General features: G+C 72.1%; 51 protein-coding genes (1 of these 51 cut by a window edge). 13 read left to right on the plus strand and 38 right to left on the minus strand.

Annotation, left to right across the window (positions count from 1 at the left end; translation table 11 throughout):
* Positions 1-136: 136 nt before the first annotated feature.
* The 3 genes from ACFXKZ_RS42295 to ACFXKZ_RS42305 all read right to left on the minus strand — a co-directional run bounded on the left by ACFXKZ_RS42295 (position 137) and on the right by ACFXKZ_RS42305 (position 3228).
* Positions 137-946: a PaaX family transcriptional regulator C-terminal domain-containing protein gene (locus tag ACFXKZ_RS42295; protein WP_380010080.1), complete on the minus strand. Its 810-nt coding sequence runs from the start codon at positions 944-946 to the stop codon at positions 137-139.
* 37 nt (positions 947-983) lie between these two features.
* The gene (locus tag ACFXKZ_RS42300; RefSeq protein ID WP_380010083.1) at positions 984-2636 is read right to left on the minus strand and encodes an AMP-binding protein; all 1653 of its coding nucleotides are present in this window, start codon (positions 2634-2636) and stop codon (positions 984-986) included.
* 139 nt (positions 2637-2775) lie between these two features.
* Positions 2776-3228 (minus strand): PaaI family thioesterase, encoded by a 453-nt coding sequence (locus tag ACFXKZ_RS42305; RefSeq protein WP_380010086.1) that lies wholly within the window; start codon positions 3226-3228, stop codon positions 2776-2778.
* A gap of 94 nt (positions 3229-3322) precedes the next feature.
* On the opposite strand from ACFXKZ_RS42305, the gene ACFXKZ_RS42310 reads away from it, so the two are divergent.
* Positions 3323-3796, plus strand: coding sequence for a hypothetical protein (locus ACFXKZ_RS42310; protein ID WP_380010089.1), 474 nt, complete (start codon positions 3323-3325; stop codon positions 3794-3796).
* A gap of 159 nt (positions 3797-3955) precedes the next feature.
* A complete protein-coding gene (locus ACFXKZ_RS42315; protein WP_380010092.1) occupies positions 3956-5047 on the plus strand; it encodes a Gfo/Idh/MocA family protein in 1092 nt (363 codons plus the stop codon).
* 13 nt (positions 5048-5060) lie between these two features.
* Here ACFXKZ_RS42315 and ACFXKZ_RS42320 read toward each other — a convergent pair whose 3' ends face one another.
* From ACFXKZ_RS42320 to ACFXKZ_RS42330, 3 genes are all read right to left on the minus strand, one after another.
* Positions 5061-5693, minus strand: coding sequence for a hypothetical protein (locus ACFXKZ_RS42320; protein ID WP_380010095.1), 633 nt, complete (start codon positions 5691-5693; stop codon positions 5061-5063).
* A gap of 137 nt (positions 5694-5830) precedes the next feature.
* Positions 5831-6841: a phosphotransferase family protein gene (locus ACFXKZ_RS42325; RefSeq protein WP_380010098.1), complete on the minus strand. Its 1011-nt coding sequence runs from the start codon at positions 6839-6841 to the stop codon at positions 5831-5833.
* A 75-nt stretch (positions 6842-6916) separates the two neighbouring features.
* On the minus strand, positions 6917-9091 hold the full coding sequence (locus ACFXKZ_RS42330; protein WP_380010101.1) for a heavy metal translocating P-type ATPase: 2175 nt from the start codon (positions 9089-9091) through the stop codon (positions 6917-6919).
* A gap of 174 nt (positions 9092-9265) precedes the next feature.
* Between ACFXKZ_RS42330 and ACFXKZ_RS42335 the strand changes: the two genes are divergently transcribed.
* A complete protein-coding gene (locus ACFXKZ_RS42335; RefSeq protein ID WP_380010104.1) occupies positions 9266-12004 on the plus strand; it encodes a hypothetical protein in 2739 nt (912 codons plus the stop codon).
* A gap of 219 nt (positions 12005-12223) precedes the next feature.
* Here the strand turns inward: ACFXKZ_RS42335 and ACFXKZ_RS42340 are convergent, their stop codons facing one another.
* Positions 12224-12652, minus strand: coding sequence for a DUF5709 domain-containing protein (locus ACFXKZ_RS42340; RefSeq protein WP_380010107.1), 429 nt, complete (start codon positions 12650-12652; stop codon positions 12224-12226).
* A 341-nt stretch (positions 12653-12993) separates the two neighbouring features.
* Here ACFXKZ_RS42340 and ACFXKZ_RS42345 point away from each other — a divergent pair, with 341 nt between their 5' ends.
* The 4 genes from ACFXKZ_RS42345 (at position 12994) to ACFXKZ_RS42360 (ending at position 14982) form a co-directional block, all read left to right on the plus strand.
* A complete protein-coding gene (locus ACFXKZ_RS42345) occupies positions 12994-13272 on the plus strand; it encodes a hypothetical protein (RefSeq protein WP_380010110.1) in 279 nt (92 codons plus the stop codon).
* Positions 13273-13352: 80 nt separating this feature from the next.
* On the plus strand, positions 13353-14015 hold the full coding sequence (locus tag ACFXKZ_RS42350) for a nitroreductase family protein (protein ID WP_380010113.1): 663 nt from the start codon (positions 13353-13355) through the stop codon (positions 14013-14015).
* A 134-nt stretch (positions 14016-14149) separates the two neighbouring features.
* Positions 14150-14677, plus strand: a complete 528-nt coding sequence (locus tag ACFXKZ_RS42355) for a hypothetical protein (RefSeq protein ID WP_380010116.1) — start codon at positions 14150-14152, stop codon at positions 14675-14677.
* A 74-nt stretch (positions 14678-14751) separates the two neighbouring features.
* Positions 14752-14982: a hypothetical protein gene (locus tag ACFXKZ_RS42360; protein WP_380010119.1), complete on the plus strand. Its 231-nt coding sequence runs from the start codon at positions 14752-14754 to the stop codon at positions 14980-14982.
* A gap of 245 nt (positions 14983-15227) precedes the next feature.
* Here ACFXKZ_RS42360 and metK read toward each other — a convergent pair whose 3' ends face one another.
* The gene (gene metK / locus ACFXKZ_RS42365; RefSeq protein WP_380010122.1) at positions 15228-16421 is read right to left on the minus strand and encodes a methionine adenosyltransferase; all 1194 of its coding nucleotides are present in this window, start codon (positions 16419-16421) and stop codon (positions 15228-15230) included.
* A gap of 235 nt (positions 16422-16656) precedes the next feature.
* Entirely contained in the window at positions 16657-17865 is a 1209-nt protein-coding gene (gene coaBC / locus ACFXKZ_RS42370) for a bifunctional phosphopantothenoylcysteine decarboxylase/phosphopantothenate--cysteine ligase CoaBC (protein ID WP_380010125.1), read from the minus strand.
* A 207-nt stretch (positions 17866-18072) separates the two neighbouring features.
* On the opposite strand from coaBC, the gene ACFXKZ_RS42375 reads away from it, so the two are divergent.
* A complete protein-coding gene (locus ACFXKZ_RS42375) occupies positions 18073-21507 on the plus strand; it encodes an SCO7613 C-terminal domain-containing membrane protein (protein WP_380010128.1) in 3435 nt (1144 codons plus the stop codon).
* 28 nt (positions 21508-21535) lie between these two features.
* Here the strand turns inward: ACFXKZ_RS42375 and ACFXKZ_RS42380 are convergent, their stop codons facing one another.
* From ACFXKZ_RS42380 to pyrR, 13 genes are all read right to left on the minus strand, one after another.
* Positions 21536-22594 (minus strand): TIGR03617 family F420-dependent LLM class oxidoreductase, encoded by a 1059-nt coding sequence (locus ACFXKZ_RS42380; protein WP_380010131.1) that lies wholly within the window; start codon positions 22592-22594, stop codon positions 21536-21538.
* Positions 22595-22696: 102 nt separating this feature from the next.
* Positions 22697-22960, minus strand: coding sequence for a DNA-directed RNA polymerase subunit omega (gene rpoZ / locus ACFXKZ_RS42385; RefSeq protein ID WP_020551792.1), 264 nt, complete (start codon positions 22958-22960; stop codon positions 22697-22699).
* A 91-nt stretch (positions 22961-23051) separates the two neighbouring features.
* Positions 23052-23609: a guanylate kinase gene (gmk, locus tag ACFXKZ_RS42390; protein WP_380010407.1), complete on the minus strand. Its 558-nt coding sequence runs from the start codon at positions 23607-23609 to the stop codon at positions 23052-23054.
* Between the two features lie 28 nt (positions 23610-23637).
* Positions 23638-23961, minus strand: coding sequence for an integration host factor, actinobacterial type (gene mihF, locus ACFXKZ_RS42395; protein WP_026218483.1), 324 nt, complete (start codon positions 23959-23961; stop codon positions 23638-23640).
* Between the two features lie 1139 nt (positions 23962-25100).
* Positions 25101-25796: an orotidine-5'-phosphate decarboxylase gene (gene pyrF, locus ACFXKZ_RS42400; protein WP_380010134.1), complete on the minus strand. Its 696-nt coding sequence runs from the start codon at positions 25794-25796 to the stop codon at positions 25101-25103.
* 148 nt (positions 25797-25944) lie between these two features.
* On the minus strand, positions 25945-26982 hold the full coding sequence (locus tag ACFXKZ_RS42405) for a dihydroorotate dehydrogenase (RefSeq protein ID WP_380010137.1): 1038 nt from the start codon (positions 26980-26982) through the stop codon (positions 25945-25947).
* Positions 26982-27833 carry a dihydroorotate dehydrogenase electron transfer subunit gene (locus ACFXKZ_RS42410; RefSeq protein ID WP_380010140.1) on the minus strand — a complete coding sequence of 284 codons (852 nt, stop codon included), beginning with the start codon at positions 27831-27833 and terminating at the stop codon, positions 26982-26984. The genes ACFXKZ_RS42405 and ACFXKZ_RS42410 overlap by 1 nt, the downstream gene beginning before the upstream one ends.
* Positions 27834-27841: 8 nt before the next feature.
* Positions 27842-31153, minus strand: a complete 3312-nt coding sequence (carB, locus tag ACFXKZ_RS42415; RefSeq protein ID WP_380010143.1) for a carbamoyl-phosphate synthase large subunit — start codon at positions 31151-31153, stop codon at positions 27842-27844.
* Positions 31146-32279 carry a glutamine-hydrolyzing carbamoyl-phosphate synthase small subunit gene (gene carA / locus ACFXKZ_RS42420; RefSeq protein WP_380010410.1) on the minus strand — a complete coding sequence of 378 codons (1134 nt, stop codon included), beginning with the start codon at positions 32277-32279 and terminating at the stop codon, positions 31146-31148. The genes carB and carA overlap by 8 nt, the downstream gene beginning before the upstream one ends.
* Positions 32280-32284: 5 nt before the next feature.
* Positions 32285-32908, minus strand: a complete 624-nt coding sequence (locus tag ACFXKZ_RS42425; protein ID WP_380010146.1) for a hypothetical protein — start codon at positions 32906-32908, stop codon at positions 32285-32287.
* Complete coding sequence (locus tag ACFXKZ_RS42430) at positions 32905-34191, minus strand: dihydroorotase (protein WP_380010149.1); 1287 nt, start codon at positions 34189-34191, stop codon at positions 32905-32907. The genes ACFXKZ_RS42425 and ACFXKZ_RS42430 overlap by 4 nt, the downstream gene beginning before the upstream one ends.
* Positions 34188-35222 (minus strand): aspartate carbamoyltransferase catalytic subunit, encoded by a 1035-nt coding sequence (locus ACFXKZ_RS42435; protein ID WP_380010152.1) that lies wholly within the window; start codon positions 35220-35222, stop codon positions 34188-34190. Before ACFXKZ_RS42435 ends, ACFXKZ_RS42430 begins: the two co-directional genes overlap by 4 nt.
* 3 nt (positions 35223-35225) lie before the next feature.
* The gene (pyrR, locus tag ACFXKZ_RS42440) at positions 35226-35861 is read right to left on the minus strand and encodes a bifunctional pyr operon transcriptional regulator/uracil phosphoribosyltransferase PyrR (RefSeq protein ID WP_380010155.1); all 636 of its coding nucleotides are present in this window, start codon (positions 35859-35861) and stop codon (positions 35226-35228) included.
* A gap of 386 nt (positions 35862-36247) precedes the next feature.
* On the opposite strand from pyrR, the gene ACFXKZ_RS42445 reads away from it, so the two are divergent.
* Positions 36248-36751, plus strand: a complete 504-nt coding sequence (locus tag ACFXKZ_RS42445; protein ID WP_126643439.1) for a transcriptional regulator — start codon at positions 36248-36250, stop codon at positions 36749-36751.
* Between the two features lie 111 nt (positions 36752-36862).
* Here the strand turns inward: ACFXKZ_RS42445 and ACFXKZ_RS42450 are convergent, their stop codons facing one another.
* A complete protein-coding gene (locus tag ACFXKZ_RS42450) occupies positions 36863-37879 on the minus strand; it encodes a LacI family DNA-binding transcriptional regulator (protein WP_380010158.1) in 1017 nt (338 codons plus the stop codon).
* A gap of 409 nt (positions 37880-38288) precedes the next feature.
* Here ACFXKZ_RS42450 and ACFXKZ_RS42455 point away from each other — a divergent pair, with 409 nt between their 5' ends.
* The gene (locus tag ACFXKZ_RS42455; protein ID WP_380010161.1) at positions 38289-39641 is read left to right on the plus strand and encodes an MFS transporter; all 1353 of its coding nucleotides are present in this window, start codon (positions 38289-38291) and stop codon (positions 39639-39641) included.
* Between the two features lie 1618 nt (positions 39642-41259).
* On the opposite strand, the gene ACFXKZ_RS42460 is transcribed toward ACFXKZ_RS42455, so the two are convergent.
* Positions 41260-41919, minus strand: coding sequence for a TetR family transcriptional regulator (locus ACFXKZ_RS42460; RefSeq protein ID WP_380010164.1), 660 nt, complete (start codon positions 41917-41919; stop codon positions 41260-41262).
* Positions 41920-42061: 142 nt separating this feature from the next.
* Between ACFXKZ_RS42460 and ACFXKZ_RS42465 the strand changes: the two genes are divergently transcribed.
* Both ACFXKZ_RS42465 and ACFXKZ_RS42470 read left to right on the plus strand, forming a co-directional pair.
* Positions 42062-43693, plus strand: a complete 1632-nt coding sequence (locus tag ACFXKZ_RS42465; RefSeq protein ID WP_380010167.1) for an MFS transporter — start codon at positions 42062-42064, stop codon at positions 43691-43693.
* Positions 43694-43920: 227 nt separating this feature from the next.
* Positions 43921-44421 carry a MarR family winged helix-turn-helix transcriptional regulator gene (locus tag ACFXKZ_RS42470; RefSeq protein WP_161500608.1) on the plus strand — a complete coding sequence of 167 codons (501 nt, stop codon included), beginning with the start codon at positions 43921-43923 and terminating at the stop codon, positions 44419-44421.
* 12 nt (positions 44422-44433) lie between these two features.
* Here the strand turns inward: ACFXKZ_RS42470 and ACFXKZ_RS42475 are convergent, their stop codons facing one another.
* From ACFXKZ_RS42475 to ACFXKZ_RS42500, 6 genes are all read right to left on the minus strand, one after another.
* Positions 44434-45186, minus strand: a complete 753-nt coding sequence (locus ACFXKZ_RS42475; protein WP_380010171.1) for a class I SAM-dependent methyltransferase — start codon at positions 45184-45186, stop codon at positions 44434-44436.
* A 45-nt stretch (positions 45187-45231) separates the two neighbouring features.
* Entirely contained in the window at positions 45232-45579 is a 348-nt protein-coding gene (locus tag ACFXKZ_RS42480) for a DUF202 domain-containing protein (RefSeq protein ID WP_380010174.1), read from the minus strand.
* Entirely contained in the window at positions 45579-45953 is a 375-nt protein-coding gene (locus tag ACFXKZ_RS42485) for a YidH family protein (RefSeq protein ID WP_380010177.1), read from the minus strand. The genes ACFXKZ_RS42480 and ACFXKZ_RS42485 overlap by 1 nt, the downstream gene beginning before the upstream one ends.
* 104 nt (positions 45954-46057) lie before the next feature.
* Positions 46058-46486, minus strand: coding sequence for a transcription antitermination factor NusB (gene nusB, locus ACFXKZ_RS42490; protein WP_078974409.1), 429 nt, complete (start codon positions 46484-46486; stop codon positions 46058-46060).
* A complete protein-coding gene (gene efp, locus ACFXKZ_RS42495; RefSeq protein ID WP_078974410.1) occupies positions 46486-47052 on the minus strand; it encodes an elongation factor P in 567 nt (188 codons plus the stop codon). Before efp ends, nusB begins: the two co-directional genes overlap by 1 nt.
* 72 nt (positions 47053-47124) lie before the next feature.
* A complete protein-coding gene (locus ACFXKZ_RS42500; RefSeq protein ID WP_380010181.1) occupies positions 47125-48252 on the minus strand; it encodes an aminopeptidase P family protein in 1128 nt (375 codons plus the stop codon).
* A 222-nt stretch (positions 48253-48474) separates the two neighbouring features.
* On the opposite strand from ACFXKZ_RS42500, the gene ACFXKZ_RS42505 reads away from it, so the two are divergent.
* Positions 48475-50415, plus strand: a complete 1941-nt coding sequence (locus ACFXKZ_RS42505) for a trypsin-like peptidase domain-containing protein (protein ID WP_380010184.1) — start codon at positions 48475-48477, stop codon at positions 50413-50415.
* Positions 50416-50492: 77 nt separating this feature from the next.
* Here ACFXKZ_RS42505 and aroQ read toward each other — a convergent pair whose 3' ends face one another.
* The 8 genes from aroQ to ruvX form a co-directional block, all read right to left on the minus strand.
* Positions 50493-50936, minus strand: coding sequence for a type II 3-dehydroquinate dehydratase (gene aroQ, locus ACFXKZ_RS42510; protein ID WP_380010187.1), 444 nt, complete (start codon positions 50934-50936; stop codon positions 50493-50495).
* Positions 50933-52027: a 3-dehydroquinate synthase gene (aroB, locus tag ACFXKZ_RS42515; protein WP_380010190.1), complete on the minus strand. Its 1095-nt coding sequence runs from the start codon at positions 52025-52027 to the stop codon at positions 50933-50935. Before aroB ends, aroQ begins: the two co-directional genes overlap by 4 nt.
* A complete protein-coding gene (locus tag ACFXKZ_RS42520; RefSeq protein ID WP_380010193.1) occupies positions 52024-52650 on the minus strand; it encodes a shikimate kinase in 627 nt (208 codons plus the stop codon). The genes aroB and ACFXKZ_RS42520 overlap by 4 nt, the downstream gene beginning before the upstream one ends.
* Positions 52651-52654: 4 nt before the next feature.
* On the minus strand, positions 52655-53839 hold the full coding sequence (gene aroC / locus ACFXKZ_RS42525) for a chorismate synthase (RefSeq protein ID WP_380010196.1): 1185 nt from the start codon (positions 53837-53839) through the stop codon (positions 52655-52657).
* A gap of 185 nt (positions 53840-54024) precedes the next feature.
* A complete protein-coding gene (locus tag ACFXKZ_RS42530; RefSeq protein ID WP_380010199.1) occupies positions 54025-54759 on the minus strand; it encodes a prepilin peptidase in 735 nt (244 codons plus the stop codon).
* 283 nt (positions 54760-55042) lie between these two features.
* Positions 55043-55888, minus strand: coding sequence for a shikimate dehydrogenase (locus ACFXKZ_RS42535; protein WP_380010202.1), 846 nt, complete (start codon positions 55886-55888; stop codon positions 55043-55045).
* A complete protein-coding gene (mltG, locus tag ACFXKZ_RS42540; RefSeq protein WP_380010205.1) occupies positions 55885-57045 on the minus strand; it encodes an endolytic transglycosylase MltG in 1161 nt (386 codons plus the stop codon). Before mltG ends, ACFXKZ_RS42535 begins: the two co-directional genes overlap by 4 nt.
* A protein-coding gene (ruvX, locus tag ACFXKZ_RS42545) for a Holliday junction resolvase RuvX (protein WP_380010208.1) crosses the window boundary here: on the minus strand, positions 57042-57469 show its 3' portion. 70 nt of this gene lie beyond the right edge of the window; the window shows 428 of its 498 coding nt (coding positions 71-498); its start codon lies beyond the right edge, outside the window — the gene reads right to left on this strand; its stop codon occupies positions 57042-57044. The genes mltG and ruvX overlap by 4 nt, the downstream gene beginning before the upstream one ends.

Genomic DNA, 57469 nt, shown 5'->3' on the forward strand with positions numbered 1-57469 from the left:
GCCAAACAGCCCGGCCGGCGCTCGAGGCCAAACAGCCCGGCCGGCGCTCGAGGCCAAACAGCCCGGCCGGCGCTCGAGGCCAAACAGCCCGGCCGGCGCTCGAGGCCAAACAGCCCGGCCGCATGGCGCGGGTGCGTTACACCTCGCGTACGTGGACCCCCGCCCCCTCCGCAAGGAGCGAGTGCAGGGACAGGAACACCTTCCGCGCCTCCACCGCGTTCCAGTCCGCCGGCAACAACTCCGCCGGCAACCCCGGGTCGAGATACGGCAACCGCCGCCATTGGGTGAGCATCGGCACATAGGCCCGAAACGCCTCCCCCGGCGAAATCACCGCCCGCCCCCCAAGCTCCGCCGCAACCGGCCCATACGCGTCCGTGAACAGCGCGTACTGCTCCTCGATCGCCTCGAAGTCCCACCACTCCCCGACTGCCTCGCCGAGCCGCGTCGCACTGGCCGCATCCCCCGTGAACAGGTGTACGTAGTCCGCCAGTTCAACCCGCTCCAGCGTCCGCCGAGCGTCCTCCAACAATCGCGCCGGCGCGATCCACACCCCCGGCGACACGTTGCCGAAACCCAGCCACGTCAACCGCGACCGCAACTGGTGCCGATGCGCCCGCTCCGACTCGGGCACCGAGAAAATCGCCAGCACCCACCCGTCCGACAGCCGCGCCGGCTCCAGATTGCCGAAGATCCGCCGATCGCCCTCGTCGAAGATCGACTCCATCGCCGGGCTCAGCCGATAGCCGGTTCCCTCCCGCCGCTCCTGGATGAGCGTGCCGCGCTTCTTCAGCCGCGAGATCGCCGACCGCACCGCCGGTGCGTCCACGCCGAGTTCGCCCATCAGCACGATCAGGTCGGCGATCGAGATCCACCCGCCGAGCCCGCGCACGAACGCGCCGTACACGGTGTTGATCAGGGAGCTGGGCCGGGCCGAGGTCTCCGCCATGGTCGCCTTCCTCGCGGAGTCTGGTTCGGCGGTGATCCTATCCGGGCGCGGGCCCCGCCCCGGCGACCGGCGTACCCTCGGCCGCGCGCCGCCGCAGCTCCCCGCGCCGCAGCTTGCCGGTGTTCGTACGCGGCAATTCGTCCACGAACTCCACCAGGCGCGGGTACTTGTACGGCGCCATCGTCTGCTTCACGAACCCCTGCAACGCCCGCGCCGTCGCCTCGTCCGCACTCACCCCCGGGTGCAGCACCACATACGCCTTGACCACCAGCCCCCTGCGCACATCCGGCGCCCCGACCACCCCGCACTCCGCGACGTCCGGATGCGTACCGAGCACCGCCTCGACCTCGGGACCGGCGATGTTGTACCCGGACGACACGATCATGTCGTCACTACGCGCCTGATACCAGAAATAGCCATCCTCATCCCGCACATACGTATCACCGGTGATGTTCCACCCATCACACACATAGTCGACCTGCCGAGCGTCATCGAGATAGCGACATCCCGTCGGCCCCTTCACCGCCAACCGCCCCGGCGTCCCATCCGGCACGGGCAAGCCGTCCGACCCGAGCACCACGGCCCGAAAACCCGGTACCGGCAGCCCGGTCGCCCCCGGCCGGATCGCATCGTCGGCCGCGGAGACGAACACGTGCAGCAGTTCGGTCGCCCCGATCCCGTCGATGATCCGCGTCCCGATCGCGTCGTGGTACGCCTGCCACACCCCGACCGGCAACGCCTCCCCCGCCGACACGCACCGCCGCACGCCCGCGAGCAGGTCGACGAGCCCGGCGCCGAGGATGGCCCGATACGCGGTGGGCGCGGTGAACAGTACGGTGACCCGCCGCTCGGCCACCACGGCTGCCAGTTCCTCCGGCGTCGCCCGCTCCAGGAGCAGCGTGGCCGCGCCCACCCGCAGCGGGAACACCACCAGCCCACCGAGCCCGAAGGTGAAGCCCAGCGGCGGCGTCCCGGTGAACAGGTCGGTCGGCTCCGGCCGCAGCACATACGCGGAGAACGTGTCGGCGATCGCCAACACGTCCCGATGGAAGTGCATCGTCGCCTTGGGCCGCCCGGTCGTCCCGGACGTGAACGCGATCAGCGCCACGTCGTCGCACGCGGTGTCGACCGCCTCGAACACGGTGCTCTTCGCGGCGCAGCGGGCGGCCAACGTACCCTCACCCGCCCCGCCGTAGTCGACCACACGCAGCCCGGGGGTGTCGGCGGCCTCCAACTCGGCGGTGAAGCGGTGGTCGCACAGGGCGACAACCGGTTGGGCGATCCGGTGGATGGTGTCGAGTTCGTGCGCGCGCAGCAGCGGCATGGTGGTCACCACGACCGCGCCGGCCTTCAGCGCGCCGAACCAACTCGCGACCAGCCAGGGGTTGTTGGGGCCGCGCAGAAGGATCCGATGACCGGGCAGCACGCCCAGGTCCTCGGTCAGCACATGCGCGATCTGGTTGGCGCGGGTGAGCAGGTCGCCGTACGTCCAGGTCTGCGTCGCGGTGACCAGGCACCGCCGTTCGGCCCCGTGTCGGGCGATGGTGTCGTCGAGCAGGGCCGCGGCGCAGTTGAGCCGGTCGGGGTAGCGGACCTCCGGCACATCGAAGACCAGTTCGGGCCACTGCTCGACGGGCGGCAACCGGTCCCGGCAGAACGTGTCGACGTGCGCGGAGGGACGGAGCTGCATGAGGGCACCTCATCCTGTTGCCATCGTGACGACAGTCAACGGTACGCGACACCCGCACGGGATGACATCCCCTCGGCACACCCGCAGCCGACGCGGCCCACCGCCCCACCACCCGACGCCCCGACCACCCGCCGCCCCCTCAGGCCGACCCCCCGTTCACCACCAGCACCGTGCCGCGACCGATCGCGCAGACCGTCTCGGTGCCGTCCTCCGCGCGCATGACCAAGGTGCAATCGCACACCGCCTGCCGCCGCCCGGCATGCACCACGTGCGCCTCGGCCCGCAACATCACCCCCTGCGCCGGCCGCAGGTACTGGACCTGGACACTGCCGGTCAGCACCGCCGCCCCCAGCGTGCTGCCCGCGGCGAAGGTGATCGCGTTGTCCGCCGCATACGCCAGCACGCCGCCGTGCAAGTAGCCGTTCTGCTGCCGGAGTTCGTCCCGCACGTCGACCTCGAGGGTGGCCCGCCCGGCACCGAACTCGGTGACCCGGGCGCCGACGAGCCGGCTGAACGGCTGGGCCGCGAGCACCGTCTCGGCGAAGTCGAGCCCGAGGGGGCCGGTCGACGGGCCGTCGGGGGTGTCGGTCATGGCGCTACCACCGTTCGTTCGGGAGCCGGATGCCCGACCATCGATATCAGAGTCGGCCCGCCCGCCGCCGTGCGCCCTCGGGCACAATCGGGACGTGTTCGAACTGCTGCCGGGCGTGGGCGTGGTGCTGCCGCGCGGCGCCGGCGTGTTGCGTTTCGGGATGAGCGAGCAGCGGGCCCAGTGGACGTTGTCCACGGTTTTGGACGTACGCGCCTATTGGTCCTGCGCCGGCACCCGCTACCACGACGACGGCCACCGGAGGTTCTGGAGCTTCGGCGGCTCCCTGGGCGCCCTGCGCGTGGACGTGACCGGCTCCGAACACGGGTGCCGCACCATCGCCTTCGAGCGACTACCGGGCACGACGACGGACCCGGTGGTGTGGCGGGACGTGGACCTGTTCGGGTATCCGGCCGACGAAGTCGAGGCGGCGCTGCCGGGGGCGGCGGAGCGCGAGCGGATCGGGCTGCTGCTGGACCCGCCCGCCGCCGGGCCGGCCGCGTCGACCGACGACCGGCCGACCCGGGTACGCCTGACCACCGAGGACGTGTCGGCGTACCGCCCCGGCTGATCACCCCCACCCGCCGGATGCGCTTCGTCACACGGCACCACGATGGCGAATTTGGACAGCTTCCCTTACCGTAGGCCCCCGTTTCGGCCCGGCCCACAGTCTGTCGGCCCTCGGCCTTCGGCTTGCCGGCCCTCGGCCCACAACAAGGAGAGCGACGTCATGGCGCGGGAAAAACTGGGTGTGGCGATCGTCGGGACCGGATTCGGGTGCATCACCCACCTGCCGGCGTTCCGGGACGCGGGCTTCGAGGTACGCGCCCTCGTCGGCCGCGACCCCGCCCGCACCGCCGAGCGCGCCGAGCGCTTCGGCGTCCCGCACGCGTACACCGACCTCGACGCGGCGCTCGCCCTCGACGGCGTGGACGCGGTGAGCGTGGTCACGCCCCCGCACACCCACGCCGAGATCGTGCTCGCCGCGATCGCGGCCGGGAAGCACGTGGTCTGCGAGAAGCCGTTCGCGAGCGACGCGGCCGAGGCGGCCCGGATGCTGGCCGCCGCCGAACAGGCGGGTGTGGTGCACCTGTTGGGCACCGAGTTCCGCTGGCAGTCGTCCCAGGCGCTGCTCGCCCGACTGATCGCCGCCGGCGCGATCGGCGAACCCCGGCTCGCCACCTGGCTGTTGCACATTCCGGTACTGACCGGCCCGGCCGCCGAGGTGCCCGCGTGGTGGGGCCGGGCCGAGGACGGCGGCGGCTGGCTCGGCGCTCACGCCTCGCACTGGATCGACCAGATCCGGCACACGCTGGGCGAGTTCGAAGGGGTCAGCGCCGGCCTGCCGCTGGTCGCGGATCGGCCGGGGCAGAGCGCGGAGGACACCTTCAATGTGCGCTTTCGCACGGTGAGCGGGGTGGAGGGCACGCTGCAGAGTTCGGCCGGCGTCTACGGTCCGCCGCTGATGACCACGCGTGTGGCGGGCACGCACGGCACGGCCTGGGTCGAGTTCGACGACGTGTGGCTCGGCGACGCCGCCGGCGACCGCCGGGTGGACGTCCCCGAGGACCTGGCCAACCCGGACCCGATCGCGCCGCCGTCCGACCTGATGCACACCGCGTACGACCTGCTGCACTCGATGGGCATCGACCGCGCGCCCTACGCCCGCCTGGCCGGCACCTTCGCCGCGCTGATCGCCGGCGACCCGATCCCCGACCACCCGCGTCCCGCCGACTTCGCCGACGGCGTGGCCGGCCAACGTATCCTCGACGCGATCCGCGCCTCCGCCGCGACGGGCGGCGCGTGGGTGGCCTGCGGCTGAGCGCGCCCGCGGCTCAATCGCCCCGGGTGTGCGAGTTCAGCGGGGTCGGGTGGGCGTGATGCAGCGCGGCCAGGCCGTACAGGACCCGTACGTCCGGCCAGTCGTCCTCGACCCGGTACCGGTTCTCGAAGTCGTCGTCGAAGAAGCGGAACACGTCCGCTCCACCGCGCGTCCACCGGGTCTTGATCGGCATCCGGGGAAACTCGCCGCCGAACAGGATGGCCGCCGCCATCACCGCCCACACCGGCGAGAACAACCACCACCAGCACCAACCGACCACCTCGCCCTTGACCGCGGACAGCGATCCCCCGTCGGGCAGTTCGACGTGCCACGAGGTCCGCCGCGGGGGCAGCACGCTCCCGCGGCGACGGGTGACCCGCCCCAACGACTCGCCCGCCGGGCCGGCGATGCGGTAGACGGCCCCGGTATCGTCGGCCGACTCCGTCTCGACCGTGATCGCGGCCGACTCGCGCCCGGGGTCGGCCCACAACGTCAGGTGCCGCCAGTCCTTGTGCCGCCCACCCCCGTCCGGCCGGGTGTCGTCGATGTACAGCAGGTCCTCGAAGCTGTCGTGCCGGTCGGAATCCCGCCGCATTCCCAGCGCCGGGCCCCGCCAGACGTCCTCCGGCAACTTACGAAGCGCCATCGAACCGTGCCGTCCCCGAATCCCGAACACGGCACCTTGCGCGACACCGACCGCAGACCTCATCCGCTCCCCCGAAAAGCCCCGGCGACCCGCGCCGACTCCATGGCGACTCCATGGCGCCAGACGGATGGTACGGCCTACGGAATCCTTCGTTCCGACCGGAGCGGGTGGTCGAACCGATCGAGCAGCAGGGCGAGATACTTCTCCAGCCGAGCACCCAACAGGTCGGATGTCAGGTCCGCCCGTCCCGCCTCCCGCCACGGCACCGCCACCTTCTCCGCGTCCGGGGCGAACGCGAGCGCGTCGAGCAGCCGCCAGTACAGGTGGTCCGCCGGATCGTCGGCGAGCCGACCGCCGGCCGCGAGGTAGGCGGCGGGGAAGCACATCCCGACGGCGGGCCCGTGCAGCAGGGCCAACGCGGTCGAGCAGTGCGCCACGTCCAGATCGGCCGGTCCCCACGAGGTCTCGACCCAGTCGACCACGCCGGAGATCCGCACCTCGGCGCCGTGCCCGGCAAACAGCACATTGCCCGGATGGAAGTCGCGGTGCAGGAAACACCCCTGGTACGCGGGCGGTTCCCGGCGGATCAGCTCCACCGCCCGACGCCAGACCCCGGCCCGGACGGGTGCGGCCGGCACGCTCACCCGCTCCGGCGCGGTCCAGGCCTGATAGTCCCGGGGCCGGGTCTCCTCGGTGACCGGCACCGCATGGATCGCCACCAACTGCCGGGCGAGCAGGCCGATCCGCACCGCCGCGCCCTCCTCACCCAGCCGAATCCCGCCCGGGAGCAGCGACATCAGCAGGGACGGATGGTCGCAGTACGCGCCACGCGCGTCCACCGCCAGGCAGCGCGCCACCGGGACGTCGATCGCGGCATCGACATCGGCGAGCAGTGCGAGGATCGCCGCCTCCCGAGCCAACAGCCCCTCGGCGTGCCGGAGAAAGAAAGGTTTCACGAACGACCGCAGTACCAGGGCCCGTTCCCCATCGCCCCCGACCACCCGCAGCCGCCGCATCACCGACGTCCACCCACCGATGAGCCGTTCGGCCGCCACCACCCGCTCGCCCGCCGGCAACGCTCCCTCGACCCACGCCCGCGTGGCCCGCCACTGCGCCGCGTCGTCGCCCGCATCCCCATCGCCGATCACGCCTGGGAGCCTAACGCCGCAGTCGCGAGCCGATCGCCCGACCGAAGCGGCCACCGCGTCACACGGGCCGTGGGCTCACTCCTCCAACGCCTGCGGGCGCAGGTCCAACCGGCGCAACAACTGGGCGTTGAGGGCGACCACGACCGTGGACAGGCTCATCAGGATGGCTCCCACCTCCATCGGGAGCACCACCCCCGCCCAGGCCAACACGCCGGCGGCGAGCGGGACGGTGACGATGTTGTAGCCCGCCGCCCAGACCAGGTTCTGCCGCATCTTGCGGTAGACGGCGGTGGACAATCGGCGTACGCCCAGCACCGCGCGGGGGTCGTCGGAGGCCAGCACCACGCCCGCCGACTGCACCGCGACGTCCGTGCCCGCACCGATCGCGATGCCGACGTCGGCCCGGGCCAGCGCCGGGGCGTCGTTGACACCGTCGCCGACCATGGCCACCCGCAGGCCCCGGGACTGGAGTTCGGCCACCTTGGCGTCCTTGTCGCCGGGCAACACCTCGGCGAAGACCTCGTCCACCCCGAGTTCCCGGCCCACCCGGGCGGCCACCTGGCGCGCGTCCCCGGTGAGCATCCCCACCCGTACCCCGGCCGCATGCAACTCCCGCACCGCGTCCGGGGATTCGGGCCTGATCTCGTCCTCCAGGGCCAACGCCCCAACGACCTCGTCGTCGGCCGACACGTACAACACCGCCGCGCCGCGCCCGACCCACTCGTCGGTGGTCGCCGCCACCTCGTCGGGCACCCGGACACCCGTCTCCCGCAGCAGTGCGGGCCCGCCGACCCGGACCCGGACCCCGCCCACGTCCGCCTCCACCCCGCGCCCGGTCATCGACCGGAACCCGGTCGCGGCATCCGGCCGCCCGTGCTCCTCGGCGGCCCGTATGATCGCCCGGGCGAGCGGATGTTCGCTCTCCCGCTCGGCCGCGCCGGCGAGCAGCAGCACCTTCGATTCGTGCCATCCGGGCGCCGCGACGGCCCCGGTCACCGCCGGCGCGCCGCGCGTGAGGGTGCCGGTCTTGTCGAACAGCACCACATCGACGTCACGCATCCGTTCCAGCGCGATCCGATCCTTGATCAGGATGCCCTGACGCGCCGAGAGTTCGGTGGAGATCGCGATCACCAGCGGGATGGCAAGGCCGAGCGCGTGCGGGCAGGCGATCACCAGGACGGTGACCGTACGCTCGATCGCCGATCCGCCCTCGCCGAGCAACGACCAGGCGAGCAGCGTCAGTACGGCCGCGCCCGCCGCGTAGTAGAACAGCAGCGCCGCCGCCCGATCGGCCAACGCCTGGGCGCGCGACCGGGATTGTTGCGCCTCGGCGACCAACCGCCGGATCCCGGCCAGTTGGGTGCCCTCGCCGGTCGCGGTCACGGTGACCCGTACCGCGCTGTCCATCGCCACCGTACCGGCGACCACGGTGTCCCGCACTCCGCGCGGCACCGGCCGGGATTCGCCGGTGATCATCGACTCGTCGAACTCGGCGGCGCCTTCGGCGATCGTCCCGTCCGCCGGTACGCGCCCACCGGAACGCACGAGCACGGTGTCGCCGATCTCCAGTTCGGCCGCCGGGACGCGCTCGAACTCCCCGTCCGGGCCCACCCGTTCCGCTTCGTCGGGGAGCAGCGCGGCAAGCGCGTCCAGGGCTCCCGAGGCGGCGCCGAGGGCCCGCATCTCCAACCAGTGGCCGAGCAGCATGATGTCGACCAGCAGGACCAGTTCCCACCAGAAGTCCAGGTCGTGCGAGGCGATCTCCAAAGTGGAGGCCCAGGACGCGCCGAACGCGACGGTGATCGCCATCGCGATCAGGGTCATCATCCCCGGCTGTCGCGCGGCCAGTTCGTCGCGGGCGCCGGTGAGGAACGGCCACCCGCCGTAGCCGAACACGACGGTGCCGAGCAGCGGCGGAATCCAGGAGGATCCGGTGAACGAGGGCTCGTGGTAACCGAGTACGTCCGCGAGCATCGGGCTCAACACGAGCACCGGGACGGAAAGCAGCAGACTCAGCAGAAACTTCCGCCGAAACATCTCGGCGTGCCCGGCATGACCGGCGTGCCCGCCATGCCCTTCGTGCCCGCCATGCCCTTCGTGCCCGCCATGCTCGGCGTGCCCGGCGTGCCCGGCGTGCACGCCACCGTGCGTGCCGGGTGCCACCCGCCTCGCCCCGTCGGCGAGTTCCGCGTCGCTCGGATCCCCGTCCCGGCTCGCATGCTCGTCCCGGTCGATCCGCCCGCGCTCCATCGTGATCCCTTCCCTCGACTCCTCGGCCGCCGCAATCCATCACATATACCACCCAGGGGTATATACAACACCGACCGACCCGCGCTGATTCCTTGTGATTCCGACAGAACCGTCCGCATCTCGGGCCTGCGGCGGTATAACCAGAGACCAGCCCCTCTCCCCCGGGAGGCCAAAATGGTGCGTCAACCCCGGTCCCGCAGCGTCGACTGGTTGTGGTGGGCGACCTCGTCGGGCGAACTGCAGCCCTTCCTGGACCATCCGGACCACGATCAACAGGAGATAGCCCGGGAAAAGTCGGCGGTCGCCGTACAACTGGCCCGCCTCGGCGACCCACTCGTCGACTGTCTGGCGGCAATCGCCCCCGACGTCCTCGCCGACGCCCTGTGGCGGTTGCCCAACCCCACCCGTACCGACACCCTGCGTGCCCTGCGGGTCCCGCCCGCCCGGCGCCCCACCCCCGCGATCGCGGAACACGCGCTCAAGCGGCTGCGCAAGCAGACCGCGAGCGTGCGCGGCTACACCGCCCAGGTCGTCACGCTGCCTGTACTGCGGGTGCTACTGCCGGCGACGCTGGACACCGACCCGGACGCCCTGGACGGCGAGATCCTGGAGAGCCTGAAGACCTCGGGGTTCACCCCCGACCTGGTCCGGCTCACCGCGCTCGCCGACTGGGGCTTCAGCTGCCAGGCCGCCGCGCTGCTGCGTCTCGTCCTCACCGAGGCCGATCTCGCGCTGCCCGGCTGGCCCGCCGACGTGATCACCGACATCGTGGCCGCCTGCCGCCGATTCGAGGAGTTCTGCCGCAACCGGATGTGTGGCGGCGAGGAACCCCCGTCCCCGCTGCGCTCGCTCGACGACGCGCTCGGCCGGGCCCGGGCCGCCGCCGACTCGATCACCGCCGCCGTCGCGGCCGGCCGGGCCCCGGAGGACGCCGACCTGACCATGCTCACGCTCGTGGGCCCGGCGGTGACCGAGGCCCGCGAGGCGGTCGGTGCGCTGGTCGGCGCCGAACCGGACACCCTGCCCGAGGACCGACCGGGCCTGGCCGCCACGATCACCGCGCACGAGGCCGCCGTACATGCTCGCGAACTCGCCGACGTGGACCGCTTCCGACGCCTGGACGGCCCACCCGCACACGAGCCGGCGATCAACGAACTCCGCGAGCTGGCCGCCGACCTGAGCGAGCGTCACGAAAACTGGGAACCGGACGACCGACGCCGCGTGTGCGCCCTGGCCGACCTCGGCGCGCTGATCGACGCGATCGCGGCGGACCGCGACGACGGCGTGGACGAGTTGGCCGAAACGGTCCGCCTTCACCTGCCCGACCCGACCATCGTCAACGCCGCGTTACGCGGCCGGTTGTCCTGGCACCGGACATCGGACCCCACCCCGAACACCGAGGCCGAAACCGAGGCCCCACCCGAACCGGCCGGCGATACCGAAGAGCCGCCGCAAGGTCCGTCCCCGGCAGCCGAAACCGCGTCACCCGAAACGGAGGACACCGGGGAGGACCGGGTCGACCCGGTCGAGCGCGACGAGAAAACCGCATCGGGCGCCGGCGCGGACGAGACGACGGCGCAACCCGAGGAACCCGAGCAGGCCGAGCCTACCGAGGAGACCGGGCGCACCGGCCGAACCGAACCTGCCCGACAAAGCGACTCCGCCGACCCGGTGCCCCCGACCTCCCCCGACCGCGAATCCGTCGCCCTGCTCGGCGAGCTGATCGGTCGCGGCGACTACGCCTCCGCGCACGCCCACGGCGCCGACGATCCGGAACGCGTCTCCGCGCTGCGCGCCCTCGCCCTCGCCGACGGCGCGCGTTCGGACACCGGCGCGCTCGCGATGTCGCTACGGGACGAACTCGACGAGATGGCGATGCGCTCACCCAGCCACGACCGCGCGACCCAGCTGCTGACCGTGGCCGCCGCCGCCCGCGCCGCCGTGTTGTGTGGGCACAGCACGTACGGCCTGCTCCAGGAGGCCGCCGCCGGCCTGAGCGACCTGCCCGCCGTGGCCGGCCTGGCCCGACACATCGCCACCGGCTCCGCCCAGGGCCTGCTCGGCGGCTCGCGCAACCTCGGCGCCCTGGCCGCCCTGGCAGAGGCCGAGGCGGGCGCCGCGACCTGTGCCGCCGACGCCGCCGAGGCCCTGCAACACCCGCGCCACCTGCGCTTCCCGCGCGCGACCTCGATCGCCCAGTTGTGGTGGCGTCCCGAGGACGGCCTGCTCGGTCGCATGTTGCGGCTCGCGGGCGGCAACGACCGGCGCGATCTGGAGGAGGTCGCCGAGACGTTGCGCCGGCTCACCAAGCATCACGAGCTGGAGAACCGGCTGTCCGCCATCGACGAGGAGTTCCGCAACGGCAAGGGCCACCGCCTGGAGGGCCCGGCTCGCCGGCGACTGCTCGAATACGCGCGTGAGTCGCTGGGCACGATCGGCCGCTGGGTGGACGCGATGCGACGGGTGGTCGAGACCGAGGCGGAGGCCGAGTCCTGGATCGCGGGACCACTCACCGACCTGCGCCACACCCTGATCGCCGACCGCCCCGAGGCCGAACGCGAACTCGCCGACCTCGCCGCGCACACCGGCGACCCGGTCGTCGCCGGCGCCGCCCGAGCCGCCGCCGCCAGCCTGGCCGCAACCCTGGACCTCCTCGACGGGCGTCCACTCACCGGCCCCGAACCCGCCCCCGCATCGATCCTGGGCACCCCTCCGGAACCCGCCACGTCCGCGGACCACCCCACCGAGCCACCACCCACATCCGCGGCCCTCCCCCGAACAACCCTCGACCCCGGGCTCGACGAAACCCCGCCCACGGGACCGACCGCGGCCCGGATCCCACCCCGCCCCACCGACCCCCCACCACCCAACCCGACCGCCGCAACCCGCCTACTCCCCCCGAACGCCCACTGACCCACGAGAACGCCCGGTCCGACACCACACCGAGCCACGCACAACCCCGAGCCGCAGCACACCGGCACGCGCATCCGGGCCCGCGCCCACACCAGGCGCATCCACCCTGGGCCCACCACACCCGCACCATCCGCACGCAGCCACACCATCGGCCCCAGGGGTCCCGCCCGCCCTTGGCCCACCGACCCCGGACTCCGCGCGCAGCCGCCCACCGGCGGCCTACGGGACCTCTTCCTCCGGGATGACGTGCATCGCCGCCTCCTCGGCCCCGGCCGCGCCGCCGTCGATGCCGACATCGCGGGCGATCGCCTCCGACTCGGTGTCCTCGTGCGCGCCCTCGTCCGCCGCGACCAGCCGGCCCGCCCTGGGATCGGGGCCGCCCTCCCACTCGTCCGACACCGCGTCGTCGTCGGCGATGTCCGGCTCCTCTTCGGCCAGCAGCTGGTCGAGCGATTCGCCGCGTCGGGACTCCTCCGGGGTATTGCCGTAGCGCTCCGCCGCCGACCAGCGGTCGGGCGGCACGATTCCGGTGTCGAGCGGGTCGTACGACAGGTCGTCGGTGGACAGTGTGTCCTCGGGGCCGAGGACGCCGTCGTCGCCGGGAGTGTCCGGGGAATCCTCGACCGGGTCCCACGTGTCGTCGCTCATGGCCTGCCACCTTCCCTGATGTGCTCGTGCCCGCGTGCCCGGGACACAACCCTGTCCCCGGCGATCCGAGTACGGTGCCCAGCGCCCGCCGGTTCATTCGGAGCGGTCCGGCGTGCCGACCCAACCCACACCCGTCCGGCCGGTTGGAGACGGGCCGCGAATCCATGGCTCACGGCCCACCCGGGCGCTCGTTCCAACGAAGTAGGCGGCTTCACCCGTCTCATGCCTGAGGCTGATTTTTCCTGACGGATTTGGACGATCTTTGACCGCCGGCGCAGGGTGGTCCAGGGGGTCAGGGACGGAAGGCCCGGTCCTGCACGGCCGGGGAGGGAGCGGACACGATGCACGAGGCAGCGAACGGGATGCACGAGGCGCAGACGCGCGAGACGAACCGCGACGATTGGCGGACCCTGCACACCGGGACCCGGGAGTCGGCGGCGCGAGCGCTGCGTGCCGACCTGCTGCACGCGGGCATCACCGAGGCCGACCTGTCCCGACGGGTGACCGAGGCCTGGGCGGGCTCCGTGGTGACCGTCGCGAGCACCGGCCGGCAGTTCCGCGTCACCCGCACCGTCGCCGCCGCGCCGACCGTCTCGCTGAGCGACCGCGGATCGAACTGACCGGGCCGGACCACCCGAACCCGAGACGATCCGAGACGGGACCTTCCACCGCACCCCCCTGCCGTGCTGTGCTGTGCGCCATGGTCGATGAACCCACATACCCCACGGTTCCGCACCGGCACCGAGGCGTCCCCGCTCACGAGGCGGAAGCCCGCAGCCGTGCCTTCCACGACGTGATGGCCGAGCGTCGAACCGTCCGCGACTTCTCGTCCCAACCGATCCCGGACAACGTGGTCGAATGGGCGATCCGTACCGCCGGCACCGCGCCCAGCGGCGCGAACGTCCAGCCCTGGCGCTTCGTCGTGCTCACCGATCCCGAGCGCAAGCGGCGGCTGCGCGAGGCCGCCGAGCAGGAGGAGCGCGAGTTCTACGCACATCGCGCGTCCGAGGAGTGGTTGGCCGCGCTCGCCCCGATCGGCACCGACTGGCACAAGCCGTTCCTGGAGGACGCGCCGGCGGTGATCGTGGTGTTCGAGGTGCACAAGGGACCCGACTCGCCGCGCCCGTACTACACGAAGGAATCGGTCGGCATTGCCGTCGGCCTGCTGCTCGCCTCGCTGCACCAGGCCGGGCTGGCCACGCTGACCCATACGCCGAGCCCGATGCGCTTCCTCAACGAGGTGTGCGACCGCCCCCCGGAGGAGCGCGCCGCGGTGGTCATCCCGGTCGGCTACCCGGCCGAGGACGCCCGCGTCCCCGACATCCACCGCAAGCCGCTGGACCAGGTCCTGGTCCGCCTCTGACCGCGGGCGCGGTCCGGTCCGAACCGTCCCCGGAAGCCCTCGGCGCGACCCGAACACCTGCGCCGAGGGCCGCCCCTCTGCGATCCTGAACCGGCACGTTCGGGTCCGGATCAGCCGTACGAACGGGGGCGTTGATGAGTGTCGTCGCGGGGAAGATCATCGACGAATCGATCGTCGTGGCCGCCGACTCCCAGGTGACCTGGGGCCAGGCCAAGACCGAGGGCACCAAGCTGTACAAGATCGGCGAGAACCTGATCTTCGGCGGTGCCGGACTGTTGCGCGACATCAATCTGATGCGCCTGTTCCTGGACACGCACACCCCGTCGTCCGCCGAGGAGCGCGACGTCCTGGAGTTCTACGCCGAGTTCGTCGAGTGGGGCAAGCGCAAGCTGTCCAGCTTCGAGCCCAAGTCGGAGTTCATGTTCGCCTTCGACGGCAAGCTGTTCGAGACGGGCGGCGACTTCGACGTCTTCTACTACGACTACGGCGCGATCGGCTCGGGGTGGGAGTACGCCCGGGCCGCACTGCACCTGGGCCACACCCCCACGCAGGCGGTCGGCGTCGCGTGCGACCTGACCATCTTCTGCATGCCGCCGGTGACCGAGTTCCGCATACCGCGCCATCCGCAACAATCCGCCGGCCGGGAGCACGAGGCCATCTGAGGACGATCTTCCGTGGGGTCCGCCGCAATCCGGAGCTAACCCTGTGTTTACGTGGACTCTCGTAAGCTCTTGCCATGGCCGAACAGCCCATCCCGGCGGACCTGATCGAACTGCAACGCGCGCGTGACGCCGCTTACGAGGCGATCGCCCGATCCGCGGGGCAGGTGTCCGAACACGAGCTGGCCCGCCTGTGGGCCACGGCTCACGACGCGGTCGCGGCCCTGCACGCCCATCCGGCGATGATCACCAACGCCGACCGCACCCACCTGATGACGCGCCTGCGCCGCGCCGCCCAGGCCGCCTGACCCACCGGCGCGCCCCTGGCCGCCGTCCGAGGACGCGGCCGCCGCCCTGGCCCTGGCCTGGTCGTGTGGCCCCCGCCCTGCTCGCCCGTCGACACGGCGCCCGGGCCGACTGCTCGGCGAACTCGCAGGCACCGGCCGACTCGCCGCGGCCCTCTCGTCCCCGACCCCACAAACGCCGCCGGCCGCGACGCCGCCCCCCGAAAGGGTCGGTGTCGCAGCCGGCGACGTGCGAGAAATCCCCGGGCTCAGAGGCCCGCGGCGGCCTTGAGCGCGTCCACGCGGTCGGTGCGCTCCCAGGTGAAGTCCGGGAGGTCGCGGCCGAAGTGGCCGTAGGCCGCGGTCTGGGCGTAGATCGGGCGGAGCAGGTCCAGGTCGCGGATGATCGCGGCCGGGCGCAGGTCGAACACCGTCCCGACGGCGGCCTGGATGGTCTCCACCGGCACCGCCTCGGTGCCGAAGGTCTCCACGAACAGGCCGACCGGCGCCGCCTTGCCGATCGCGTACGCGACCTGCACCTCGCAGCGGCGCGCCAGCCCGGCGGCCACCACGTTCTTGGCCACCCAGCGCATCGCGTACGCGGCGGAGCGGTCCACCTTCGACGGGTCCTTGCCGGAGAACGCGCCGCCACCGTGACGGGCCATGCCGCCGTAGGTGTCGATGATGATCTTGCGGCCGGTCAGCCCCGCGTCACCCATCGGGCCGCCGATCTCGAACCGGCCCGTCGGGTTGACCAGGAGCCGGTAGCCCTCGGTCTCGATGCCCAGGCCGGTCAGCTCCGGCTCGACCACGTATTCGCGGATGTCCGGCGCCAGCAGCGAGTCCAGGTCGATGTCGGCCGCGTGCTGCGAGGAGACCACGACCGTGTCCAGGCGGATCGGCCGGTCGCCCTCGTATTCGATGGTGACCTGGGTCTTGCCGTCGGGGCGCAGGTAGGGGATGGTCCCGTTCTTGCGCACCTCGGCCAGGCGCTTGGACAGCCGGTGGGCGAGCGTGATCGGCAGCGGCATCAGCTCGGGCGTGTCGTCGCACGCGTAGCCGAACATCAGACCCTGGTCGCCCGCGCCCTGGCGGTCCAGCTCGTCCTCGTCGCCGTCGACCCGGTTCTCGTAGGCCGTGTCGACGCCCTGGGCGATGTCGGCCGACTGCGCGCCGATGGACACCGAGACACCACAGGAGGCGCCGTCGAAGCCCTTCTTCGAGCTGTCGTAGCCGATCTCCAGAACGCGCTCGCGCACGATCGTGGGGATGTCGGCGTAGCCCTGGGTGGTGACCTCTCCGGCCACATGCACCTGACCGGTGGTAATCAGCGTCTCGACGGCGACCCGACTCTTGGGGTCTTCCTTGAGGAGAGCGTCCAGGATGGAATCGCTGATCTGGTCGGCGATCTTGTCCGGGTGACCTTCGGTCACGGACTCAGAGGTGAACAGGCGGCGGGACACATCGCTCCCTGGGGTTGCAGCGGCTGCTGGCTCTGACAAGTGGGCCCGACCATCCCGACGAGTCCGCACCGGAAGGGCACGGACGGGAAGGAACGGACGGGTCCACCGAAATGCTGGAGCCGAGTTTATCCCCCCGAGACCCGCAAGCGGGCGGGGTGCCCCCCGAGAACATGGGCGTGGCGTTGCTCACTTTGTGTCAAATTGCAGCCATCAAGCGTAGGGATCGACCGGCGAACTAGCCGAAACGGGACACGACGAGATCCCAGACGACCTCCGCCAAATCCTCCTTCGGGCCGTGCGGAACGGGTGTCTCGGTGCCGTCGGCGGCCAGGATCACCGCCTCGTTGACATCCGTGCCGAACGTCAATTCCTCGCCGACCCGGTTGACCACGAGCAGGTCGCAACCCTTGCGCGCGAGCTTGGCGCGCCCGTTGGCGAGTACGTCGTCGGTCTCCGCGGCGAAGCCGACCACCACCTGGCCGGCCCGGGCCCGGTCCCGGGAGATTTCGGCGAGGATGTCGGGATTCTTCACCAGCGCGATCGGCTCCGGCTCCGCGTCGGTCTTCTTGATCTTGCCGCCCACCCGGTTCGCCGGGCGGAAGTCGGCGACCGCCGCGGCCATCACCACGCAGTCGGCGTTCTCGGCCGCCTTGGTCACGGCCTCGCGCAGATCCACGGCGGTGCCCACGTGCACCACGTCGGCGCCTGCCGGATCCGGCAGGCCGGTGTTGGCCTCGATCAGGGTGACCCGCGCGCCGCGGGCGATCGCGGTGCGGGCCAGCGCGTACCCCTGCTTGCCGGACGAGCGGTTGCCGAGGAAACGGACCGGGTCCAGCGGCTCGCGGGTGCCGCCGGCGCTGACCACCACGTGCCGACCGACCAGGTCGGGCGCGGTGACGCCGCGGGCCAGGGCGCGCCGGACCACCTGGAAGATCTGCTCCGGGTCGGGCAGTCGGCCCTTGCCGGTGTCCTTGCCGGTCAATCGGCCCACCGCGGGCTCGATCACGATCGCCCCGCGCCGGCGCAGCGTCGCGACGTTGTCGACGGTGGCCGGGTGCTCCCACATCTCGGTGTGCATCGCAGGCGCGAACACCACCGGACATCGCGCGGTGAGCAGCGTGTTGGTGAGCAGGTCGTCGGCCAGCCCGTGGGCGGCCTTGGCGAGCAGGTCGGCGGTGGCGGGCGCGACCACGACGACGTCGGCGCTCTGGCCGATGCGTACGTGCGGGACCTCGTGCACCGCGTCCCAGACCCCGGTGGCCACCGGTTGCCCGGACAGCGCCGACCAGGTGGCCGCGCCGACGAAGTGCAGCGCGGACTCGGTCGGTACGACCCGGACCTCGTGGCCCGACTCGGTCAACCGGCGCAGGAGTTCGCACGCCTTGTACGCGGCGATGCCGCCGGCGACGCCGAGGACGACGCGGGGTCGGGGTCCGCTACTCATCGCTGCTCCTGCTCCTCCGACGCGGCCGGCCCGGGTGCGACCGGCACGGCGAGCCTACGTCACGGCCCGGGACGGCCCGATCTCGCCTCGCGCGGACCGGTGTTGCGGCCGCGATGCCGGCCGGGATCCGAGTACGAGAGCGGATGTCCCGGCGGGAATGCGCTGCCAGCATCGGTGGCCACGAACCCATCGGGGGAGACGACGTCGATGCTGAACGAACAGGTCCTGGACGACCCGACACGGTGTCCCGGCTGTGTGGTGCACCTGGACGAGCCGCGCACCGAGCGCTGCCGGCAGTGCGCGATCCTGCTCACCGGACCGGCCGCCGATCAACTGTGGCAGATCAGCGTGTCGGCCGCACGGCTCCTGCGCCAACGCGAGGACCTGCTGACCCGGATGCGGGCGGAGGCGCGGCGGACGCGGTACACGCCGGCGCCGACGTGGTCGACACCGGCGGGCGCGCCGGCGGCCGTCGCCCCGGACCCGGCGCTCCCGGCCCAGCACACCCCGGCGCCCGCATCGGGGCCCGCATCGCCCGCCGTCGCGCCGGCGCCGGCTCCCACGCCCATCGGCCGGATCCGGGAGAGTGCCGAGGTCGGGCGTCGTCGGGTCGCCCGGATCGTGCTGGGCTCGGGTGTGCTGCTCGTGGTGCTGGCCGCGCTGGTGTTCGTGGCGGTCACGTGGAACCACACCGGGACGGCGGGTCGCGCGCTGGTGATGGGGCTGGCGCTGGTCCTGGCCGCGGCCGGTACCGGGCTCGCCGAGCAGCGCGAACTGCCCGCCACCGCCGAGGCGATGGCCGCGCTGACCGTGGCGATGGGCCTGCTCGACGGGTACGCGGCGTGGACCGCCGACCTCGCGGGTCTGCGCAGCGGGGACGCGCTGCTCGTGTCGGCCGGCACCCTGCTCGCGGTCGGCGGCGCGGCAGCTCTCGGCTCGCTGATCGCGCCGCTGCGGGCGTTGCGGATCTCCGCCGCGCTGCTGTTGCAGGGGCCACTGCCGCTGGTGATCGCCTGGTTCGGGGTGGAGCGCGGGTCGCTGCTGCCGCTCGCGATCGGGCTCGGGGCGCAGGCCGCGGTCGATGTCGCGCTGCTGCGCCGGACCTACTCCGACGCCGCGCGCGGGTTGCGGATCGTGGCCGAGGTCGGGGTGCTGTGCTACTGGCTGGCCGCGGTCGGGCTGACCCTGGGCGAGGGCGCCGGCGGGGCACCGGCGGGCACGATGCTGGCGCTGGCCGCGCTCGCCGGCGGGATCGCGTACACGCTGCGCGAGGCGCCGGTGGTACGGCATCTGGCGTCGGGGAGCGCGATGGTGGGCGCGCTGGCGGCGGCCGTGCTGCTGCTCGCGTCGCTGCCGGGGCGCGATTCGGGCGAGTCGGACACCCCGGTCGCGTGGGTGGGCGTGGCGCTGCTCGCGGTGGTCCTGGTCGCGATGGCGCCGCTGTTCGCGGTGCCGCGCGAGTTCCGGGTCGGGCCGCTCGCGGTGCTGGTGCCGCTCACCGTGGTGCCGGCGTTCTGGGTGGCCGCGGCGCCGCTGGTGGCCGTGTTCGGCCCGATGTCCTGGCTCGGCCGGCCCTGGAGCCTGTACCCGGTCGATGCGCACGCCCGGGACGCGCTCCTGTCCGGCACCGCCGGCTGGAGCTTCGGCGCGGCGCCGCTCGCGCTGCTGCCTTTGGCGGTGCTGACCGGGTTCACCGCGCTGACCCTCCTGCGCGGCCGGTCCAGTGCGACCACGACTCGCGTGATCGGCGCGATCGCCGTCGGGGCACTGCTCCTGGTCGTGCCGCCGGCGCTGGATCTGCCGCTGTGGGCGGCGCTCGGCTGGCACGTGGCGGCGGCGATCGGGTGGGCCTGCGCGGGGCGGGTGCGGCCGTGGTTGCCGCTGCTCGCCCTGGGCCACGGCGGGCTCGCCCTCGTGTGGGCGACGGCGTACTGGCAGACGTCGATCGTGATCTGGGCCGTGGGCGCCGCCGGCCTCACTCTGGTCGCCGTCCTGTCGCCGGGACGCCGCGCGATCGAGCCGAACGCGGCGCCGGCACCGGCGGATTCCACGCCGACGAGTGAAACGAACAACTCGGATGAACCAGCCCAAGTGGGCGTCGATTTCGACAAAGAACCACAAGTAGTCCCATACGCCCCACCCTCCGGCGCCCGCCCCTCCCCCGGCTCCGGCTCCGGCTCCGGTCCCGCCCTCGTCCTGCGCCTGCCCATGCGCCGGCTCGTCCGTCCGCTCGCGGCCGGGGCCGCGCTCGCCCTCGCCCTGTCCGACGTGGCGATGGCGACCGGGCACGCGGGCGCCCGGACCGCGCTGATCGCTCTCGCCCCCGCCGTACTCGGCGCCCTGGTCGCGCTGATCGCGGTGGCGCTGCGGCCCACCGCGCGGACCACCCGGACGCTGACCCTGGTCGGCGGCATCGGCTGGACCACCGGCAGCCTGGGCGCGGCCCGCGCCCCGGGCCCGTTGGCCGTCGCACTCGCCGCGGGCCTGGCGGCGTGCGTGGTCGGCGCGCTCCGCGACCGGCCGGCGCCGCGAACCGCCTGGGCCGCGGTCGCCGCGCTGTGCTGGGTCGGCGCGAGCGCGGCCGGCGCCACCGCCTTCGGCTCGGATCGACCCGCCGTCGCACTCGCCGCCGTGCTCGCCGCCGCCCTGCTGTTCCCGCTCGCCGCCACGCTCGCCGGCCCCCTCGCCTGCCCGTCCCCGATCGTGCTCGCCGTCGAGGCCGCGGCGGGCACGAGCCTGCTCGTCGCGCTTCTGACCGGCGCGCCGACCTCGCCCGTCGCGTTGGCCGTCGCGACGGCGGCGGCCCTGTGCGGCGCGCGGTTCGGCCACCCCGTGCTGCGGCCCGCCTGGCCGCCCGCCGCCGTCGTGCTGTTCACCGCGACGGTGCCGGCCGCGCTGTACCGGCTCGACGCGTCGAACGGCGCGACCGTCTTGGCCGCGGCCGGCACGGCGATGCTCCTGTACCTCGCCGGCGCCCGGCTCCCCCGCCTCGGCCCGGCCGTCCCGATCGCCGCCGCCGCGGCCGTGTGCGCCGCCGGCGCCGCGACGCTGTCCGTGGCCCCCGAGCTGATCTGGCTCGTCCTGGCCGGGGCCGGCCTCACCGCGTCGACCACGCCGGCCGGGCCGCTGCGTGGGCCGGCCCGGGTCGCCTCGGTGCCGCTGCTGTTCGTCGCCTACTGGGTCCGGCTCGCCCTGTTCGACGTGCCGCACCCGGAGGCGTACACCGTGCCGCTCGGCCTCGCCCTGCTGGTCGAGGGGCTGCGCCGGCGGCGGGCCAACCCGGACACCACCTCGTGGGCGGCCTACGGCGCTCCGCTGGCGGTGTTGCTGCTGCCGTCGTTGCCGCTCGCGGTGGGGCAGGGCGAGCCGATCCGGCCGAGCCTGCTCGGGATCGCCGCGATCGGCACGCTCCTGGTCGGCGCCCGATTCCGGCTCCGGGCGCCGCTGTTCCTGGGCGCGGGAGTGCCGGCCATCATCGGCCCGGTGCACCTGGTGCCGCATCTGGCGCCGGTGTACGACGCGGTGCCGCGCTGGGCGATCCTCGGCACGGCGGGGCTGCTGCTGATCGTGGTCGGCGCCGGCTACGAGCGCCGGGTCCGCGACCTCAAGCGGCTGCGCCGCGCGGTGGGCCGGCTCCGGTAGCCCGGCTCGTAGTAGTGCCTTGTCCGGCTCAGGTCCGGGCGCGCAGTTCGTCCAGGACCTCCGACACACACGCCGGGTCCGCCCGGTACGGCAGATAGAAGCCCAGTCGATCGGCGACCCCGTAGGCGCGCGAGGCCAGTTCGGCCGCGACGTCCTTGGGTTCGCCGATCGCCACCACCCGGCTCAGCAGCGTGTCGTCGACCGCGTGCGGAATGTCCGACCAGCGGCCGGCCCGGATCAGCGCGTGCAGTTCGACCTGGAGCGCCCCGTATCCCTCGACGTCGAGCACCGGGCGATAGGCGGGCGTGGACGCGTAGAACGCGACCATCGCCCGCGCGCCCTTGATCGCGGCGCGCATCTCCTCCTCGGTGCGCCCGGCGGCGACGATCACGTCGAGCATCACCGAGAACCGCTCGCGGGTGCGCTGCGACAACACCAAGCCGTCGTTCACCGCGTCGGTGAGCGGGCCGCGCACGAACAGGTCGGTGTTGAGCGGGTGCACGAGCAGCCCGTCGGCGTGCTCGGCGACCGTGGTGATCATGCGCCGACCCACCCCGCCCGCGAGCAGCGGCGGCAGCCCGTACGGGTTCGGCCCGGGGCGCAGCGTCGGCGGCATCAGGGTCAGGTCGAAGAACTCGCCGTGGAAGTCCAGCGGCGTCTCCCGCTGCCAGCAGGTGAGCACCGCCCGCACCGCGCGCAGCGTCTCGGCCATCCGGGCCGCCGGGCGCGACCACTTGGCGCCGTAGCGGCGTTCGATGTGCGCCTTGATCTGGGTGCCCAGGCCGAGCCGGAAGCGGCCGTGCGAGGCCAGGTGCAGGTCGTACGCGGTGTGCGCGAGGTGGGTCGGGCTGCGCGGGAAGGCCACCGCGATGTTGGTCATGATGTCCACGCCCGCCGCGGCGGCGGGCACCAGGGGCAGGAAGACGTCGTTGGGGCCCTCGAAGGTGAAGACTCCGTCGAAGCCGGCCTCGCGCAATTCCCGGGCCCGATCGCCGGCGCGGGCCAACGGCGCGTCCAGGAGGGTGTCCACCGCCAGTCGGCGCGGGTTCGGCTGCGGCGTCGGCGTGTCGCCCTCGATCCGGTCCACCCTGCTCCCCCATCCTCCGGCTCACCCGCGTGTGCGGGCCGAAATACGCCGAGGGCCCGACGGTTTCCCGTCGAGCCCTCGGCGATGCGTCGCGTGACGCGCTCAGCCCTCGATGGGCTCGGCGGTCAGCATGCCCGAGTTGATCTCGCGAAGCGCGATCGACAGCGGCTTCTCGTGCACGTGCGTGTCGACGAGCGGACCCACGTATTCCAGCAGGCCCTCGCCGAGCTGCGAGTAGTAGGCGTTGATCTGCCGAGCACGCTTCGCCGCGTAGATGACGAGGCTGTACTTGGAGTCGGTCGCCTCCAGAAGCTCGTCGATGGGCGGGTTGATGATGCCCTCGGGTGCGGTGGAAGAAGCTGACAAGGCAGGGGCCCTTCGAAAAGCTGTGAAAGCTGTGGGTGAAAGTCGGGCTGCCTGGTGCCGTCTGGCGACTACTGCCGGGCAGCCCGAACGATCAAGATACGTTCATCAAGGCTAGCAGTTCGCGTACGACGTCTTCGACGGACGTGTTGACGAGCGTCATGTCGAATTCGGATTCCGCGGCCAGCTCGACCTTCGCGGCGGCCAGGCGCCGCTCGATGACCTCGGGGGATTCGGTCCCCCGGCCCACCAGACGGCGGACCAGTTCGTCCCACGAGGGCGGGGCGAGGAACACCAGGCGTGCCTCGGGCATCGCCTGCCGCACCTGCCGGGCGCCCTGCAGGTCGATTTCCAGCAGGGTCGGAACATCGGCGTCAAGCCGTTCGAGCACGGGCTGTCGCGGGGTTCCATAGCGGTTCCCGGCGAATTCGGCCCATTCGAGCAATTCATCCGAGGCGATCAGTTTGTCGAACTGATCGCCGTCGGTGAAGTGGTACTCCACACCGTCGGTTTCCCCGGGACGGGGTCTACGTGTGGTCGCGGACACAGACAGCCAAACCTCGGGGTGACGGCGGCGCAGGTCGGCGACCACCGTGCTCTTGCCGACCCCGGAGGGGCCGGAGAGCACGATGAGTCGACGGGTGCCGTGCACGGTACGGGGATCGTTGCCGGCGCCCGCGTCAGGACGCGGAGCCACCGAATTCCCGTTCGAGTGCTGCGATCTGGTTCGTGCCGAGACCGCGGACGCGCCGGGTCTCGGAAATGTTCAGCTTCTCCATGAGCTGCTTGGCGCGCACCTTGCCGACGCCGGGGAGGGATTCCAGGAGGGCGGAGACCTTCATCTTGCCCACGACCGGATTGTCCTTGCCCTCCTTGATGACGTCGCTGAGCGAAGCACCGGAGTTCTTGAGCCGGTTCTTCACCTCGGCGCGCTCCCGCCGAGCCGCAGCGGCTTTGGCGAGCGCATCCGCGCGTTCTTCGGGGGTCAGGGGTGGGAGAGCCACGCCGTGTCACCTCGGACTTCGTTGCGATCCTCAAGGCCGCCCGGCTCGGACGGCCACCAACAAACAGTGGAACCTAGCTGGTCAGAGCGTCCGCGGCAACGCGCGACACTCCACCGGGCCGGCTCACGAGGGAGCCTAGTCGGCGAATCGGTCTGCGTCGCCCGAATCGATGGGAAAAGCCCGGCTACCTGCACCAAAACCCAAACCTGACGGAGCGTCGAACGAATCCGGGGCCGCCGGGAAGCACATCCACACCCTCGCACCCCCTCCCGCCACCCTTGCGCTACGGCACCACCATCGACCCCATGCAACCGACGAGCCGTCCGGCCGGTCGGCCCGAAGCGGGTCAACGCGATCGGCGCACACGGAGCCGGTCGGCGCAGCGGAAGCGGACCGACGCGACCGACGCGCGAGCGGGACGGCGCGGCGGGCGCGGTGGGAGCAGGACGGCGGGGACGGGGCCGGTCGGCATGGACGGGGGTCGGGAGCGGGGCGGCGCGAAGGGAGAAGACGGGGCCGGTCGGCACGGCCGGCGCAGGCGGCAGGCGTCGACGCGGGCCCGCGCGGACCGATCGGCGCGAACAGGAGCGGCGCAGGCGGAGCAGGTCGGCGCAGACAGAGCCGGTCGGCACGGACGGCGGGCGCCGACGCGGGCGGCGGGCAGCGCGGACGGCGAGCGTCGATACGGGCGGGGCGGCCGGCGCGCGGCGGCGCGGCCGGGCGCAGGGCGGCGGGTGTCGACGCGGGCCCGCGCGGACGGATCGGCGCGAACAGGAGCGGCGCAGGCGGAGCAGGACGGCGCAGACGGAACCGGTCGGCGCGGACGGCGAGCGTCGATACGGGCGGGGCGGACGGCAGGCGGCGGCGCGGCCGGGCGCAGGGCGGCGCGGGGGTGCTTCGCGTCGAGGCGGGCGTGCTCGGCCGCCGCAGCCGTTCGGGGCGGCCCTCGGGGGCCCGGTGGCCGGGTTCGGTGGCCCGGGGCCCGGAGGGGTGGGCGGGCTCCGCACGGCCGTCCCAGTGGCATCCGTGGGCCATCCCACGTTCGCGCCGTGTCCACCGGGCGCCGGTAGGGGGCGACGAGTGCGACAAGCGGGACGAACGGGGCTGGTCGCCGCGGCCTCCGCCGCCCCGCCACGCCGCTATCGCGCGGCCAGGCCCGTCGCGATCGTGCGCGCCGCCTCGGCGACGTCCGCCGCGCCGGTGATCGGCCGGCCGATCACCAGCAGGTCCGCGCCGTCCGCCAACGCCTGCTCCGGCGTGGCCACCCGACTCTGGTCGCCGAGCGCCGCCCCGACCGGCCGTACGCCCGGCGTGATCAGCACGATGCCGGCCCCCACCTCGGCCCGCACCGCCGCCACCTCGCGCGGCGAACACACGATCGCCCGGGCGCCCGCCGCGACCGCGAGCCCGGCCAGCCGCCGGGCCGCCTCGATCGAGGGACCGGCCAGCCCGACCGCGGCCAGGTCGGCCTCGGCCATCGAGGTCAGCACGGTCACCGCGACGATGTTCACCTCGGGCGCCGCGTCCGCCGCGGCCCGGATCATCGCCGTCCCGCCGCTCGCATGCACCGTCAGGTAGGTCGGCGCCAGCCGGGCAACCGAACGCACCGCGCCCGCCACAGTGTTCGGGATGTCGTGCAGCTTCAGGTCCAGGAACACGTCCCGGCCGCCGCTGGCCTCCCGGGCGCCCGAGACCGCGTCCGCGCCGTCGCGCAGGAAGACCTCAAGGCCGACCTTGACCGTGCTCACGTAGGGGCCCGCGGCCTTGGCCCACGCGAGCGCGCGGTCCAGGTCCGGGGCATCCAGGGCCACCGCCACGGGTGCGAGGTTGCTCATCGGAATCCCACTCTCCTCGACATCGAAAATTCGTCCGCCCACAGGCCCGGACACACTGCGCCCGGACACGAACCACGCCCCGGCCCGGACACGGCGATGCCGGCACGAACCCCGTCCGTACCGGCATCGCCCCGCCCAGGTCTCGCGCTCAGCGGTGCGCGTACCCGATCGCCGCCTCCAGCGATCCGAAACCGCGGGCGATCAACGCCGCCCGCAACTCGTCCAGGATCCGCACCGGCGAGGACGGATCGTTGAAGATCACCGTGCCCACCGACACGGCCGCCGCACCGGCCAGGATGAACTCCAGCGCGTCCAGACCGGTGCGGATGCCGCCCATGCCCACGATCGGCACCTGCGCCATCTGCCCGTCCAGCATCGCCGCGTGCACCTGGTAGACGCAGCGCACCGCGACCGGCCGCACCGCCGGACCGGAGAGCCCGCCGGTGATGCCCGCGAGCACCGGCTTCATCGTGTCCGGGTCGATCGCCATGCCGAGCAGCGTGTTGATCATCGACAGCCCGTCGGCGCCCGCCTCGACGCACGCCCGGGCGATGTCCACGATCGACGTCACGTCCGGCGAGAGCTTGGCCAGCACCGGCACCTGCGGGTCCGCCACGTCGCGGACCGCCCGGATCACGTCGTAGGACGTGGCCGGGTTGCAGGCGAACACCTGGCCGCGGTTGGCCACGTTCGGACACGAGATGTTGGCCTCGATGCCGACCACGCCGGGCGCGCCCTTGAGCCGCTCGGCCAGCGCCACGAAGTCGTCCACGTGCCCGCCCGCGATGGACACGATCGTGCGCCCGCCGCGCGCCGCCAGCCACGGCAGGTCGCGCTCGACGAAGGCGTCGATCCCGGGACCCTGGAGTCCGATCGAGTTGAGCATCCCGGACGGCGTCTCGGCCATCCTCGGGGTGGCCCGACCCGAACGCGGGTACGGCATGATCGTCTTGGTGACCACCGCGCCGATCGCGGCCGGCTCGAAGAACTTGGCCAACTCCTTGCCGTAGCCGGCGCAGCCCGAGGCCGTGGTCACCGGGTTCGGCAGCAGCGTGGAGCCGATCCGGGTGGCCAGGTCGATCCCGCCGCCCGGCAGCATGATCGTGGACGGCGGCGCGTCGTCGAAGTCGCCCGCGTCCTCGTTGTCGGCGAAATTGTCGGCGAAACCGCCGTAGCCGTCGGTCATCAGTGCGCTCCCATCGCCGCTGCGCCCTCGATGTCCGCCGGAATCGTGCCGGCGTCGTCCCAGCGCACCTTGGTGCCGTCGAAGCACGGGCCGTCCACACACGAGCGGACGAACCGGCTGACGCCGTCGTCGCCGACCACCGGGAGCACGCACGTCATGCATACCCCGACGCCGCACGCCATCGACTCCTCGACCGCGGTGAACACGCGCGCGTCGTGCGCGCCCGCCACCTCGGTGACCGCGCGCAGCATGCCCATCGGCCCGCACGCGTAGACGACGTCGGCCTCCACCGCGGTCAGCACCTCGGGCAGCGGCCCGGTGACGAAGCCGCGCACACCCTCCGAGCCGTCGTCGGTGGTGACCACCACGTCCTCGGTGATCGCCTGCGCCTGGTCCACGCCGTACAGCCGCTCCGCCGTCGCCGCGCCGAGCACGAAGGCGACCGAGCCGCCGTCGGCGACGATCCGCTCGGCGAGCGCGAACATCGGCGCGCTGCCGTAGCCGCCGGCCACCATCACCGCGCTGACCGGCTCGGCCGGCAGCGGGAACGGCGTGCCCAGCGGCGCGACCACGTTCACGCTGTCGCCCACCCGAAGCCGGGCCAACTCGCGGGTGCCGCGCCCGGCCTCGGCGAAGACCACGTCGATGGTCTCGGCGGCCGGGTCGGCCCGGTGGATGGAGAACGCGCGGCGCAGCAGCATCGCCGAGTCCACGCCGCCGATCGCCACGGCGACGAAGTGACCGGGTTCGACGCGGGCGGCGATCCCGGGGGCGCGCAGCACCAGGCGGTGGTACGCGCCCGCGGGTTCGCGGCCGACGATCTCCGCCTGCACCTGCAGGGGAAGTGCCATCGGTGTCGTCAGCCCTTTCGGTGGGACGTGATGTGGTCGGCGTGCTCCTGGAGCGAGCGGACCCCGATGTCGCCCGCGATCAGCGACTGGATGCCCTGGACCGCCGCGGCGAAGCCCTGCACCGTGGTGATGCTGGGGATGCCCCGGGTGACCGCGGCGGTGCGGATCTCGTAGCCGTCGAGTCGACCGCCCGTGCCGAACGGGGTGTTGACGATCAGCTCGACGTCGCCGTCGTGGATCAGCTGCACGATGGTGCGCTCGCCGGCCGGGCCCGGGCCCTCGCTGTGCTTGCGCACCGCGGTGGCGGGCACGCCGTTGCGGCGCAGCACCTCGGCAGTGCCCTCGGTGGCCAGGATCTCGAAGCCCATGTCATGCATGGCCTTGACCGGGAACACCATCGAGCGCTTGTCCCGGTTGGCGAAGGACACGAACGCGCGCCCCGTGAGCGGCAGCGAACCGTACGCGCCGGCCTGGGACTTGGCGTAGGCGGTGCCGAACACCGCGTCGATGCCCATCACCTCGCCGGTGGAGCGCATCTCGGGGCTGAGCACGGTGTCCACGCCGCGGCCCTTGGTGTCGCGGAAGCGGTTCCAGGGCAGGACCGCCTCCTTGACCGCGATCGGCGCGTCCATCGGCAGCGTGCCGCCGTCGCCCTCGGCCGGGAGCAGGCCCTCGGCGCGCAGTTCGGCAATCGTGGCGCCGAGCGAGACGCGCGCGGCGGCCTTGGCCAGCGGCACGGCGGTGGCCTTGGACACGAACGGCACGGTCCGCGAGGCGCGCGGGTTGGCCTCCAGGACGTAGAGGATGTCGCCGGAGAGCGCGAACTGGATGTTGATCAGGCCGCGGACCCCGACGCCGTGCGCGATGCCCAGGGTGGCGGCGCGCAGTCGCTTTATGTCGTGCGCGCCCAGCGTGATCGGCGGCAGCGCGCAGGCCGAGTCGCCGGAGTGGATGCCGGCCTCCTCGATGTGCTCCATCACGCCGCCGAGGTACAGGTCCTCGCCGTCGTAGAGCGCGTCCACGTCGATCTCGATGGCGTCGTCGAGGAAACGGTCGACCAGGACCGGGTGCTCGCTGACCAGGCCGGCGTTCTGTTCCAGGTAGGTCGCCAGGGAGGGTTCGTCGTAGACGATCTCCATGCCGCGCCCACCGAGCACGTACGAGGGGCGCACCAGCACCGGGTAGCCGATCTCGGCGGCGATGGCGCTGGCCTCGCCGAAGGAGAACGCGGTGCCGTGCTTGGGCGCGAGCAGTCCGGCCTCGGCCAGCACCCGGCCGAACGCGCCGCGCTCCTCGGCGAGGTGGATCGCCTCGGGCGAGGTGCCCACGATCGGCACGCCCGCGTCCTTGAGCTTTTGCGCCAGGCCCAGCGGGGTCTGCCCGCCGAGCTGGACGAGCACGCCCGCGACCGGTCCGGCCTGGGTCTCGGCGTACACGATCTCCAGCACGTCCTCCAGGGTGAGCGGCTCGAAGTAGAGCCGGTCGGAGGTGTCGTAGTCGGTGGAGACGGTCTCCGGGTTGCAGTTGACCATCACGGTCTCGTAGCCCGCGTCGTGCAGCGCAAACGCGGCGTGCACGCACGAGTAGTCGAACTCGATGCCCTGCCCGATGCGGTTGGGCCCGGAGCCGAGGATGATCACGGCCGGCTTGGTGCGCGGCGCGACCTCCGTCTCCTCGTCGTAGGACGAGTAGTGGTACGGGGTGCGGGCGGCGAACTCGGCGGCGCAGGTGTCCACGGTCTTGTACACCGGCCGCACGCCGAGTGCCTGGCGCACCTCGCGCACGACCTCCTCGCGCATCCCGCGGATCGCCGCGATCTGCCCGTCGGACAGGCCGTGCCGCTTGGCCAGGCGCAGCACCTCGGGGGTGAGCTCCGCCGCGTCGCGGACCTCGCCGGCGATCTCGTGGATCAGGTACATCTGGTCCAGGAACCACGGGTCGATCCGGGTCGCCTCGAACAGCTCCTCGGGCGTGGCGCCGGCCCGGATGGCGTCCATGACCACGTTGATCCGGCCGTCGGTGGGCTTCTCGGCGGCGACCAGCAGCTCGTCCTTGGCGCCGACCTCGGAGACGAAGTCGAACTGCGAGCCCTTCTTCTCCAGCGAGCGCAGCGCCTTGTTCAGCGCCTCGGTGAAGTTGCGGCCGATCGCCATCGCCTCGCCGACCGACTTCATGGTCGTGGTCAGGCGGTCGTCGGCGGCCGGGAACTTCTCGAAGGCGAAGCGCGGGACCTTGACCACGACGTAGTCGAGCGTGGGCTCGAAGCTGGCCGGGGTCTCCTTGGTGATGTCGTTGGGGATCTCGTCGAGCGTGTAGCCGATGGCGAGGCGGGCGGCGATCTTGGCGATCGGGAAGCCGGTCGCCTTGGAGGCCAGCGCCGAGGAGCGGGAGACGCGCGGGTTCATCTCGATGACGATCACCCGGCCGTCGTCCGGGTTGACCGCGAACTGGATGTTGCAGCCGCCGGTGTCCACGCCGACCTCGCGGATGACCGCGATGCCGATGTCGCGCAGGTTCTGGTACTCGCGGTCGGTGAGCGTCATCGCCGGCGCCACGGTGATCGAGTCGCCGGTGTGCACGCCCATCGGGTCGAAGTTCTCGATGGAGCAGACGACCACGACGTTGTCGTGCTTGTCGCGCATCAGCTCCAGCTCGTATTCCTTCCAGCCGAGGATGGACTCCTCCAGGAGCACCTCGGTGGTCGGCGACAGGGTCAGGCCCTGGCCGGCGATCCGGCGCAGGTCGTCCTCGTCGTGCGCGAAGCCGGAGCCGGCGCCGCCCATGGTGAAGGAGGGGCGCACCACGACGGGGTAGCCGCCGAGGGTGTCCACGCCCGCGAGTACGTCCTCCATCGAGTGGCAGATCACCGAGCGGGCCGACTCGCCGTGTCCGATCTTCTCCCGCACCCGCTCGACCACACCCTTGAACAGGTCGCGGTCCTCGCCCTTTTGGATCGAGTCGAGGTTGGCGCCGATCAGTTCGACGTTGTACTTCTCCAGCACGCCGTTCTCGCTGAGCGAGACCGCGATGTTGAGCGCGGTCTGCCCGCCGAGGGTGGGCAGCAGTGCGTCGGGGCGCTCCTTGGCGATGATCTTCTCGACGAACTCGGGGGTGATCGGCTCGACGTAGGTCGCGTCGGCGATCTCCGGGTCGGTCATGATCGTGGCCGGGTTGGAGTTGACCAGGATCACCCGCAGGCCCTCGGCCTTGAGGATGCGGCACGCCTGGGTGCCGGAGTAGTCGAACTCGGCGGCCTGGCCGATGACGATCGGGCCCGAGCCGACGACCAGGACGGACTTCAGGTCGTTGCGCTTAGGCACTCTTGGTCTCCATCAGCGTGACGAAACGGTCGAACAGGTAGGCGGAGTCGTGCGGTCCGGCCGCGGCCTCCGGGTGGTACTGCACGCTGAACGCGGGCCGGTCGAGCAGCCGCAGGCCCTCGACCACGTCGTCGTTGAGGCACACGTGGCTGACCTCGGCGCGCCCGTACGGGGTGTCCGAGACGGTGTCCAGCGGCGCGTCCACGGCGAAGCCGTGGTTGTGCGCGGTGACCTCGACCTTGCCGGTCGTGCGGTCCTGCACGGGCTGGTTGATGCCGCGGTGGCCGTACTTGAGCTTGTAGGTGCCGAAGCCGAGCGCGCGCCCGAGCAGCTGGTTGCCGAAGCAGATCCCGAAGAACGGGGTGCCCTGGTCCAGGACCGCGCGCAGCAGCTCGATCTGGTGGGTGGCGGTGGCCGGGTCGCCGGGGCCGTTGGAGAAGAACACCCCGTCGGGGGCGACGGCGTTGACCTCCTCCAGCGTCGCGGTCGCGGGCAGCACGTGCACCTCGATGCCGCGCTCGGCCATCCGGTGCGGGGTCATGCCCTTGATGCCCAGGTCGAGCGCGGCGACGGTGAAGCGCTTGGCGCCGATCGCGGGGACCACGTAGGCGGCGTCGGTGCTGACCTGTTCGGCGAGGTCGGCGCCGGCCATCTCGGGGCTGGTGCGCACCCGCTCGAGGAGTGCGGCCTCGTCGGCGTGCGCGGCGTCGCCGGAGAAGATGCCGACCCGCATCGCGCCGCGTTCGCGCAGGTGCCGGGTCAGCGCGCGGGTGTCGACACCGCTGATGCCGACCACGCCGTAGCGCGTCAGTTCGTCGTCGAGCGAGCGGCGCGAGCGGTGGTTGGAGGGCACCCGGGCGGGGTCGCGAACGACGTAGCCGGAGACCCAGATGCGCGACGACTCGGGGTCGTCGTCGTTGACGCCGGTGTTGCCGACGTGCGGGGCGGTCATCACCACGACCTGGCGGTGGTACGAGGGGTCGGTCAGGGTCTCCTGGTAGCCCGACATGCCGGTGGAGAACACCGCCTCGCCGAACGTCTCCCCCACCGCGCCGTAGGCGCTGCCGCGGAATGTGCGTCCGTCCTCGAGGACGAGCACCGCAGGCGTCGTGGCCCGTCCGGTCATTGCGGTCACGTGACCGATCCTTCCTGGTGGTTCATTACAGCCGTGCCGGCGGTCGCCGGCGGATCCCCGGCGATCAGCCGGGTGATGGTCTCGATCCACGCGTCGTGGTCGTCGGGGTGGTCGCCGCGAAAGCCGGAGTCGAGCGTGGTGTCGCCGTGCGTCCAGGTGATCACCAGCAGACCGCCCTCGGGCAGCACCTTCCCGGCGATGCCCTTCTCGTGCCGCACACCGGTGAGCGCGGCGGCGGGGACGAAGAAGTCGGTCGCGGCGGGTCGCTCGACCACCAGGCCGTCGGCGCGCAGGGTCAGCTCGACCGGGCTGCGGGTGCCCAGGCCGTGTGCGACGACCCGGTCCAGCCAGTCGCCGGCCGTGGTGCTGCCGAAGTAGCGGCCGACCAGCGGCGGCAGCAGCGGCGCGGCGCCGGACTCGGGCGCGGTGTGCAGTTCGGGGAGCGCGGCCTGGCGTTGACCGCGCTTCTTCCAAGCGCGCCACATCAGCAGGTAGATGCCGAGGACGAAGACGAGGCAGATGCCGATCCAAAGGATGCGACCGCCCCAGTCGGTCACCTCCGCCGACTTGCGGTCGGCGGCGAGCAGCAGCAGGTCGTGGTGGGCGTTGCCTGAGGTCACGCGAGCTTCCCGTCGATCACCGTGGGTACGCCGCGCAGGAACGTGGCGACCACCTTGCCGGGCAGGACCAGGCCGGCATAGGGGGTGTTACGGCTGCGCGAGGCGAGTTCGGACGGTTCGACCGTACGCCGTGCGCCCGGGTCGACCAGCACCAGGTTGGCGGGCTCGCCGACGGCGATCGGGCGACCGTGTCCGTCGAGCCGGCCGATGTCGGCGGGGCGGGTGGACATGCGGTCGGCCACGCCCGCCCAGTCGAGCAGGCCGGTGTCGACCATGGTCTCCTGCACGATCGACAGCGCCGTCTCCAGGCCGAGCATGCCCATCGCGGCGACCGCCCACTCGCAGTCCTTGTCCTCGCTGGGGTGCGGGGCGTGGTCGGTGGCGACCGCATCGATCGTGCCGTCGGCGAGGGCCTCGCGCAGCGCGGTGACGTCGGCGGCGGTGCGCAGCGGCGGGTTGACCTTGTAGACCGGGTCGTAGCTGCGCACGAGTTCGTCGGTGAGCAGCAGGTGGTGGGGGGTGACCTCGGCGGTGACGTTCCAGCCCTTGGACTTGGCCCAGCGCAGGATCTCCACGGAGCCGGCGGTGGAGACGTGGCACACGTGCAGGCGCGAGCCGACGTGCGCGGTGAGCAGCACGTCGCGGGCGATGATCGACTCCTCGGCGACGGCGGGCCAGCCGCGCAGGCCCAGTTCGCCGGAGACGGTGCCCTCGTTCATCTGGGCGCCCTCGGTCAGCCGGGGCTCCTGCGCGTGCTGGGCGACCACGCCGTCGAACGCCTTCACGTACTCCAGGGCGCGGCGCATGATGACCGCGTCGTCGACGCACTTGCCGTCGTCGGAGAACACCCGCACGCGGGCGGCGGAGTCGGCCATCGCGCCGAGTTCGGCCAGGCGCTTGCCCTCCAGGCCGACGGTGACCGCGCCGACCGGGTGCACGTCGCACCGGCCGCTCTCCTGGCCCAGCCGCCAGACCTGCTCGACGGTGCCGGCGGTGTCCGCGACGGGGTCGGTGTTGGCCATTGCGTGCACCGCGGTGAAGCCGCCCAGGGCCGCGGCGTTCGCGCCGGTGGCCACCGTCTCGGCATCCTCGCGGCCGGGCTCGCGCAGGTGGGTGTGCAGGTCGACCAGGCCCGGCAGGAGGATCTGCCCGGCGGCCTCGACGACGGTGGCGCCCTCGGCGGTGAGGCCGGCGCCGATCCCGGCGATCAGGCCGTCGCGGATGAGCACGTCCTGCGCGTCGCCGCCGAGGACCTTGGCGTCCTTGATCAGGTAGGTGCTCACTGCGCGATCTCCTCGGTGCCGGTGCCGCCGTTCGACGCGCTCGCGGCGCCGGGGGTGCTGGGGGTGCTTGCGGTGACGCTGCTGGGGGTGCTCTGGGCGGGTTCGTTGCCGCCCAGGAGCAGGTACAGGACCGCCATGCGCACGCTGACGCCGTTGGTGACCTGCTCGACGATGGTCGAGCGGGTCGAGTCGGCGACCTCGGCGGCGATCTCCATGCCGCGGTTCATCGGGCCGGGGTGCATCACGATGGCGTGCTCGGGGAGCATCGCCATGCGGCGCAGGTCCAGGCCGTAGCGGCGGGAGTATTCGCGCTCGGTGGGGAAGAACGCGGCGTTCATCCGCTCGCGCTGCACGCGCAGCATCATCACCGCGTCGGACTTGGGCAGCGGCGCGTCCAGGTCGTAGGACACCGTGCAGGGCCAGGTCTCCACGCCGATCGGGAGCAGCGTGGGCGGCGCGACGAGGGTGACCTCGGCGCCGAGGGTGGCCAGCAGGAGCACGTTGGAGCGGGCCACGCGGCTGTGCAGGACGTCGCCCACGAGGGTGATCCGGCGGCCTTCGAGGTCGCCCCGGCCGCCGGCCAGCCTGCGGCGCATGGTGAACGCGTCGAGCAGGGCCTGGGTGGGGTGCTCGTGGGTGCCGTCGCCGGCGTTGACCACCGAGCCGCGCAGCCAGCCGGAGCCGGCCAGGCGGTGCGGCGCGCCGGAGGCGTGGTGGCGGATGACGACCGCGTCGGCGCCCATCGCCTGCAGGGTCAGCGCGGTGTCCTTGAGCGATTCGCCCTTGGAGACCGAGGAGCCCTTGGCGGAGAAGTTGATCACGTCGGCGGACAGGCGCTTGGCGGCGGCCTCGAAGGAGATCCGGGTGCGGGTGGAGTCCTCGAAGAACAGGTTGACCACGGTGCGGCCGCGCAGCGTCGGCAGCTTCTTGATCGGCCGCTCGGCGATGTGCGCGAGTTCTTCGGCGGTGTCGAGGATCAGGATGGCGTCGTCGCGGGTGAGGTCCGCGGCCGAGATCAGGTGGCGCTTCACTGGCTACTTCTCCGCGTCGGTGTGGGCGGCGGGGTCGGCCGCGCGGGTGCCGAGCAGGACCGCGTCGCGGCCGTCGTACTCGGCGAGGTGGACCTTGACGGTCTCGCGCTGTGAGGTGGGCAGGTTCTTGCCCACGTAGTCGGCGCGGATCGGGAGTTCGCGGTGGCCGCGGTCGACCAGGACGGCCAGTTGCACCGCGCGCGGGCGGCCGATGTCGCCCAGCGCGTCGAGCGCGGCGCGGATGGTGCGGCCGGAGTAGAGCACGTCGTCGACCAGGACCACGAGCTTGCCGTCGATGCCCTCGGCGGGGATCTCGGTGCGCTCCAGCGCGCGGGCCGGGCCCAGGCGCAGGTCGTCGCGGTACATGGTGATGTCGAGTGCGCCGACGGGGACCTTGGTGCCGTCCTCGATGGAGGCGAGTCGTTCGCCGAGCCGGCGGGCCAGGGCCACGCCGCGGGTCGGGATGCCCAGGAGCACCACGTCGTCGGCGCCCTTGGCGCGTTCGACGATCTCGTGGGCGATGCGGGTCAGTGCCCGGTTGATGTCGGAGGGATCCAGGACCGCACGGGCGGTGGCCGGGTCGAGGTCCTTCGGACGGGCGGCCGACGTGCCGCCAGGGGTGTTGCGGGGTGCTGTCATGGGAAACAGACCTCCTTCCCCGTCTCACAGGACGGGCTTTAAAGGACGCCGGGGTACGTCCCTCACAGTATCAGCCAACATCATCAGTCTTTCGGCCGCCCGGACCGGCGGATCGAGCCGGGGCATATGCCGTGGAAGCTCGCGTAAAGGTGCCTCTCACCTGCATGAATCCGGCTTTGTAGGCCGTTCGGCTTGACGGACGCAAATTACTCTGCGTAACCTCACAATGAGTCACCACCGGGCCAAACGCGACAGTCGCGACGTGCCGAACCTCGCAGCTTCGGGGAGAGTTCGAGGTACAGAAAGCCGGCCCGGAGGTAGCCACCCCATCGGTTCGGCCAACCACCGGTGGACCTTCACGGTCAGTCACCTGTTTTGGGAGCGAGATGTCCAGCGACTACGCCAAGCAGCTCGGGGCGAAGCTCCGCGCGATCCGGACCCAGCAGGGCCTGTCCCTGCACGGCGTCGAGGAGAAGTCCCAGGGCCGCTGGAAGGCCGTCGTCGTCGGTTCGTACGAACGCGGCGACCGTGCGGTAACCGTGCAGCGCCTGGCCGAGCTCGCCGACTTCTACGGCGTCCCCGTGCAGGAGCTGCTGCCCGGCGGCACTCCGAACGGCGCCGCCGAGCCGCCGCCGCGCCTGGTCCTCGACCTGGAGCGGCTGCAGACGGTCCCGTCGGACCAGGCCGGCCCGCTCCAGCGCTACGCGGCCACCATCCAGAGCCAGCGCGGCGACTACAACGGCAAGGTGCTGTCGATCCGCCAGGACGACCTGCGTACCCTGGCCGTGATCTACGACCAGTCCCCGAGCGTGCTGACCGAGCAGCTGATCGGGTGGGGCGTGCTCAACCCGGAGGCACGTCGGGCCGTGGAGCACCAGAGCAACGCGTGACCGCATGACGGCGGAGCGTGACTTCGCCGGGCGGAAAACCTCGCGGGAACCCCGAAGGGTCCCGGAGCCGATCGGCTCCGGGACCCTTCACCTTTTGTACGCTCGCCGCCCTCAGCCGGATTCGCGGACCACCACGCGCGGGTGCACGACCATGCGCCCGCCGGGCCGGTAGTCGCGGCCCCGGATCAGCGTGGTGATCGCGTCCGAGGCGCCGGAGCCCATCGTCCGGGTGTGCATCGAGACGCTGGTCAGCCGGGGCCAGACCAGATCGCAGAACGGCAGGTCGTCGGCGCCGACCACGGCCATGTCCTCCGGCACCGACCAGCCGCACTCGCGCAACGCCGAGATGATCATCAGGGCGAAGTCGTCGTTGCCGGCGAAGACCGCGGTGGGCGGCTCGCTCTCGCGCTGCCACTGGCGCACGATCGCCAGCACGTCCTCGCGCACGTAGCCCACGTCCACCCGGCGCAGCGACACGCCCGCGTCCTCGGCGGCGGCCTGGGCACCCGCCCAGCGCTCCTCGCCGAGGAAGGCCAACGGCCCGGACGGGACCAGGCAGGCCAGTCGGCGGTGGCCGCGGTCGATGAGGTGGCGGACCGCGACGCGGCCGGTGTCGCGGTTGTCGAAGATCGCCGTGGGCACGTCCGGGTGTTCCTCGCGCCCCCACGCGAAGATGGCCCGCACCCCCGCCCGCTTGAGCACGTCGACCGCGCCGCCGGTGAGCCGATTCGATTCCGCCATCACCGCGAGCGGGCGCAGCGCGGCCCACTGGCGGGCCGCGTCCGCGCCGCGCGAGGTGCGGTCGGCGTGGATGAGCAGGCTCAACTCGTGCCGGTTCAGCGCCTCGGTGAGTTCGTCGATGAACGCCTCGAGGAGTTGCCCCATGGGTTGCAGCGGCAGCGGGAAGAGCACCACGTCGCTGTTGCCCGAGCGCAGCGACCGGGCGGGCGCGCTGGGCGCGTAGCCCAGTTCGCGCACGGCGAGCATCACCCGCTCGCGGGTCTGCGCGCTGACCCGGACCCCGGGCGGCGAGTTGAGCACGTAGCTCACGGTGGACCTGGACACGCCGGCGAGTCGGGCGACGTCCGAACTGGTGGGGGGTTTGGCCCCCGCCTCCGGCACGCTCATCCGCGACCCCCCGGGCGGCAAGTGACCGACTTCGTGCTCGTCATCTCGACGACACCCCCTACCGCACCCGCGCGCGGGGCCGGCCCGCGCGCAACCGATGACCATCGGATCACGGGGACGCGCGATCCGTTACCGCTTGGTTAGCCGGCACAACCTTGGCCGTAATCGCTCGAATGCGCTACTGACGCGTGTCGGTCGTTACAAGATCACTCGCAGTGACGATTCGCTGCGCAGCGCACTTTGTTCACCTCTTGAACGATCAAATCGTTATCTAGTCGGGCTGATTTCACGTTGTGGACCCATTCCCCTGCTTATTCGTGTCACCTAGGCTCCGATCCCAACACCACGTCAAATGATTCGGGGCCTCCGTGCAGGGAGGGTTTCGAATCCCCTCCATCGGACGGTCCACATGAGTTCGACCACCACAGAGGAGCCCGGCTCCTCGTCGCCGGCACCGGTGTCCGTCGCGGATCCGGAGAACACCGGATACAAGGTCGCACCGCTCTACGCCACGTTGCCCCTGGCCAACGTCGCGCTCTACATGTTGTGGCTGGGTGTGGGGATCTACCTGCTCCCGGCGCAGGTGATCCACATCAAGGGCGTACCCGACCAGGAAGCGCTCAAGTGGCCGATCTTCTGGGGCGCGCTGTTCGCCACGGTCGGCAACCCGCTGTTCGGCAAGCTCTCCGACATCACCCGGTCGCGCTTCGGCCGCCGGTCGCCGTTCATCCTGTTCTGCGCGATCGTCGGCGCGATCGCCCTGTGCTTCCAGGCCAACGCCAACTCGATCGCGGTCGTGGGTCTGACCTGGGGCATCATCCAGTTCATCATGAACGGGTACCAGGCGGCGCTGACCGCGGTCATGCCCGACCGGGTGCCCGCGAGCAAGTACGGCATGTTCTCCGCGATGATCGGCCTGGGCATCCCGGTAGGCACGATCGTGGTCTCGCTGCTCCTCGCCGGCGTCGACCTGAACATGATCGGGATCGATGCCCAAATCGGCGGGTTCGACGGGAAGTTCGCCGACCCGGCCGACGGCGGGGCCAAGGGCTTCTACCTGATTGCCGCAATCCTGGTGGCCGCCGCGGTGATCTTCGTAATCGTCAGCCCGGACCGGTCCACCAAGGACCTGCCGCGCGAGAAGTTCGAGTTCATCGGCTTCGTCAAGGGCTTCTGGGTCTCGCCGCGCGACCACGCGGACTTCTTCATCGCCCTGGTCTCGCGCCTGGGCGTGATGCTCGGCTACATGGTGGTGCTGCAGTTCAACTACTTCATCCTGCTGATGTACGTCAAGATCCCGCCGGGCGAGGTGTTGGCCAAGCTGGGCACCCTGACGGTGATCAACTCCGTGGTGACCATCGCCGCCGCGATCGTGATCGGCCCGCTCGTGGACCGGGTCGGCCGGGTCAAGCCGTTCGTGGTTGCCTCCGGCGCCGGCGCGGCCCTGTCCCTGGCCATCCCGATGATCTGGGCCACCGAGGACGGCATGATCGCCTTCCAGGTCGCCAACGGCCTCTTCTTCGGCATGTACATGGCCGTCGACATGGCCCTGATCACCCAGGTCCTCCCCCGCCCCCAGGACGTCGGCAAGGACATGGGCCTGATCAACATAGCCAACGCCGGCCCCCAGATCGCCGCCCCGTTCCTGGCCCCCTTCCTGGTCGACGACCTGGACTTCGGCTACAAGGGCCTCTTCGCCTTCGCCGCCGCGATCTCACTGCTCGGCGCGTTGCTTGCCTTGCTGGTCAAGCGCGTGCGGTGAGGGGTGGGCCGGGGTCGGCGGTCGGGGGCGGCGGTCGGGGGCGGCGGTCGGGGGCGGCGGTCGGGGCGGCCGGGGGCGCCGCGGCCGAGGGGACCGGCCAGCCAAGGGGCAGCCCAGCCGAGAGGGCAGTTCAGCCGAGAGGCGGCCCGGCCGAGGGGGCGGCCCGACCGAGGGGGCCGGCCAGCCGGGGGGCAGCCCGACCGAGTCGGGCGGGCCGGCCGAGAGGAAGCCCGACCGAGCCGGGCGGGCCGGCCGAGAGGCGGCCCAGCCGAGGGGACCGGCCCCAAGGGCCAGCCCAGCCCAGGGGGCCGGCCACCCAAGGGCCAGCCCAGCCGAGGGGGCGGCCCAGCCGAAGGGCGGCCGGCCTAAAGGAAACCCGGCCCAGGGGCGGGTTGGCCGAGTGGCAGCGCGGCACAGCCGAACCCCCGGCCCGCCCCCGACCCGGCCGAGCCAAATCCCCCGTCTGCCCCGACCCGGCCCCCAACCCGGCTGCGGCCGACCATCGGCTGGAGTCGGGCCGGGTCAGGCCGGCCGGGACAGCGGAGGCCGTGGCGATCTCACCCCCGACGGCGTGTCACGCAGGCCCACCGACGGCCTTACCCCGCGAAATGCGGCGGGCCCGTTGAGGGTGATGCGGGCCCATCGACGGGCTTGGCCCTGCGAAGTGCGGGAGGGCCGCTGGAGGTAACGCGGGCCCATCGGCGAGCCTTGCGCCGCGAAGGTCGGCAGGACCGTTGAAGGCAATACAGGCCCATCGACGAACCTGGCCCTGCGAAGTGCGCCAGAGCCCCCCAGAGGTGATGAAGGTGAGTCGTGGTGGGCGGGGGGAGTGGTTTCTCCTCCGCTGCGCTCCGTCGGGGGCGGAAGGGGGGGGAGGGCAGGTGCCGCTGCGCGGCGCCCGGTGGGGTTCCGGCTTCGCTGCGCTGCACCGGTGGTGGAGGGAGTTGCGGCTCCGCTGCGCTCCACCGTTGCCTGGGTCGGCGCGGCCGTGGGTCGTGAGTCGACCCCGGTCGGCGAGCGGGTCACGGGAGCAGCGCGCGCCCTCCAGACGCCCCACTTACGCGCCAGGATCTACGTGCAGGCTCTAGACCTACTACCGGGTCTGGACCCACTACCGGGCTCTGAAGCACTCCCGAGTTCTGGACCCGCTGCTGTGTCCCGGACTCGCTTTCTGTGCCCTGGACCGCCCTCCGGACTCACGGCCCGCTGCTGTGCCCCGGACCCGGTTCTGCGTCCTTGACCCCCTACGGGCTCTGAGCCCACCCCTGTGCCGTAGACCCACCTCCATGGGCAAAGCATCCAAGCCCACCGCTGCGCCCAGGGGCCGCTTCCGCACGGGGTCACCCTGCCGCGTCCCGGTCCGGCCCACTCCTCGACTCGGGCCCGGAGGGCCCGGGCGAGCGGTGGAGCGCAGCGGAGCCGCAACTCCCTCCACCACCGGTGCAGCGCAGCGAAGCCGGAACCCCACCAGGCGCCGCGCAGCGGCACCTCCCCTCCCCCCTTCCGCCCCCGACGCAGCGCAGCGAAGGAGAAACCACTCCACCACGCCCACCACGACTCACCCCCACCCACCCGACCGCACCGCACCCCCCGACGCCCCGCCCCCTCCGGGTCCGCGTCAGCCTCGGTGCAGTTCGCCCGCCGTCCAGCGGTCGGCGAGCAGGGTGGCCATGTCGTCCCAGGCGGCCTCGACGATTCGGGACAGGCCGGCGGTGTCCATGACCTCGCCCTCGGTCCATTCGTCCATCGCCACCCGCATGACCGAGTGGTACAGGGTCACCAACAGCGCCGGGCGACGGTCGAGTTCCGGGTCCAGGCCCTCGCGGCGGGCGATCTCCGCCGCCATCCGCCGCTCCAGTTCGATCGCGTTGCGCAGCGAGGCGGCCAGCAGTACCGGGGTGCCCTCGATCAGTCGGCGCATCCGCAGGAACTCGTGGCCCGCGCCGTCGTCCGGCTCGTCGCCGAACTCCGACAACACCTCGGTGCCCGCGCGGCGCAGCGCGGTCAGCGGCGCCTCGTCCGCCGGTCGGGTGGCCAGCGCGGACAGGAACAGCTGCTCGAACTCCATCGCCCGGGCCAGCGCCACCTCCTCCTTGCCCGCGAAGTAGCGGAAGAAGGTGCGCCGGGAGACCTCCACGGCGGCGACGATCTCGTCGATGGTCGTGGCGTCGTACCCCTTGCGCAGGAACAGCTCCTGCGCGGCGTCCACCAGGGCCTCGCGCGTGCGTTCCTTCTTGCGCTCGCGCAAACCCGTCGCGGCGCCGGCCGTGTCCCGCACGTTGCGTCTTCCTCTCCTTGGTCCCTGCACAGTATGGCACTTGTCACTGCGTGCAACTTGAGTGATTTGGCTACTTGGCACACAGTGCCATATCGTTCGATGGTTCGATACGACGCTGAACACGGATGGATGTAGGGGACGTATGAGCCAGACTTCGACGGCGGCGACACCGGACGCACCCCCTCCGGGTCCCTCCGCACCCCCCGCCCGCAAGGGCATGCAGGGCCATCCCTGGCTCACCCTCCTCGCGGTCGCCTTCGGCGTGATGATGGTGGCCCTCGACGGCACCGTCGTCGGCATCGCCAACCCGGCCATCTCCAAGGACCTCGACGCCTCGCTCGCCGACCTGCAATGGGTCACCAACGGCTACCTGCTCGCGCTCGCGGTGTGCCTGATCCCGGCGGGCAAGCTCGGCGACCGCTACGGGCACAAGACGATCTTCCTGATCGGCGCGGCCGGGTTCGCCGCCACGTCGCTGCTCATCGCATTCTCCCAGTCGGTCTCGATGCTGATCGCCTTCCGGGTACTCCAGGGCGTGTTCGGCGCGCTGCTCCAGCCCACCGCGCTCGGTCTGCTGCGCAACAGCTTCCCCGGCAACAAGCTGAACATGGCCATCGGCATCTGGGGCGCGGCGATCTCCACCGCCACCGCCGCCGGTCCGATCGTCGGCGGCCTGCTCGTCGAACACGTCAGCTGGCAGTCGGTGTTCTACATCAACGTGCCCATCGGCGTACTGACGCTGGTGGTCGGCATCTGGGCGCTGGCCAACAGCCGGGTGGCCGGTGCGAGCAACCGGATCGACTACCTCGGCGTGGCGCTGTTGTCGGCGGCGATGTTCTGCCTGGTGTGGGGTGTGATCAAGAGCGGCGAGAAGGGTTGGGGCAGCGCCTACACGCTCGGCTTCATGGCCGCCGCGGTGATCCTGCTCGTGGTCTTCGCGCTGTGGCAGACCCGGGCGGCCGAACCGCTGATGCCGATGGGGATGTTCCGCAACCGGTCGTTCTCGATCGGCATCGTGCTGATGATCTTCATGGCATTCGCGATGTTCGGCGCGATGTTCTTCATCACCTTCTACCTCCAAGGCGTCAACGGGCTCAGCCCGACCGAGACCGGCGTACGGATGTTGCCGATGTCGGTGGTGATGATGATCGGCTCGCCGATCGGCGGCCTCGCGATCACCAAGCTGGGCCCGCGTATTCCGATCATCGCCGGCCTGGCGCTGTCCGCGACCGCGATGGCGCTGCTGGCCCGGCTGGGCGAGGACGCGAGCTTCGGCGCGACCATGCTGCCGTTCGTGCTGCTCGGGTTCGGGCTCAGCCCGATCATGGTGGGCGCCACCGACATCATCGTCGGCAACGCCTCGCTCGAACTCTCCGGCGTGGCCTCGGGGATCCAGCAGGCCGCGATGCAGGTCGGCGGCGCGCTCGGCACGGCCGTGCTCGGCGCGGTGGTGGCGGCCAAGGTCTCCTCGGTACTGCCGGACCGGTGGCCCGCGGCGGCCGGCGACTACGCCACGATGCCGCACGGGCAGCGCGAGGGCATCGAGGGCTCGGTGGCCCAGGGATTCCCGCCGCTGCGCCCGGACCTGCTGGACGGCAGGCAACTGGACGGCCCGGCGACGGCGGCGATCCGACACGCCTCGGACACCACGTTCCTGGACGGCATGCAACTGGCCTTCACCATCGCCGCGATCACGATGGCGGTCGGCATCATCCTGGCCCTGTTCGTCCGCCAGGGCGAAAAGCGCGAGGGCGCGGTCGCCGTACACGTGTAGCGGCCGGCCACCGCCTCCCGTCGGCGGCCACCCACGGGTGCCGCCAAGCGGTGGCCGCGCTCGGCGTATCGGGCGCGGCGTGCCGATCGGCATGGCCTGCCCTGCCCCACCGGCTCGTTGCGGCATGATCCATGGGTAACGGTCATTCGACCTGCGCGCCGTTCCCGACCTCGGTCGGGGGCGGCGTCGTGGGTTTCCGCGGCAAATTAGACAGGTATTCTTACTTCGTGCAGCAAGACACCTCCTCCGGGCCCGAACTGGTGACGTTGCTGGTCACCGCCGTGCGCGGGATCAGCCAACTGTTCTCCGACCGCATGACGGCCGCGGGTTTCGACGAGATCCGGCCCACGCACGGCTTCGCGCTGACCCTGATCGGCGAGGACGGCACCACCGCCACCGAGCTGGGTCGCCGACTGGGCATGACCAAGCAGTCGGCCGGCGAGGTGGTCTCGCACCTGGCCCGGCACGGCTACGTCGACCGCAAACCCGACCCCGCCGACCGCCGCGCCCGCCGGATCACCCTCACCGAACGCGGCCGCGAGTGCCTGCGGGTGATCTGGGCCGAGCTGTCCTGGATCCAGGGCGCCTGGACCAAGGCGGTCGGCGACGACGGGGTCGAGGTACTCAAGGACGGCCTGCGCGCGGGCATGCGCCAGCTCGGCGCCTCCGGCGAACTGCCCGACAACCTCAGCCAGGCGTGGTGGTGGCGCGACGCCCGCAGCCTGTAGCCCGCGCCGCCCTCACCCCGACGCCGGCACCTTTCGGCGCCGGGCCAGGTAGGTGTCGGTGACATGGGCCAGTTCCACCGGCTCCGCGTACTCCCCGATGAACTCCCGTACCCGCGCCAGCATTTCGCCGCGCTGCCGGTCCCCCATCGCGCTCACGTAGCTGAAGGTGGCGATCCGCTCCACGATCGCGTCGTGGGTCAACGACTCGCGGCGCCGGAACAGGGTCCGCTTCGCGGGCTCGAACCACGCACTGCGGGCGATCGCCGGGCGGTGGTCGCACAGGCCGCCGAACGGCCACTCGGCCACCTCGTACAGCCGGTCCACCAGCGCGTTCTCCTGATCCCGCTCGTTCCACAGCAGCGCCAGCACCCCGTCCGGCCGCAACACCCGCGCGATCTCGCGCAGCGCCGGCTCCGGCTCGAACCAGTGGAACGCCTGGGCGACGGTGACCACGTCGACCGCGCCGTCCGGCAGCGGTATCGACTCCGCCGTACCGGCCAGCACCGGCACCCCCTCGACCACCCGGGCGAACGTCTCGCGCATCGCGGCCGACGGCTCCACCGCCGTCACCCGCGCCCCGCGCTCGGCCAGCAGCCGGGTCAACTTGCCGGTACCGGCGGCCAGATCGAGCACCGAGGTGCCCGGCCCGATCCCCGCGCCGGCGCACAGATGATCCATCGCCTCGTTCGAGTAGGACGGTCGCGCCCGCTCGTACCGATCGGTGCCACGGGCGAATCCACGGATGCCGAGATCGTCGGTCGTCATGGCGCGCATTCTCGCCGCGGCTTCGCGCCGCCGACAAGGGCTCCGTCAGGGCCGGCCGACCAGCACCACCGCGGCCAGCACACACGCCGCCACCACCGTCAGCAGCGTCGCGCGAATCGCCCGATCGCCGACCGCGGCGCTGCCGCCCCGAACCGCGTGGTCCACCTGTCGATGCCGCAGCAGCCCCACCACGTACACCCCGAAGCCCGCCGCCATCACCACGAACCCCGGCAGCATGAACCACCAGCTCCCCGGCACGTGGCCGGCCCGTACCAGCAGCGCGCCGTTGGCGACGAACGCCAGCGCCGTGCGCGACCACGCCATCCGGGTGCGCTCGGGCTGCAGCCCCGGATCCAGGGGCGCGCCCGGCAGCGCGGCGGGGTGGCGGGCCATCAGGACACGAGCATGAGCACGACGCTCAGCACGATCACGATCGCCAGACCCGCCGAGACCACCAGCGGCAACGCGGAGAACGGCAGCGCGCGGCCCAACCGCATCGCCCGCTCGACCTGGTACCAGCGCCGATACGCGGTGGCCGACAGGGTCAGCGCCAACCCGACCAGGGCCAGCCCGAGCACCAGGCGCTGCGCCCTCGGGGCCAGGTCCGGCACCAGTTGCACCACCGCCACCCCGCCCGCGAGCAGGGAGAGCGCGGTGCGGATCCAGGCCAGGAACGTGCGTTCGTTGGCGAGGGTGAACCGATAGTCGGGCTCGTCACCGATGTCCCGCAGCCGGGAGCCCTTCCGATCGGATTTCATGATCTTCATTATCGGCACAGGATCCGGGCCGCCTCATCCGGGCCGGCGCGAACGCAGCGAGCCGCCCACCCGGGCGGGGTGGGCGGCTCGACGGGTCCGGCGGCGGACGCCGGCTAGCGCAGCAGCGTCGGCTTGAGATCCTTTATCCGGGCCAGCAGGCCGTTGACGAAGGCCGGCGACTCGTCCGTGGAGTATTCCTTGGCGAGCTCGACCGCCTCGTCGATGGCCACGACGTCGGGGACGTCGCTTTCCCAGAGCAGTTCGTAGATGCCCAGGCGCAGGACGTTGCGGTCCACGCCGGGCATCCGGTCGAGCGTCCAGCCCACGGCGTAGGTGCCGATCAGGTCGTCGATGCGCTTGCGGTGCTCCTGGACGCCCTCGACCAGCCGCATCGTGTATTCGGCGACCTGCGGCTCCGCCTTGTCGGCCCGGAAGCGGCCGACCCAGTCCGCGAGGATGGTCACCGGATCGACACCGCGCTGGTCGGCCTCGAACAGGATCTGCAGCGCGCGCTTCCGGGTCTTGCTGCGGGCACCGGCCACTAGCTGTTCACGCGGCCCAGGTAGTCACCGGAACGGGTGTCGACCTTGACCTTCTCGCCCGTGGTGATGAAGAGCGGAACCGCGATCTCGAAGCCGGTCTCCAGCTTCGCGGGCTTGGTGCCACCGGTGGAGCGGTCGCCCTGGACACCCGGCTCGGTGTACTCGATGAGCAGTTCGACCGAGGCCGGCAGCTCGACGTAGAGCGCGGCGCCCTCGTAGATCGCCACCGTCGCGTCGAAGCCCTCGAGGAGGTAGTTGGCGGCGTCGCCGACGGTCTCGGGCGAGATCGGCAGCTGCTCGTAGGTGTCCGTGTCCATGAACACGAAGTCGGAGCCGTCCTTGTACGAGAACTGCATGCCGCGCTTGTCCACGGTGGCCGTCTCGACCTTCGTGCCGGCGTTGAAGGTCTTGTCCACGACCTTGCCGGAGAGGACATGCTTGAGCTTCGTACGAACGAACGCGCCGCCCTTGCCGGGCTTGACGTGCTGGAACTCGACGACGGACCAGAGCTGGCCGTTGTCGAGCTTGAGCACCATGCCGTTCTTCAGGTCGTTGGTCGTGGCCACGAGTGTGGTGTCTCCTGCGTGCTTCTGGGACCGGATTCTCGCTCGTCGGACGAGGCGGCGGGCGCCGGCCCGCTACAGGACGAGCAATTCCTTGGTCGTGATGGTGAGTAGCTCGGGCCCGCCGTCTTCGAGCGGACGAACCACAAGGGTGTCCTCGATGCGGACACCGCCGCGGCCCGGGAGATAGATCCCCGGTTCGACGGTGACCGGCATGCAAGCGTCCAGCTTACCGGTCGCCGTCGGACCCAGATGCGGGTCCTCGTGGATCTCCAGGCCGACGCCGTGTCCGAGGCCGTGTCCGAAGAAATCCAGGAAGCCGGCCTGCGCGATCACATCGCGCGCGGCCTTGTCCACCGCGACCGCCTCGACCCCCGGCACCAGCGCCTCGCGGCCCGCCTTCTGGGCGGCAAAGACCACACTGTAGATCTCCTGCTGCCAGGCCGCGGGCTCGGTGCCGATCACGAACGTGCGGGTCATGTCGCCGTGGTAGCCGCGGTAGCGCGCACCGAAGTCGATCTTGAGGAAGTCGCCGTCCTCGACCCGGCGGTCCCCGGGGTCGTGGTGCGGAATCGCCGAGTTCGGCCCCGTGGCCACCACCGTGGGGAAGGCCACCGCGTCGGCGCCGTGGTCGGCCATGCGCCGCTCCAGCTCCATCGCGATGTGCCGCTCGGTCCGACCGACCAGGATCGACTCGATCATCTCGCTCAGCGCCCGGTCGCCGATCTCACAGGCGATCCGCAGCGCGGCGATCTCCTCGGGATCCTTGATCCGACGCAGGTCCTCGACCACCCGGCCCAGGTTGACCAGCTCCCCGGCGGTGCTCTCCTCGGCGAGCACCCGACCCAGCTCGCGGTACAGCTCGACCGTGACGTGCTGCTCCTCGATGGCCAGGCGGACCGCGCCGGAGCGGGCGGCGCGGGTGGTCAGCGCCTGCGCGCAGGCCCGCTCGACCAGCAGTTCGACGCCCGGCGACTCCTCCACCGCCTGGGTCGCGTAGCGGCTGTCGGTGCACAACACCGCGCCCGGGCCGGACCCCTCGCCCGGCGCACCCGGTGTGTACACGAGCAGCGCGGCGTTGGAGCCGGTGAACCCCGTCAGGTATCGCACGTTGACGAGGTTGGTGATCAGGGCGACGTCGGCACCGGCACCGGCCAGGCGGGAACGCAGTCGATCACGGCGTCGATCATGGGCCTCGGGCATGGGAACAGCGTAGTCCCGTGAGGTGGGGGTAGCCCGGTGTGACTCGGCGGGACTGCATCCTTCGGGCTCGGGTCGGCGTCTTCCGCGGGCGCGGACCAGCGCAATCACCCGATGTCCGGACAGCGGCCGGGGCCCGGTTCTACCCTTCCTGCGAGGGGGTGGGCTTCAGTGGAAATCAGCGGAAATGACGGAACTGCCACATCTGCGGCGGATGAGCGGTTGGTGGGCCGACTGCGCGCCGCCGCAGCGCGCTATGCGGCAGCCGAGGCGGACCGGTCCACGATCGAGCGGCGGCGCGCCGACGGTCGGCGATTCCCCGACGACGATCAGAGGCTGCAACTACGCGCGGCCCGGCTGGTGGAACAGCACGAGGTGCCCGGGCAGGTGCTGCTGGCCACGTCGCCGCAGGAGAGCGGGCCCGGGCTCGCCGAGCGCATCATCGGCGCCACCAACGATCTACAGAGTCTGAACTTCCTCGCCCGCGGCATGCGCGCCGCCGCATGCGTCGCGCGGATCTGGTACGCCACGGGCGGGCCGGTGCAACCGCAGGCGACCGGCTTCCTGGTCTCGCCGCGCCTGCTGCTGACCAACCATCACGTCTTTCCCGACGCGGCGACCGCGCGCGGCGCGTTCGCCGAGTTCGGCGCGGAGATGGGCATCGACAACGACCTGCCCGCGCACACCACCCGCTTCACGCCGGACCCGGACACGCTGTTCCTGACCGACGAGGATCTGGACTTCACCCTGGTGGCGCTGCGTCCGGGCGGCGACGGGCGGCCGGCGGGGCAGGTGTTCGGGCATCTGTGGCTGCTCGCGGCCGAGGGCAAGCTGGTGATCGGCGATCCGGTGAACGTGATCGGGCACCCGGACGGGCGGCTCAAGGAGATCGCCATCCGGCAGAACCGCTTCACCCAGCGCTTCGACGACTTCATCCAGTACGAGACCGACACCGAGCCGGGCAACTCGGGCTCGCCGGTGTTCAACGACCAGTGGGAGGCGGTCGCGCTGCATCACAGCGGGGTGCCCGCGCACGACGTGTCGGGGGCCGTGCTGAACCTGCACGATCAGCCCTGGCGGCCCGAGCAGGGGCAGGCCGAGATCAAGTGGATCGCCAACGAGGGGGTGCGGATCAGTGTGATCCTGGCCCGCCTCGCGGCGCTGACCACGGGCGACGCGCAGCGGGCGCTGCTCGCCGAGTTGGGTCCCGGCTCGGGCCTGGGCTCGGCGCCGGCGCTGCTGTCGACGGTGCCCGCTCCCCGGCCGCCGATCGAGGTCACCGAGGCGGTTCCGGTCGCCGGGGCGACCGGGCGGCCGGAGGCGTTCGGGGGCCGGCTGCGTCTGGTGTTCGTCCACGGGCGCAGTCAGCAGGGGCGCGATCCGGACGAGTTGCGGCGCGGCTGGGCGGCGGGGCTGAACAGCGGGCTGACCCTGGCGGGGCTGGCGACCATCGATCCGGCCGACGTGTGGTTCCCCTATTACGGCGACCGGCTCGTGCAGGTGATGGAGTCGGCGCTGCCGGGCGAGGCGCCGCTGTCCGCGTCGGCACAGGAGTTGTACGACCGGCTGCTCGACGAGGCCGCGCGGCGGGCGGGCATGCCCCCTGCGGAGGCGGTCGAGCCGGCGACCGAGAGCATCTGGGACCACGTGGTGCGCACCACGCGTGAACCGCTGGGCTGGATCGCCGCGCACACCGGGGTGGACCGGCTGGTAATCAAGGCCGCCTTCAAGGACGTCGCGGCCTATCTCGATCAGGACGACACGCGCACGGCCGTGCTCGACCAGGTGCTGGCCGGGATGCCCGCCGACGGTCCGGTGGTGCTGGTCGCGCACAGCCTGGGCACGGTGGTGGCGATGGATCTGCTGACCCGGCTGGGGCCGGCGGTGCCGGTGGCCGGGTTGATCACCGTGGGCAGCCCGTTGGGGATGGACACCGTTTATTCGCGGCTGCGGATCGGCGGGCCGCATCTGCCGCCGATCGCGGGGCCGTGGTTCAACGCGTGGTGCCGGACCGATCCGGTCGCGATCGGGTGTCCGCTGGCGGACGACTGGAGTGGGCTGGTCGCGGAGTGCGCGGTGGCCAATCCGCTCGATCGTGCGCACGACATCGGCGCGTATCTGGGGCACCCGGAGGTGGCGACGGCGATCGGGCGGTTGCTCGGGTGAGGTCCGCGCGGGCGCGGCGCGGCGGTCCCCGCCTGGGGTGTCACCCACGTGGGTGAGGCCCCAGGCGGGGGCGCTGCTCAGCCGTCGAGTTCCTCGGCGAGCGCGCGCAGCGCCAGGCGGTAGGAGCCGAGGCCGAAGCCGGCGATCGTGCCGCTGGCGACTGCGGCGACCACGCTGGTGTGCCGGAAGCTCTCGCGCGCGTACGGGTTGGAGATGTGCACCTCGATGAACGGCGCGGTGCGCTGGGCGACCGCGTCGCGCAGCCCGTAGGAGTAGTGGGTGAACGCGCCGGGGTTCATCACCACCGGGATGCGGCCGTCGGCGGCCTCGTGCATCCAGCGGATGATCTCGCCCTCGTCGTTGGTCTCGCGGACCTCGACGGCGAAGTCGAGTTCGACGCCGAGGCGTTCGCACTCGGCGACCAGGCCCTGGTACGAGGTCGCGCCGTAGACGTCCGGCTCGCGGCTGCCGAGCCGGCCCAGGTTGGGGCCGTTCAGGACCAGCACCCGGCGCGCGCTCACGCCGAGACCTCGGCGTAGGCGGCGACCAGGAGGGTCGGGTCGGGGGCCTCCAGGACGACCGGCTTGGCCAGGCCGTCCAGGACGATGAAGCGCAGCATGTCGCCGCGCGACTTCTTGTCCACGCGCATGGTCTCCAGGAGCCGGGGCCACGCGTCGCCGCGGTAGGTCAGCGGCAGTCCGACCGCGGCCAGCACGGTGCGGTGCCGGTCGGCGGTGGCGTCGTCGAGGCGACCGGCGAGCCGGCCCAGCTCCGCTGCGTAGACCATGCCGACGCTGACCGCCGCGCCGTGCCGCCACTTGTACCGCTCGGCCTTCTCGATCGCGTGCGCGAGAGTGTGGCCGTAGTTCAGGATCTCCCGGCGGCCGGCCTCCTTGAGGTCGCCGGAGACCACGTCGGCCTTGACCTGGATGGCCCGGGTGATCAGCTCGGCGGTGTCCTTGCCCAGCGGGTCGCGGGCCGCCTCGGGGTCGGCCTCGATCAGGTCCAGGATCACCGGGTCGGCGATGAATCCGGCCTTGATCACCTCGGCCAGGCCGCTGACGTAGTCGTTGCGCGGCAGCGACTCCAGCGTGGCCAGGTCGGCGAGCACGCCGGCGGGCGGGTGGAACGCGCCGACCAGGTTCTTGCCCTCGGCGGTATTGATCCCGGTCTTGCCGCCGACGGCCGCGTCGACCATGCCGAGCAGCGTGGTGGGCATCGCGATCCAGCGCACGCCGCGCAGCCAGCTCGCCGCGACGAAGCCCGCCAAGTCGGTGGTGGCGCCGCCGCCGATGCCGACGATCACATCGGAGCGGGTGAAGCCGGTCTGGCCGAGCACGGACCAGCAGTAGGCCGCGACCGCGACGTCCTTGGCGTCCTCGGCGTTGGGCACCTGGATGGCGATCGCCTCGTAGCCCTGCGCGGCCAGGTCCTCGCGGACCGCCTCGCCGGTGGCGGCCAGCGCCTCCGGGTGCAGGATCGCCACCCGGCGGGCGGAGGTGCCGATCAGCGCGGCGAGTTCGCCGAGCAGGCCGGTGCCCACGAGCACGTCGTAGGGGTCCGAGGTGCCGCCGACACGGATCCGGACGGGTTCGGCGGGGGTGCCGCTCATCGCTTCACGTCTTTCTCGGGCGTGGTGGGCTCGGGTCGGGCCCGGTGGGATGCGGTCTCGAGGGTGCGCCCGATCTCGGCGGCCACGTCCTCGGGGGTGCGGCCGGCGGTGTTCACCATGACCGCGGCGACCTCGGTGTACAGGGGGCGGCGCGCGGCCATCAACTCGCGCCAGCGGGCCCTGGGGTTGCCCATCAGCAGCGGGCGCGGCGCGTCGAGGCCGACCCGCTTGACCGCGTCGGCCAGGTCGACGTCGAGGAAGACCACGTGGTGGTCCGCCAGGAGGTCGCGGGTGGCCGGGTCCAGGATCGCGCCGCCGCCGAGGGCGAGTACGCCGGGGTGGCCGGCCAGCGCGTCGGCGACCGCCCGGTGTTCGAGCGCGCGGAAGTGCGGCTCGCCCTCGTCGACGAAGATGTCCGGGATCGGCTTGCCCGCCCGCGCCTCGACGTCGGCGTCGGTGTCGCGAAAGCCCACCCCGTGCGCCGCGGCAAGCAGCAGACCCACCGTCGTCTTGCCCGCGCCGGGCGGACCGACCAGGACCACCAGTGGGCGCTCGCCCCCGTCCCGGCCGTGCGTGGTGTTCACGCCGTCGGCGATGTCCCCGGCGTCCCCGATGTCTGCCATGGCGCTACCGAATCTCCAACGCGTCCAGGTAGCCGCGCACGTTGCGGGCGGTCTCGTCGACCGAGTCGCCGCCGAACTTCTCGGTGACCAGGTCGGCCAGCACGAGGGCCACCATCGCCTCGGCCACGATGCCCGACGCGGGCACCGCCGCGACGTCGGAGCGCTGGTGGTGGGCCTGGGCCGGCTCGCCGGTGCGCACGTCGAAGGTGGCCAGGGCGCGGGGCACGGTGGCGATCGGCTTCATCGCCGCACGCACGCGTAGCACCTCGCCGGTGGACATGCCGCCCTCCACGCCGCCGGAGCGGTGCGAGGTGCGGCGCGCGCCGTCGGCGGTGTTGACGATCTCGTCGTGCGCCTTCGAGCCGCGCACCCGGGCCAGTTCGAAGCCGTCGCCGAGTTCGACGCCCTTGATCGCCTGGATGCCCATCAGCGCGCCCGCGAGGCGCGAGTCGAGCCGGCGGTCCCAGTGCACGTGGCTGCCCAGGCCCGGAGGCAGTCCGTAGGCGAGCACCTCGACCACGCCGCCGAGCGTGTCGCCGGCCTTTTGCGCGTCGTCCACCTCGGTGACCATCGCGGCCGACGCCTCGGGGTCGAAGCAGCGCACCGGGTCGGCGTCCAGGCGGGCGGTGTCGTCGGGGCCGGGGAAGACGCCGGCGGGTGCCTTGGCCGCGCCGAACTCGACCACGTGGCTGACGATCCGGATGCCGGCGACGCGCTCCAGGAACGCCTTGGCGACCGCACCGAGCGCGACCCGGGCGGCGGTCTCGCGGGCGCTGGCCCGCTCCAGGATCGGCCGGGCCTCGTCGAAGCCGTACTTCTGCATGCCCGCCAGGTCGGCGTGGCCGGGGCGGGGGCGGGTCAGCGCGGCGTTGCGGGCCTGCGCGGCCAGCACCTCCGGGTCCACCGGGTCGGCCGACATGACCGTCTCCCACTTGGGCCACTCGGTGTTGCCGACCATGATCGCGACGGGGCCGCCCTGGGTGAGGCCGTGCCGGACGCCGCCGAGGAAGGTGACCTCGTCGCGCTCGAACTTCATCCGCGCGCCGCGCCCGTAGCCCAGTCGGCGGCGCGCGAGCGCGTCGGCGACCAGGTCGGTCGTGACGGGCACGCCGGCGGGCAGCCCCTCCAGGGTGGCCACGAGTGCGGGGCCGTGCGACTCCCCGGCGGTCAGCCAGCGTAGGTTGCCCACGAATGCTCCTTCTTGCGCGTCACGCGTGCCTGCTCCGGACGGCGGCACGAAGGCCCGGCACGATGCACCGAGCACCGCCGGACAGGATCCGCCCGGCGAATCTCCACCCGAATCCTTTCATGCCCGAGGCGGGCTCCCATCCCCGCGTCCATCTTCCGGACAGTGCCACATGGACCGGTGCCGTCTCACCAGGCGAGATGCAATCGGGACAACTCGGCGCCGCACAACACGCCGCCGAGCGCGCCGAGCAGCAGCCAGGGGCCGAACGGCAGCCGGCTGTCCCGGCGGGCACGGCCCACGAGTATCAGCGCCCCGGCAGTCAGCCCCGCGAGCAGCACGGCCAGGAACGCGCCGGTGACCAGCACGCCCCAGCCGAGCCAGGTCAGATGTATGCCGAGCACGCCGGCGAGCTTGACGTCGCCCATGCCCAGGGCGCCGCGGAACAGCGCGGCCAGGCACAGGTGGTAGCCGGCCAGCGTGACGCCGCCGAGCAGGGCTCTTCGGTAGGCGGTGAAGTCGCCCAGGGCCAGCGACTCCATGCCGAGCAGGGTCAGGCCGGTGGCCAGGGTGACCAGCAGCACCGGGTCGGGCAGCCGCAGGGCGCGCACGTCGACCACGGCGAGGGCGACCCCCGCGACGGCGAGCACGAGGAATGCGAGCAGGTCGAGTCCGGGCCCCAGGCGCCACGCGAGCAGAGCGCAGACGAGCCCGGTCAGCGCTGCGAGCGGCAACGCCCCGAACCGCCCGCTCGCGGCCGACACGGGCTCGACGGGCAGGATCGGCGGACGACCGGGCGGGGCAATGCCACCGACCGAACCGGAGCCGGGGCTTCGGGCGAGCAGGAGATGGATGGGACGGGGCAGCCCGAGCCCGGCGACAAAACCGAACAACGCGCACAGGAGAGTGAGTCCGAGGAACACGCCTGCGACGATACGCAGGATCGTACGCCGGTCACGTTCCGTCGTCCCCAACCCCGGTCCGACGATCACACCAAACCAGAACCCTGTGGACACCAACCCCAAAGCCCACCCCAACCGGCCAACACCCACAACCACCCGCGGCGGTCGGGCGGACGCCGCGCGGGCGCGGGAGGCCGGCGGGCGAGCGGTGGGCGGACAGCTGGTGGGCGGGTGCGGGTGGGCGGCCGGCGGGTGCGGGTGGGTGGCGGGTGTGGGGGTGGCGGTCCTGTGCCCGGTTCGTTCGTCAGTTTCGGCCCGCCAGAGCCGCCTCGCCGGCTGTGCGCATCGCGGTGAGGGGGCCCGGGTGGCCCGTCATCAGTTCCACCTGGAGGACCGCCTGGTGGACGAGCAGGTCCAGGCCGCCCACCACCGTGCCGCCCGCGTGTCCCCACGCGCCCGCGAGCGCGGTGGGCCAAGGGTCGTAGAGCACGTCGAAGAGCACGCCGGGATCGGCCGGTACCTCGATCGCGAGATGGTCGACCGCCCCCTTGGGCGTCGTCGCCACCAGCAGCGGCGCGGCCAGCGCCTCGGCGGCCTCCGTCCACGGACGCACGATCACCGCGACGCCGAGCCGTTCGCCGGCCGCGTACATCTCGCGCTCCCGCTCCGCACCCCGCACATACACCCGCACCGGCCCGTCCGTGACCTCCCGCAACGCGGCAAGCGTCGAGGTCGCGGTGGCCCCCGCGCCCAGCACGGCCGCCGACTCGACCCGGTCCACGCCGCGCTCGCGCAACGCCGCGACCAGGCCCGGCACATCGGTGTTCTCGCCCACCCGGCGGCCGTCGGCGGTGCACACCACGGTGTTCACCGCGTCCACGTCCCGCGCGATCGCGCCGATCTCGTCGAGCAGCGGCCGAATCGCCCGCTTGAGCGGCATGGTCAGCGAGAGCCCGGCCCACGACGCGTCCATCTCGGCGACGAAGCCCGGCAGGGCCGCCTCGTCGATCTCGAACGCGTCGTAGGACCAGTGGGTCAGGCCCAGTTCGGCATACGCCGCCCGGTGCAGGACCGGGGACAACGAGTGCCGGATGGGCGAGCCGAGCACGGCGGCCCGGCGCGGAGGCAGGGGTGGGGTCGAGGGTGTCACGAGGTCGGATGTTCCTTGATCCACTTCGCCAGCTCGGCCTTGAAGTCCTGGAACTCGGAGTCCTTGTCGGTGAACTTGGTGGTGCCCGCGATCGGGTCGACGGTGACGAAGTAGAGGTACTTGCCCGCCGGCGGCGCCAGCGCCGCGTCGATCGCGGCTTTGCTCGGGCTGCCGATCGGCCCGGGCGGCAGACCCTTCTTCACCCGCGTGTTGTAGGGGTTGCTCGCGTCGTTGAGTTCCTTGTTGGTGAGCTGGATGTTGCTCTTGCCCAGGTAGTAGTTGACCGTCGAGTCCAGACCCAGCGACATGTTCTTGCCCAGCCGGTTGTAGATCACCTGGGCGACCTTGCCCTTGTCGTCGGTGGTCTTGCCCTCGGCCTCGACCAGGCTGGCGATGATGATCACGTCGTACGGCTTCTTGCCCATCGCCTGCGCCTTCGCGGCCAGACCGTCCTTGTCGTACTCCTTCACCGCCCGAGCCACCATGTCCTTGAGCACCACCAGCGGGTCCATCCCGGGCGCGGCGATGTAGGAGGCGGGGAACAGGAAACCCTCGATGTTGCCGCCGGCGTAGTCCGGCAGTCCGAGCGAGGGATCCTTCGCGGCGGCCTCGACCTTCTCCTTCGGCACCTTGAGCGTCTTCGCCAGGGACTCGAAGACCTGTGCGGAGCGCATGCCGGGCCGCAGGATGAAGTCCTGCTTGTTCTTGGGGTTCACCAGGATCTCGAAGGCCGACTTCGCGGACATGTGCTTGGCCATCGTGTACGCGCCGGGCTGGATCTTGGACGCGCGCTGGTCCTTGTCCTCCCGGGCGACCTTGGTGAACGCCTCGACGCTCTTGGTGACCCCGACCCGCTTGAGTTCGTTGGCCATCTGCGGGGTGGCCCACCCCGGCTTGATCTCGACCACGAGCGAACCGGAACCGTTGCCGCTGTAGTCCGGCGGCGGGCCGAAACGGTCCTTCAGGAAACCGTAGGCCCAATAACCGCCGCCGCCGAGGATGGCGAGCACGACCACGAGGGCCAAGGAGACCGCACAACCGCTGCGGTTCTTCTTCTTGCGGCCCCGACCGCCGCGCCGCCCGCCGCGCGAACCGTCGTCCTTGCCCCGTCGCCGACTGCGCGGCTCCGACTCCATGCGCAGTCCGAGATCGCTCATGCCGTGGGCCTTTCAGAGTCGGAGACGGACCCGGCCGGAGCGGGAGGCACGGCCTGGCCCGGAGGACGTCCGGAACCTCGCTCGGTGTCGAGCGCGTTTTGCAGGATCACGATCGCGGCCGCCTGGTCGACGACCCCGCGGGCCTTCTTCGCCTTGACGCCGGAGGCCTGGAGCCCTCGGGTCGCGGTGACGGTGGTCAGTCGTTCGTCGACCATGCGCACCTCGATCGCCGGGTCGAGCCCGGCCACGAGTCGGCCGGCGAACAGCCGTGCCTTGGCCGCGGCCGCGCCCTCCTTGCCGGAGAGCGAACGCGGCAGCCCGACCACGACCTCGATCGCCTCGTACTCGGCGACGATCTCCAGGACTCGGGCCACGTCGCGCCGCCCGGCGGGCACGGTCTCCACCGGGGTTGCGATCAGTCCGT

It is taken from the genome of Embleya sp. NPDC059237, from assembly GCF_042754105.1.
Classification (GTDB): domain Bacteria; phylum Actinomycetota; class Actinomycetes; order Streptomycetales; family Streptomycetaceae; genus Embleya.

What these genes read in the sequence shown, in the direction of transcription:
- ACFXKZ_RS42295 (WP_380010080.1), bottom strand. Translation starts at nt 946, where the DNA reads ATGGCGGAGACCTCGGCCCGGCCCAGCTCCCTGATCAACACCGTGTAC.
- ACFXKZ_RS42300 (WP_380010083.1), bottom strand. Translation starts at nt 2,636, where the DNA reads ATGCAGCTCCGTCCCTCCGCGCACGTCGACACGTTCTGCCGGGACCGG.
- ACFXKZ_RS42305 (WP_380010086.1), bottom strand. Translation starts at nt 3,228, where the DNA reads ATGACCGACACCCCCGACGGCCCGTCGACCGGCCCCCTCGGGCTCGAC.
- ACFXKZ_RS42315 (WP_380010092.1), top strand. Translation starts at nt 3,956, where the DNA reads ATGGCGCGGGAAAAACTGGGTGTGGCGATCGTCGGGACCGGATTCGGG.
- ACFXKZ_RS42320 (WP_380010095.1), bottom strand. Translation starts at nt 5,693, where the DNA reads ATGGCGCTTCGTAAGTTGCCGGAGGACGTCTGGCGGGGCCCGGCGCTG.
- ACFXKZ_RS42330 (WP_380010101.1), bottom strand. Translation starts at nt 9,091, where the DNA reads ATGGAGCGCGGGCGGATCGACCGGGACGAGCATGCGAGCCGGGACGGG.
- ACFXKZ_RS42335 (WP_380010104.1), top strand. Translation starts at nt 9,266, where the DNA reads ATGGTGCGTCAACCCCGGTCCCGCAGCGTCGACTGGTTGTGGTGGGCG.
- ACFXKZ_RS42340 (WP_380010107.1), bottom strand. Translation starts at nt 12,652, where the DNA reads ATGAGCGACGACACGTGGGACCCGGTCGAGGATTCCCCGGACACTCCC.
- ACFXKZ_RS42345 (WP_380010110.1), top strand. Translation starts at nt 12,994, where the DNA reads ATGCACGAGGCAGCGAACGGGATGCACGAGGCGCAGACGCGCGAGACG.
- ACFXKZ_RS42350 (WP_380010113.1), top strand. Translation starts at nt 13,353, where the DNA reads ATGGTCGATGAACCCACATACCCCACGGTTCCGCACCGGCACCGAGGC.
- ACFXKZ_RS42355 (WP_380010116.1), top strand. Translation starts at nt 14,150, where the DNA reads ATGAGTGTCGTCGCGGGGAAGATCATCGACGAATCGATCGTCGTGGCC.
- ACFXKZ_RS42360 (WP_380010119.1), top strand. Translation starts at nt 14,752, where the DNA reads ATGGCCGAACAGCCCATCCCGGCGGACCTGATCGAACTGCAACGCGCG.
- coaBC (WP_380010125.1), bottom strand. Translation starts at nt 17,865, where the DNA reads ATGAGTAGCGGACCCCGACCCCGCGTCGTCCTCGGCGTCGCCGGCGGC.
- ACFXKZ_RS42375 (WP_380010128.1), top strand. Translation starts at nt 18,073, where the DNA reads ATGCTGAACGAACAGGTCCTGGACGACCCGACACGGTGTCCCGGCTGT.
- pyrF (WP_380010134.1), bottom strand. Translation starts at nt 25,796, where the DNA reads ATGAGCAACCTCGCACCCGTGGCGGTGGCCCTGGATGCCCCGGACCTG.
- ACFXKZ_RS42405 (WP_380010137.1), bottom strand. Translation starts at nt 26,982, where the DNA reads ATGACCGACGGCTACGGCGGTTTCGCCGACAATTTCGCCGACAACGAG.
- ACFXKZ_RS42410 (WP_380010140.1), bottom strand. Translation starts at nt 27,833, where the DNA reads ATGGCACTTCCCCTGCAGGTGCAGGCGGAGATCGTCGGCCGCGAACCC.
- carA (WP_380010410.1), bottom strand. Translation starts at nt 32,279, where the DNA reads ATGACCGGACGGGCCACGACGCCTGCGGTGCTCGTCCTCGAGGACGGA.
- pyrR (WP_380010155.1), bottom strand. Translation starts at nt 35,861, where the DNA reads ATGACAGCACCCCGCAACACCCCTGGCGGCACGTCGGCCGCCCGTCCG.
- ACFXKZ_RS42445 (WP_126643439.1), top strand. Translation starts at nt 36,248, where the DNA reads ATGTCCAGCGACTACGCCAAGCAGCTCGGGGCGAAGCTCCGCGCGATC.
- ACFXKZ_RS42450 (WP_380010158.1), bottom strand. Translation starts at nt 37,879, where the DNA reads ATGAGCGTGCCGGAGGCGGGGGCCAAACCCCCCACCAGTTCGGACGTC.
- ACFXKZ_RS42455 (WP_380010161.1), top strand. Translation starts at nt 38,289, where the DNA reads ATGAGTTCGACCACCACAGAGGAGCCCGGCTCCTCGTCGCCGGCACCG.
- ACFXKZ_RS42465 (WP_380010167.1), top strand. Translation starts at nt 42,062, where the DNA reads ATGAGCCAGACTTCGACGGCGGCGACACCGGACGCACCCCCTCCGGGT.
- ACFXKZ_RS42475 (WP_380010171.1), bottom strand. Translation starts at nt 45,186, where the DNA reads ATGACGACCGACGATCTCGGCATCCGTGGATTCGCCCGTGGCACCGAT.
- ACFXKZ_RS42480 (WP_380010174.1), bottom strand. Translation starts at nt 45,579, where the DNA reads ATGGCCCGCCACCCCGCCGCGCTGCCGGGCGCGCCCCTGGATCCGGGG.
- ACFXKZ_RS42485 (WP_380010177.1), bottom strand. Translation starts at nt 45,953, where the DNA reads ATGAAGATCATGAAATCCGATCGGAAGGGCTCCCGGCTGCGGGACATC.
- ACFXKZ_RS42500 (WP_380010181.1), bottom strand. Translation starts at nt 48,252, where the DNA reads ATGCCCGAGGCCCATGATCGACGCCGTGATCGACTGCGTTCCCGCCTG.
- aroB (WP_380010190.1), bottom strand. Translation starts at nt 52,027, where the DNA reads ATGAGCGGCACCCCCGCCGAACCCGTCCGGATCCGTGTCGGCGGCACC.
- ACFXKZ_RS42520 (WP_380010193.1), bottom strand. Translation starts at nt 52,650, where the DNA reads ATGGCAGACATCGGGGACGCCGGGGACATCGCCGACGGCGTGAACACC.
- mltG (WP_380010205.1), bottom strand. Translation starts at nt 57,045, where the DNA reads ATGAGCGATCTCGGACTGCGCATGGAGTCGGAGCCGCGCAGTCGGCGA.